Raw genomic sequence first — 57671 nt, forward strand, 5'->3', positions numbered from 1 at the left:
ATTTCCAACTGCGAACTAAATCTAATGCTTTTTCTTTCGAGTTAACAATACTTGTTTGCTCATTCAAATGCATTCTATAGTAAGCCCCAGTATCTGGAGCAAATAATATTTTGTCGGCATTTAAAAAAATATTGGTAAAAAATAATCCATCTTGGTTAATCTTTAAATACTCATTCCAAGGTGATGAATTGACGATTAAACTTCGGGGAATTAGAAAGCAATGTAAAGGGTAAAAAGTACTATACCTTCCGTAGTCTTCAAGTAATTCAATTGGATTGTAATAATCTCTATAAATCTTTAAATCCTTCATAACTAGTTGATTACCATTGAAATCATACTTTCTATACCATTTACAAGTTAATACAGTATAAAAACTTTGATTTATTATTAAATTTACTTGAGCTTCTAGTTTATTTTCTTTTATGATATCATCACTATCCAACCATTGAATATACTCCCCCTGACTCAACTCAAACCCATAATTCCGACACGCATTAGCCCCTTTAGGGCGATCTTTGGGACGGTGATGGTATTGAAATCGAGAATCTTTAGCCACATACTCCGCAAGCACCTCATCCGTACCATCCGTACTCCCATCATCCACTACAATACACTCCCAGTGGGTATAGGTCTGCGCCAGCACCGAATCCAGGGTCTCCCCGATCAAATGCGCCCGGTTATAAGTGGGGATGATGATAGAGACTAAAGGTTGTTCATGCATAACTAAAAATCCTAAATACCAATTTTAATAGATTACCTCTGTAGGAGTACCCGTTTAAGCAGGCTGATCATTTCACAAACCTGCTTGCCAGGCCAAATCCTGAATCATTCAAACCTAATCGAGCTAAAACTCCATATATCCAACGGATACATTTCACATAACAAACCTGTAGCTACTCCGTAGCAAAGGCGTAGGTAAAGCGTATTATGCCTAAATCAAAAAAAACCTCACTCCGGCAAATCCGGCAGAATCGGCAGAATCGGCAGGAATGACCACTCCCAATTGCCTCAGCCTAAAAAGCAACTTAATTTCGGCTTTATAAATTCGTTTTAAGCACTGCATCCCTAAACGGTTTAGATCAACACCTACAAATTAGAAATGCAGTAACAAAACAAGGACAACTAAAACATGTATAACGTAATCAAACTACTATGGCTACACTCAAAGGCTTGATCAAAATAGAAGGCACCCTCGACGGCTTAACCTTCTACAAAGGAAAAAACGGCTATTTCATTCGCACCAAAGGCGGCATCAGTAAAAACCGTATTAATAACGACCCGGCATTCATCCGTACCCGGGAGAATGCCACCGAATTTGGCTTAGCGGCCACATCAGGTAAAATACTACGACAATCATTAGCGAAGCTTTTGCACAATACCCAAGACCCCACGTTGCCATCCTGCCTGATGCGTAAACTGATGTTGATCAAAAATCAGGACACCACCTCTCCAAGAGGGCAACGCAGTCCAGCGGTAGGCTTAACAACTCCTGAAGGCAAAGTGCTCTTGCAAAATTTTGATTGTAACGAAAATGCAATTTTGGCCCAAGTGCTTCGTGCCGACTATACAGTAAACACAACTACCGGCGAGATCAGTATTCCGGATTTCGTTCCCGGGACACAATTGGTCGCTCCTCCGGGAGCTACCCACGTCACCTTGCAATCGGCCTTCCTAAATTTAGATTTCACAACCGAAGCCCGAAATTTGCAACTTAGCGATCCACTCAACTTGTCCATCAACCTGACGCCCCATAACGTGACACTTGCTCCGGCTGCGGTTACAGGTTCAGGGGTTACGATGATTCTTTTACAACTTTCCTTTTTTCAGAAGATAAACGGGGTACAGTATCACCTCAATAATGGTGCGTTCAACACCCTCAACATTTTACGGGTGGTTTAATTTTTCAGCTAAGAAAGTCGGTTAAACACATAATCGGATTTCTTTATTCAAAGGCATAAGGACTAGCATCAAATTTGGACTCAGAAGCCAGAATTCCGTACCGCTTATATAAACTTAAATTCAGATTGCTTTCAGTTTTCCAGGTTTGAATAATTTCACGTTCCATGGGTCTACTGGTATCATCTAAGAACCATATAGTGCCGTTATGACTATTGTCCGTTAAAAAAGGATAAGCACTGTAACGGGCATAAGGCGTACTTCCACCAAAAGGTCCGTCTACTAACACAAAATCAAAAAGCGTGTCTCCTATTTCAGATTTTAAAATAGCAGTATCGTACCATAAATGTTGTTCTTTATAGGCCCATTCCTTGGAAACGTCCTTTAAAGGACAATAAAGGATCGTAACACTATCTGAAAGGCCTAGAGCATCAAGCTGGGCTTCCATGGCATTTTTCCAGGTGAGATCTGATTCAACGGAATAAAATATAAAATCATCTCCTAAGTTTTTTAGGGTTTGAGCTATATATAGCGTAGTGGCTCCGCTACCAAACTCAATAATCGTTTTGGCTTTTCTTATGTGTATAAGATTTAGGCAATGCACTATCGCTCTGGGGGTCATCGACCAACCCGTTTCCGGAATAAAATAAGGTCTTGGCAATAAATGCAAAAGTTTATTAGAAGCATAGAGCTGCTCTTGAGCATAAAGCATTTTTTTCTGATTGGCTCTAAGCTCATTAACAATACGCTTTATTTTTTTAAACATCATAAGACACCTTATAGTCGACTAAAATCTTACTTTGACTGGAAACTACTTCCTTAAAACCTTTGTAGAAAAACCCTTCAGCCACATCAAATTGAAAAGCATGTTTAGCCCAGTCTGCAACTGCTCCCTTATAAGTCAAATGCGTAGTCACCCAATACGAACCGGAATTAAGCGGTAACTTATCAAGACTAAACACAATTGTATTTGTAGTATTTGAACTTGCTTCTTCTGCTTGCATTTTAGTACTAAACCACAGTAACCTGTTACCGGTGATATCGTCTATACGAAAGTCAAGCCGCACATCTTTAATTTGATAATCTATAGCACTTTCAAGCTGAAAGCAAATATCTAAAGCTTTTCCGGTCGTTGGTTTTTGATAATGACCTCCATTTAAAAAGCGAACAGACGCTATTTTCACTAGACCGGTTCCGCTACGTTCAAAATCACTTATGGATATCCGTTCTGATGCGTTCTTCTGAATTCCTAAACTCAGATAATGCCCAACAGTATCATCCACCTTTCCATCAAAAATGGACGTCCCGTTTTCTAGTAAAAGTCCGCGTGTACACAGATTGCGAACACTTTCCATATTATGACTTACAAACAACACGGTTCTCCCTTCTCCCTGAGAAATATCCTGCATCTTCCCAATCGCCTTTTTTTGGAATTCAGCATCACCCACCGCAAGCACTTCATCCACAACAAGGATTTCGGGTTCCAAATGCGCAGCAACAGCAAAGGCCAAACGTACGGTCATCCCACTACTGTAGCGTTTGGTGGGCGTATCGATATAGCGTTCACACCCGGAGAAAGCAATGACCTCGTCGAGCTTTCGGGTGATTTCCGCCTTTTGCATCCCAAGTATAGCACCGTTTAAATAGATATTTTCCCGTCCGGTCAATTCATGGTGAAAACCCGTACCGACTTCAAGTAAAGAAGCAATTCGACCCCGACTTTTAATTATCCCGGTACTTGGTGCAGTTACCCGGGAAAGTATTTTAAGCAAGGTAGATTTCCCTGCACCGTTTTTTCCGATAATCCCCAGAACTTCGCCTTGTTTGACTTCAAAATTGATATCCTGCAACGCCCATACATAGTCCTCGGTTGACTTTTGACTTCGGTCATTTATCGCACCTACTTTTAAAAAGGGGTCTTCCTTGCCGCGTAACTTTGCCCAATTACGCTTAAAATCGTCACGTAAGGTTCCCGTACCCACAGTACCTAATCGGTATTGCTTGGAGATGTTTTCGGCTTTGAGGATGATGTCACTCATTAGATCGTATCAATAAAATTCCTCCCCGTACGATTAAAAACAATTAAGCCCACAAAAAAGACTACCAGACTCAACACACCGCAATATCCCAACAATACCCAGTTGAAAATCCCTTCCTGCAAAGTCATATATCGAAATGCTTCGATTAAAATCGCAATGGGATTCAATTCGATCAACCAGGCATATTCTGAAAGCGTTTTACTGTTTTGCACTTCAGCTATAGGGTACATCACTGCCGAAACATACATCAACAAGGTCGTAGCAAAACCGATTAAAATCCGGAAATCTCGGTATTTTGTGGTCAACGAACTGATCAACATCCCTAAACCTAAGCCCAAAACTGCCAGAATTCCCAATACCAACGGAAATAGCCACAACGTGATATCGGGGTGTAATGCGTAGCCGTTCAACACACAATACCCATAGAAACAAGCAAAGATCAACAACTGAATACTTAGTTTAAAAAGCGCAGAAATAGCCTGTGACATTGGCGTGATAATACGCGGAAAATATACCTTGGCAAACAAACTGGCATTACTGGCAAAGGTATTGGAGGTGTTATTTAAACATTGTGCAAAATAACTCCACATGGTGATCCCGGCTAAATTGAACAAAAAAGGAGGTGCTCCTCCTGTTGAAATACTGGCGATATTATTAAAAACCAATGTGAAAATCACTCCCGTAAACAGGGGCTGAATCAAATACCATAGTGGACCTAAAATGGTTTGTTTATATGCAGAAATAATATCACGGCGAACAAAAAGTATTAGCAAATCTTTATACCTCCAGATCTCCTTAAAATCAATGGCAAGCAGAGGTTGCTTCGCATTGATTTCATAAAGCCACTCTTCTTGCTCTTCCATTATTTTTCTAATTGGTCACTTAACCAACGACTGGCTTTTTGATACACGCTGCGACCTTTACTTAAAAGACCCTTAGATTTTGGCTCACGATACGCATCTCCGTATTTGCCATAAGCATATCCGTACTCATACCCATAACCGTAACCGTAGCCGAGCTTGCTTTTTGCACTAAAATAGTTCAGGACAAAACTGATATTATTGACTTCTTTCTTTTTGTATTTATCGTTAATCAGTCGCAGCATACCTTTTTTAGTATAGTGCTGCCTAATCACATAGAGTGTCGCATCTACATAATCATCCAACTCCAGTGCATCGGAAACCAATCCAACCGGTGGGGTATCTAAAATGATGTAATCGTATTTTTTCTTCAATTCTTCAATCATTACATCCATCTGATCACTCATCAGGAGTTCTGAAGGGTTAGGAGGAACAGCCCCGGCAAGAATCACATCTAAATGTGGAATTTTAGTTTGTTGCGTAATTTCATCTAATGAACATTCACCGATTAAATAATTCACCACTCCGGCATCGTTAGGCAAATTAAAGTCTCCAAATATTTTAGGTTTCCGCAAATCAAGCCCCACCAAAACGGTCTTGCGTTCGCTTAATGCAAACACACTGGCCAGGTTGATACTGCAAAACGTTTTTCCCTCTCCACTTACTGAAGAAGTGATTCGCACCGTTTTTGCTCCTTCAATATTTTGCTTTCTGTAAATAAACTGCAAACTGGATCTCAAACCCCGGAAAGACTCCGCTATTGCAGATCTTGGGTCTTCTATTACTAATAAATTACTTTTTGAAGTACTCTTCCCAATCGCCCCAAGCACAGGAATTGTTGAAAGTCTCTTAATTTCATTTGGATTTCCAATCTTCGTATCAAAAAAGAAAATTAAAAAAACAATAACCAGGGGCACAACCGTTCCACCTACAACAGCCATTACATAACTCACTTCAGTATTAGGCCCTATCGCTCCGCCTCCGGTATCTTTGGCTTCATCGATGATCACGATATCAGAAACATTTGCTGCTTTCACAATACCAGCCTGACTGCGCTTATCTAAAAAGACTCCATATGCCCCTTCTGTAAGATTGTATCTTCGTTGTATGCCAAATAACTGCTGTTGCTCTTGAGGAAGCTTGCGCATTTGTCCTTCTGTTGCAGCAATTTCGCTACGCACTTCCTGCAATTGACCGCGTAAAATTTGCTGGCTGGAAGCCATATTTTCAAACAAAACGGCTTTGATCGCATTGATCCGGCGATCTAGATCTTTAAATGCAGGATTATTTGGTTTTGCAGTGTAAGCAAGACGGCGACGCTCTTCTGCCAACTCAATAATGCTGGAAACACTTTGAGTTACACTTCCTTCGCCAATCCCGGTTATGGATGGAGCGGGAATGTCTGTCCCATAATCCTCTCGGGAACGTAAATACGTTTCTAAATCTTGATAATAGTTTAAACGCTGTTCGAGATTTTGCTTTTGTGCATCCAATTCGGTCACTTTAGCGATCAAACTTTCCTCACTACTGCCAATTCCTATACTGCTGTTCTCATCCCGAAATTTATCGAGCTCTTCCTGCACATTTTTCATCTCAACAGATTTCACTGCGAGACTACTATCTATGAATTGTATGGTCTTGGTGGCAAAAAGATTTTTACGTTCTAATTGGGTTTCAGCCAAAATACGCACTGAAGCATTTAAATAATCTACTAAACGGGCTTTATTACTTCCGGTGAGGCTTAAGCTAAGTATACTAGAACCTGATGGGGTCTGATCAATACCAACCCCCCGATACCTTCCTACAACCCCGTTAAAAGAATTGAATTTTATAAAATATTCTTTTCCAGGTTGAGCCGGAACTCCAGAGGGATTCAATTTAAAATTAAAATAGGGCAAGTTTACAGGATCCCCTAATACATATTCTTTTTCAAAAGATGCTGCTGGCAAGGGAATGGGCAGTTGCTCTTTGGTAGTATAGTTCTGAGCAGATCCTGATCCACCTTTAAAATCGATATGCAACGCGTAATGGGTGTCATCGGTAAAAACAACTGTGATCATTTTTCCCAACAACTGAGATCGCTCGGTATTTACATCTACCACAAACGGAGTTTGACCATAAATATCTTCAAGATGATATGCTCCTTGCTGTAAATAATCTACATAATATTGTAATTCTTCTACAACGCGTTCATTATGACTGCGAGAGCGTAACAAAATGATTGCGGTTTGCACTTTGTCCGTAGTACCGCCCCAATTAAACGTAAGACTGGTATTTGATGTGAAAAACGGGTTCTGATCATCTTTTACGGTGATCATAGTATTCATTCGGTAGACCGTTTGCCGTCTTACATTTTTATAATGAGCAATATAATAAGCAATCCCAATACAGATTAGAAATAGCGGCCACCAACTGATGATCTTCAGCAGGAAACCTCTAAAATCGAAAAAATTCTGCAGATCTTTTATTTCAAATTCATCTTCCATCTAAAGTCGCGCGAATAAAAGAATTGTTGTGGTTGCAAGAGTTAATATAGAAACCACAGTAGTTAAGGATTGTAAACCGGTCGTACCTAAACCTAATGATTTCTGTGGAAGCGGATTCACTAAGATCACATCATTGGGCTGAATATAATAATACGGAGAATTCAACGCTTCTATTTGGGTGAGATCTATATGATGAATTTTCTTTCCGCCGGGATATTGACGAATGATCAACACATCGGTACGATCCCCATATTCTGTAATATCACCACTATTTACTATGGCGTCAAATAGTGAAAGCTGTTCTACCAGTTCTACTTTAACACCGGGTCCTCCTACCTCTCCACCTATTGTGTATTTAATTCCTGCAAGTTTAACGGTAACAAATATGTTTGCTTCTTCAGTGAAATAATCGTCTAATAATCTCTTTTCGATTAGGGCTCTTATCTCTTCCGTTGTATATCCTAATACGTGAATTTCTCCTAAGGTTGGCAAGCGTATAGCTCCATGGCGGTCAACTGCAAAACCATCATAATAATAGCCTTCTCCCAAACTATTACCTTCCGCTTCTGCCGTTTGCGGATTGAATAAAGCAACCAATTCCTGATCAAGTGCTTTAACCCGTATACTCAACACATCATTGGTTTGTACACGATATGGTGGCTGCTGCAAATTGACCTGAATTAAACTGTCTTGTGCGGACTGGGACTCTTGTAGATACGTAAGTTTTTTAGTTGAAATACACGAACTCAAGGTAGTCAGGAAGACTAGAATCGATAATCTGAGTACGATCGATGTATCCGATAGCCTGAAAAAGACTTGAAAAAAGGAATAGCTCCGCTGACTTATGTCCCATAATGAAGGGAAAAGTAGCTTATTTGTAGGAATTTTCATATTAAGTTGGGGTTGCAACTACGACAAATATATCGTTTAACAATTAATTATGAAATAGAAAAGAGGCTAAACTTCAACGAAGTTAACCTCTTCAGTAAATTATTTTAATCAGAAATTGCAAACAGCTAGTTGGCAACTTCACTTATAAACTTTATCCGGTAAAGACGCAATTCATCTTCGTCATAATCCCCGTCAAATTCATCAAGTGCCGCTTCTATTTTATCGGACTCAGCTTCAAGGAAGTATTCGTGAAGTTCTTCCTGTTGATCTTCGTCAAGAATATCTTCTATCCAGTAGTTTATATTCAACTTGGTACCGCTGTAAACAATAGCCTCCATCTCCTTTACAAAATCAGGCATTTCCAAACCTTTAGCTGATGCAATATCGTCTAACGGCAACTTTCGGTCAACATTCTGAATAATATATAACTTTAAGCCACTATTAGACCCCGTAGATTTTACAACAAGGTCGTCTGGCTTCAGAATATCATTTTCCTCAACATAGGCTGTTATTAATTCTATAAACTCGCGTCCATACTTCTTGGCCTTACCTTCACCCACGCCAAATACATTTGCCATTTCTTCAATGGAAGTAGGATATTTTATCGCCATATCCTCTAAAGAAGGATCCTGAAAAACAATATAAGGTGGCACTCCTTTACGCTTACCTACCTTTTTACGTAGATCTTTTAGCATGGCTACCAACTTAGGATCTGTACCTCCTCCGGGTTTTACTATACGCTCTGCAGGCGCATCGTTAGCCTCTTCAAAAGCATGATCTTCAGTCATCATAAAAGACTCAGGTTTAGAGACAAATTCTTTACCTTTTTTCGTCAATTTGATAACCCCATAAGTTTCTATATCTTTCTTCAAGTATCCTGCAACCAGAACCTGACGCAATAAAGCTTTCCAATAAGAAGGTTCTTTGCTTTTCCCTATTCCGAAATAAGAGTCACTATCTGTTTTATGTGAGGAAATAATCGCGTTAGATTTACCAACAAGTGTAAAAACCAATTCTTTTCCTTTATAGATCTCGCCGGTTTTCCCAACTACTTCAAGAAGCTTTACGACATCTTCTTGAGCTTCGTGTTTTTTCTTAGGATTACGTACATTATCATCAAGGTCTCCCCCTTCACCGGTCTCGTTATCAAACTCCTCCCCAAAATAATGCAAAATAAATTTCCGCCTCGACATTGAGGTTTCTGCATAAGCTACAACCTCTTGCAAGAGTGCGTGACCAATTTCTTGCTCGGCGACCGGTTTACCGCTCATAAATTTTTCAAGCTTCTCAATATCTTTATAAGAATAATAAGCAAGACAATGCCCTTCTCCGCCGTCTCTTCCGGCACGACCGGTTTCCTGATAATAACTTTCTATACTTTTAGGAATATCGTGATGGATCACAAAGCGCACATCAGGTTTATCAATCCCCATTCCAAATGCAATGGTAGCCACCACCACATCAACATCTTCCATCAAAAACATGTCTTGATGCTTTACGCGTGTTTTGGCATCAAGCCCTGCGTGATACGGTACAGCCGAAACACCATTAACCTGTAAAACTTGAGCTAACTCTTCAACACGCTTTCTGCTTAAACAATAAATGATTCCGCTTTTACCCTGATTTTGCTTTACAAAACGAATGATATCCGCATCAACATTCTTAGTCTTAGGTCGTATCTCATAATACAGGTTAGGTCGGTTAAATGATGCTTTAAAAGAATTAGCTTCTGAAGTCATCCCCAGATTCTTCATAATATCTTCTTGCACCTTTGGGGTTGCGGTAGCAGTTACTGCGATGATAGGAATAGCATCCCCTATACGCTTTATGATTTGTCTCAGGTTGCGATATTCTGGTCTAAAATCGTGCCCCCATTCGCTAATGCAATGGGCTTCATCAATAGCAACAAAACTTATTTTTTGAGAGCGCAAAAACTCCACATGCTCTTCTTTGGTCAACGATTCCGGAGCTACATAAAGAAGCTTGGTTATTCCATTAGAAATATCTTCTTTAACCTGTTTTATCTCTCCCTTAGTAAGTGAAGAGTTGAGTACATGGGCAATACCGTTTTCTTTAGAAATACCCCGTAGCGCATCAACCTGATTTTTCATCAAGGCAATTAAAGGACTAACTACGATTGCAGTGCCTTCTTGTATCAATGCGGGTAATTGGTAGCAAAGCGATTTACCACCACCGGTAGGCATAATCACAAAAGTATGTTTTCCCTCAACAATGCTTTTTATAACATCTTCCTGTAAGCCCTTAAATTGACTAAAACCAAAATATTTTTTAAGGGACGCGTGTAAGTCTATTTCTTCTGAACTCATTAAAGCTTATTCAAATTTGCATACATTTGTATTCTAAATATAATAAATTCTACAGCACTAACAAACGGCTTAATCTTATATCTTTTGAATACTTACAAGCAGATTTTAGACAGCGCCAAGCGAACCATCACTTTGGAGCAAGAAGCTGTTGCCAATCTCAACGCACTTATTGATCAAAACTTTGCTAAAGCTGTTTTATGCATTTATAACGCAAAAGGCCGGGTGATTATTTCCGGAGTTGGTAAAAGTGCAATTATAGCACAAAAAATAGTAGCTACTTTAAATTCAACCGGTACACCTTCCGTTTTTATGCACGCTGCAGATGCAATACACGGCGATTTAGGCACCATCCAAAAAGATGATGTGGTGGTTTGCCTCTCGAACAGCGGCAATACAGCTGAAATAAAAGTACTCATCCCACTTATAAAAAATCAAGAGAATACAGTCATTGCAATGACTTCTAATAAAGATTCTTTTTTAGCAAAAAATGCAGATGCTCTTATTCTGGCGTATGCCGAGAAAGAGGCGTGTCCACATAATTTAGCACCTACCACCAGCACAACAGTTCAACTGGTTATGGGAGATGCCTTAGCGCTGGCCTTATTAGATTTACGCGGATTTTCTAAAGAAGATTTTGCGAAATACCACCCCGGGGGAGCACTGGGCAAAAAAATGTATTTACGTGTTAATGAATTGATCACACTTCACGACAAACCGGAAGTAAGTCCAGAAACACCCATAAAACAAGTAATAGTTGAAATCTCTCAAAAAAGATTGGGGGTAACTGCGGTAACCAAAAATGGTAAAATTGTAGGTATCATAACAGACGGTGATATCAGACGCATGCTAGAGACTAATGATGTACTTTCAAATCTTACAGCAGCAAGCGTAATGAGTAAACAACCAAAGACAATAGACGTCAATGCAATGGCAACAGCTGCGCTAGATGTTTTAGAAAAAAATAGCATAACGCAACTCTTAGCAGTTGATAGCTCTAATAATTATGCAGGTGTGGTACATTTGCACGATTTAATTAAAGAAGGAATTATATAATGGCAAAAAGAACACAAGTAAATCCGGACGAAATGTCCTTTTTAGATCATCTTGAAGAATTGAGATGGCATCTTATACGAGCAACTCTGGCAATCGTTATTGTTGGCGTTGTCGCTTTTATATTTAAAGACTTCATTTTTGACGATATCATTTTCGCTCCGGCCAATGCAGATTTCGTATCCTATGACTTCTTATGCAGAATCGCTAATGTATTCGGTTCTGATAAGGGCTGTGTCAACGAAATGAATTTTACCATTCAGAACCGTACAATGGGTGGACAATTTAACGCTGCCATCTGGACTTCAATTATTGTAGGGGTTGTTGTTGCATTTCCTTATGTGATTTATGAATTCTGGAAATTCATCTCTCCGGGCCTATATGAGAAAGAGCGTAAAAACTCAAGAGGGTTTATCATTATATCTTCACTGCTGTTCTTCACAGGAGTACTTTTTGGCTACTACATCATCGCTCCACTTTCTATAAACTTCTTAGCTAATTTCACTGTTGGTGATATGGTTAAAAATGAGTTTGATATTGGTTCTTATATTGGCTTAGTTCGTGCCAGTGCACTTGCAGCCGGACTTATTTTTGAGCTACCTATTATCATTTACTTCTTCACTAAAATTGGTTTGGTAACTCCAGAGTTTTTAAGAAAATACAGAAAATACGCACTCATCATTGTGCTGGTTGTTTCTGCAGTAATTACCCCTCCGGATATCTCTACACAGGTAATCGTATCAATCCCAATCCTTATCTTATATGAGGTTAGTATTCTAATTTCTGGAGTAGTGGTACGTAGAGAAGCACGCGAACTAAAACGCACTCAGAAAGGCAAAAATTAAATCTCGGAAAACGAGAGACTACAATAACGATAATACCCCACAACTATGTCAGAAAAGACTTTAAATCAGGTTGAAGAATTCAATACATATCGCGCTAAAATGAATGAAAAAATTCTTGGCGATAAGAATAAGATCATCAATCGCATCTTCAACCTAGACACCAACGCTTTTGCTCCGGGAGCTTTAGATGTAAAAACTAAAGAACTTTTAGGTCTGGTAGCCTCTACCGTTTTACGCTGCGATGACTGTGTACGCTACCATTTGGAAAGCTGCTTTAAAGAAGGAGTCACTAAAGAACAAGTGATGGAAACCTTAAGCATCGGCACATTAATTGGTGGTACAATTGTAATCCCACACTTACGCCGCGCATACGAATACTGGGAAGTTTTAGAAGAAAGTGCCGCAGAATAATACTGGAGTCTAAAAATCAACGTTTTTTAAGTGTTGATGAATCTATAAAATGATCACATGAAACTACGAGCAGAAAATTTAATGAAATCCTATAAAGGCCGAAAGGTTGTAAAAGGAATCACTGTCGAAGTAGAACAAGGAGAAATTGTGGGACTTTTGGGACCTAATGGTGCCGGAAAAACGACTTCATTTTATATGATCGTAGGTTTGATAAAGCCTAACGGAGGAACTATTTATCTGGATAATAAAGATATTACCAAATACCCGATGTACAAACGGGCTCAAAATGGTATTGGTTATCTGGCTCAAGAGGCTTCAGTTTTTAGAAAGTTGAGTATCGAAGAAAATATTCTCAGCGTACTGCAAATGACTAAACTGAGTAAAAAAGAGCAATTGGCTAAAATGGAAGAACTCATTGATGAGTTTAGTCTGGGACACATTCGTAAAAGTCGCGGAGATTTACTTTCTGGTGGGGAGCGCCGCCGTACCGAAATTGCACGTGCGCTTGCCACAAATCCAAACTTTATTTTGCTTGACGAACCTTTTGCCGGAGTTGACCCGGTCGCCGTAGAAGATATTCAGCGAATTGTAGCACAATTGAAACAAAAAAACATCGGTATCCTCATTACCGATCACAACGTTCAGGAAACCTTAGCTATTACCGATCACACCTACTTAATGTTTGAAGGAAGCATTCTAAAACATGGTATCCCTGAAGAATTAGCTGCTGACGAGATGGTACGTAAAGTATATCTGGGACAAAACTTTGAGCTGCGTAAAAAGAAACTGTTTCAGTAGGTAAATATTCCTATTGCTTCATTTTACTCAATTTTTCTTTTTCTAAAAGCTCTAGCACGAATACGCCCAGTCTAAGTTCTAAGTTCATTTTATTTCAAGTATTCAGGATGCTTTATTTAAAGCTAAACCATGCTTTTCTTAAGTATGCGCCATCGATCTGAAAGCTACATTCAGATTACCTATTAAGCGCAATCAGTTTATAAAAGGTCCATTCTAACCCCTTCCAACATCCCCTGATCATCCTAGGATTCTTTTACTCAATGCCTGTGTGCAACCACACTCCAACCACACTTTACCACATTTTTAGTGGGTGATTCTGGTCTGACTGTAGTATCAGAATGATTACATTAGGAAGCTGCTTGGTAGATACTATAGTAGATCAGCAATCATCGCGGGATCAGAAAAATGTCGTAATGATTCAAACTGCATTGACCCAGCCGGTTTTGTAGCGTAAAGCTTAGAAACAAGTTTACCGTGTTAAAGGAAAAGAACCAAACAACAGCCACGGATTGGTCTCGACGAAACATTCCGCCATATAATTTGAGCTCTATTGTTGATTATTTTTCAAAAAGGGTTCTTCCTTGTATATACGCCCCTCCATAAATCCAAGTTTAGCTTCGCTTACTCCATTTGCTGGTGAATAATGTTTCGGGTTTGTTGAAGCCAGTCTGCAGAATAATCGAGATAAACATCTGGCGCTACTCCCACTCCTTCGTAAGGTAAATACTCACGGTGCCTCTTGGACGAAAGGTATACTTTAAAAAAGTTGCTGGGGAGTATTGAAATATCTCCTTTCAACTCATAGGCAATTGCTCCTTTGGTTCGGTCCCCCAAAATGGTTGCTGCTTGTGCTTTTTTAAGCCTGACTGCAAACTGCTCCGCATTACTCCCGGTATTTTGATTGACAAGTACAAACAATTGCGTGTCGTTTTTAAGGTTTTCTAAAATTTCAAATAAAATATCTGAGTTGCGATCGCCGCCGCCGCCATTATCCCTTAAATCAACAATGAGATTACCTGCAATAGTTCGTTTTTTAAGTTCCTCATAAAATTTTTCAGCTTCACCCAAAACCGGATAAAACCCACTAAAATCTCCTGCTTTAATATAACTCACCTCCGTATTTAATTGCTCGAAATGATAGGTGTTATCAGCAAAAGCTGCTCGCCAATTGCTGATTTGAGTCGTATCTTTTTTGAGGCTTAAACTCATAAATTCCCCATTCTTAAAACCCGTAGTTATTGGGACAGGAGTTTTGGTAGTATAACTACCTATTACCGCAAGAGCACGATCCTTCCCATTCAGTTTGAGAGTTCCGAGTTGCTCGCCTTCTTTCCAGAGCGGAAGGTCTGATCGCAATACGATCATTTTATAATCATCAGAGAAATTATTCTCCACGACCCCAATCTCCAGGCTTCTACCCGCGTGATAAATTCCTTCAATTTCTTCAATGCCCTTGTTGGAAAGGTTATTCTGCAATGTCTCAAGATTGCCGGAAAATTCAGGGTACATCTGAAACAGAGCGGTTTCTTTAAATGCTGCCAATTTACCCTCATCTTTAAGCATTTCTGCATCAGATTTTGCATTTCCGTACACAATGCTATGCCGGTCAATGATCAGTTGCACAGTTTCCACCAGCAACAAATAGCAATCGAAAAGAGGCATTTTTGAAGTTACTTTAGAGGCAATTGGACTTAGTTTTTGATCAAACAGCTTTTTAGCTCCTCTAAAATCATTTTTATAGGCCGGACTTTTCTTAATCTTTTTGACCAGAAAATTCAAATCCTGTTTGCAATCGCAGGTAGCTTCTTGCGCCATTAATGAACAAGTAGAAAGCAGAATTAAACATAAAAAATAAAGCGAAATTTTAATTTTAAGAGCAGTCTTCATCGGTTTGTGTTTTAAAAGTTTGATGAGACAAATCTAGAAAGCGATTTTAAGCAAACCGCCTGTTTATAAGTGTTTGGGGCGAAATACCACTAGTTTGTGGTGAAATTAAGCGCGGCTTTTACTTCAGGGAGATAGGTTTTTGAAACCGGGCATTGCAAATCGTGAATCATTGTGATTTTAAACTTACCATTTTCTGAATTCACATATTTATACTGATCGGGATTGATCAAAAACGAACGATGCACCCGAAGCAATTGTGGTAAATCTGAAGCTACAGCACTCAGCGTATTTCTGATTAAATACTTCTTAATCCCATTGTCTTCGGTATAGATCACCTCAACATAATTATCTGCACTGGTAACCATAATAAGTTGGTTCCAAACCAATCGAAAGCCTTCGTAATTACCCGATCCCGCAATGGTAACTTTTTGCTCTTCTTCTCTTTTTTCAAGGTAACGCCCCAGCCCATATCTCCCGACTGCAACAATGGGTAAAAACACCAAAAGCGCCGGAATATAAATAGCTGTTATAAAATAAGACAGCGTATACGGGTTAGGTTCAAAAGGAACTACAACAAAGAGGTACACCATACGCACCAATACCAGTCCCAAAAGCGAAAAAGCTAGCAGCATCAATAACTCAGAACTTAATTTCCAGCTTTGGGAATGATAGGCATAGAGCCAGGATTGTAAGGGTAAAAGCACGAGGTAACCCAAAGATGCTACAAAACTGTAAGTAGGCAAAAAAATCAATTTCTCTTTAAATCGCAACTCCCCCACATCAAGGGGCTCCGAAAAAAAGAGAAACAGAAAAACCCACAGGAATAATCCCATGGCAATGATAAAATGTCGCTTTAAAACCGGATCAAATGGGTATTTAGCCTTCATATATTAGTCAAAATACACAGGATTATCATCCTGTGCAATTTTAACCAACTTTACCAGCTGTTCTTCAAGGATGCGGTCTGCAGATAATTCCGGGAGCTTATGCATATCAAACCAGTCTACACCTCCAATATCAAAATTGGGGTCAAAACTACCTTCCTGTATTTTACACAAAAAGCACAGTTTATACACATAATGGGTTTGCGGTGGATGCGGATAGTTACGCTTATCCAAAACTGCTAGCAAACGTATTACTTCAGCTTTAAAACCGGTTTCCTCTTCTATTTCTTTCAAGACATTTTCAGCAGGTGTTAAACCAACATCTGCCCAACCTCCGGGCAGGGTCCATTTATGATCTACGGTCTCCTGCACCAGCAAAACTTGATTTTGGTCATTCAGGATTAAACCACGGACGTCTACTTTTGCGGTTGGATAATCTTGCTCTGGAAGGAAGAAATCTTTTAATTGATCAACAGGTTTATCAGAAACAATACTCATCATTTCTAATGCCAGCGATCGTAATTCTTCATAACGCTCAGCATCATAATTCTCTTTATTGAAAACAAGACCCGCTTCTGCCAGTGACTTTACTTGCTTGATCTGATTGAGAAGATTTTCTGAAATATCCATTCACACTTAATTTTTGATTGTTTCTGAAGGTAGTATTTCTTCAACTTTTTCCTCAGGCTTAATACGCTTTTGAAGCAGTAAAATTTGCCCTAAGTGACTTGACTGATGTTCCATCACATGAAACCAGCCGTAAAAATTGGTCATTCCCGCTCCGGGAATTTCTTCCTGTAGCCAGGCATCATCACGCTTGGCGAGTTCTTTTTTAGTTTCAGCCCGCACTTCATTATAAATATCTAAATAATAACCGACCTCGTGACCTTTAAATGCTTCTCTTCCACTAGCTCCCAAATCTAAAGCAGAGCCCCATTTTTCTTCTTCTTCTTTGTTGAAAAAACGACCTTCAAAAGTCATTACCTGATACAATTTTTCGGCAGCAGCCAAATGCATAATCAATGCACCTATGCTGTTTGCTTTTTCGTCCATCAAATAATCCAATTCATAAACGGAATGTTTTTGTACCGAACCTTCAACCCGCTCTTTCATCGCGTCAAGCATACTGACTAAAACGCCCATCTGTGGCGTGTAGCCGTCTTCAGCAACAATTTCCATAGGTCGCGGTGGAGTTACGCCGCGGCCTTTTATTAAAATGGCCTGAGTGCCTGCGGTGGAATCTTCCGTTACCTGAGGATCATATTCTTTAATTTTAAGTTGCTCTCCTTCCACGATACCACTACTCCAGCCGCTTAACGGATTCTTTGTTGTACTCAGTTCAAAAGAGGCATTTTGAATAGGCGCTTCCACAAAATTCCCGTTTTCGTCTTGGATAAGCAGTTTAAGATCATCAAAATAGAAATCTCCATTTCGCATACACAACCCACCAATACTTAAGGTTTTTGCTTCTTGATCAAATGATCCTTCAATGGTATACGCCTTCCAGTTTTCTGAAGTAGCCGGGCGATCCATCATATTATCAAAAAAGCCGGTTTCTTTGTTTTTATTGTCTACGCGCGCCCACAATCCTGCTACGCCTTCGGGATCTTCTGTAATTACTTTAATTTTTCCGGTAAGCTTAAAGTCCACTTCTTTATCAGCCTGCACGTCAATAGTCTGAGTAAAAGAAGTCCAGCTTCTTGAAATTGCGTCTTGAGCACTGGCAGGAATCGAAATAGCCGTAAATAACAGAAAAAGGAGTCTGGTAGTTTTGAATTGCATGGTTGTTCAGGTTTTGGTTCCCTTAATAGACCGGTAAACATGTTAAACGTTACAAAACCAGTCTTAAACCCGGTTTCTCGTCACTAGTGACAGCAGTACGTAAAGTATGATTATAAGCGGAATTGCCAGAAAAGTGAGCCAGAATAATAAAATTAAGGCAAGCAATAAAAACCCATAACGCACTTTATTTTCAGCAAATCCCCAGCTTTTAAATTTCAATGCAAAAAGCGGAATTTCAGCATTCAACATATAGCAACTCAAGACTGTTAATCCCAACAAAAACCAGGTGTTTGTAATCAAACTTTCGGCAAGTTCAAAATCCTGGAATTGTACAATAAGCGGTAAACTCAAAATCAGCAACGCATTTGCCGGAGTCGGCAATCCTATAAAAGAAGTCGTTTGTCTGGTATCTATATTGAACTTAGCCAACCTAAATGCCGATGCCAGCGTGATCGCAAAGCCTAAAAACGGAATAAAAGAAATACTTTCCCAGGACATTCCGGCTTCTACCCAGCGTTCACCGGTATTCCAATGCTCCAGTTTATGCAGCATCTGAAACATCACCATTCCGGGCACCACCCCACTCGTCACAACATCTGCCAGCGAATCTAACTGCAGTCCGAGTTCGCCTTCCACTTTAAACATACGAGCAAAAAACCCATCAAAAAAATCAAAAAACACGCCGAAAACCACAGCATATGCCGCATAATCCAAATGACCGGTTGCTGCAAAAAAAGCTCCAAGCATTCCACAAAATAGGTTGGCCATCGTAAAGGCATTTGGGATATAGCTTTTTATATTCATCGTGTTTAAAATTTTATAGTGTTTCTCAAGACTTGTGCTTGGGGATAAAAATAGCGAAAAACATGTGGCCAAAAGCAACCTTGGCAATCTCCTAACGTTTTAAACAGAAAACCGACACTGCTCCCTGCTCTAAAAATAAAGTTTAAATTCTCAAGGTATTTAATCAACTTTACCCCAAAAACTTAACCGGTTGACACGAGTTCTACTTTTACTATTTTTATCGCTAAGCGTTACAACCGTAACAGCACAAGCTGTGCGTAAATATTCTAATGAATTTTTGAATATTGGGGTTGACGCCGCTTCTTTAGCAATGGGTAATGCTGTAGTTGCAAGTACTAATGACGTGAATAGCGGCTACTGGAATCCTGCCGGACTCGTAAACCTGGAGGACAATCAACTTGCTCTTATGCACGCGAGTTATTTTGCCAATATTGCGCTTTACGATTATGCAGGTTTTGCAAAACCGCTAGACGACCGCAGTACGCTGGGTGTTTCGCTTATTCGTTTTGGAGTTGATGATATTTTAAATACAACCCAATTAATTGATGCTGACGGAAACATAGATTACAATCGCATCAGCCTTTTTTCTACTGCAGATTATGCATTTACAGTTTCATATGCCAGAGAATTGCCAGTGCAAGGCTTAAATATTGGGGCTAATGCAAAAATTATACGCAGAATCATCGGTGATTTTGCTTCGAGTTGGGGTTTTGGGATTGACTTTGGAATTCAATATTCGAGTGGAAACTGGAATTTTGGTTTGATGGCGCGAGATATTACAACCTCTGTAAATACATGGGCAATTGACGAAGAAGCCTTTGCTACCATACGGGATGCTGTTGCAGGACAAAACCAAGAACTGCCCGAGACCTTAGAAATAACCATCCCAAAACTACAACTAGGCGTTTCCCGCAACTGGGAAATTCATTATGATTATACGATAAAAGCTGAAGTTGATTTGCTGATGCGTTTTACCCAAACCAATGACATTTTCTCAAGTGCTTCTGTAAGCGCTACACCAGCAGCCGGATTTGAATTTGGGTATACCGGAATCGTCTTTTTAAGAGCCGGCGTTGGGAACTTTCAGGAAATCACGCAACTGGACGGAAGCAACCGAATCGGTTTTCAACCCAATATTGGTGTAGGCTTTCAATACAAAGGCATCCACATCGATTATGCCCTTACCGATATTGGTGATCAAAGTGCTGCAATCTACTCTAATATTTTCTCATTAAAATTAGATTGGGAATTGTTTCGATAGACTCGGTTTAATCTTTAAATACATTTCGACTGCGCTCAATGTGACAGCGAACTCAGAATAAGAAATCTGTAACTTTTAATTCGCTTTTGTAGCTCTAAGCATTTCTCGTTTTCCGGGTGGACCGGGTAAACGTTCTACAGCAAAACCTACGGCCTGCATGGCACGACGCACACTGCCTTTAGCCGCATAGGTTACTAAAACTCCGTTTGCTTTTAAGGCCGCATACATCTTCTCAAAAATAGATTCGCCCCAAAGCTCGGGTTGAACACGAGCCCCAAAAGCATCAAAGTAAATCAGATTATGCTGATCCTTATCGGTAATCGTTTCAAAAATTTGCTGGCGTTTTTTTAGCTGAAATTTTTTAGTGATTGTAGCAGCAACCTCCCAATCGGTTTGATGCATGCTGTTAAATACATCTTCGTAATTTTTAGCTTCTATAGCTTCCAGATAATTGAGTTGCTCTATTTCTTCCATAGAAACAGGATAAGCTTCGACTCCTTCATAGCTTATAACAAGTTGTTTGTTTTCAGCATGAATTAACGTAAGTAAGGCATTCAAACCCGTACCAAAACCTATTTCCAGAATATCAAGCTGAGAAGCTTCAGGATGCTTTTCGAGAAAAAAATCAAATCCCATTTTAAGAAATACGTGCCTCGCTTCCTGCACCGCGCCGTGCATAGAATGGTATTGCTCATTCCACTCAACTAACTGTATGGTAGTTGAACCGTCACCTGTTCTTACGATTTTGCGCTCCAAATTACTCTTCGATTTTAACGCCACTTGCCGTAAAACCTAGCGTCTTTTTAGGAAGTGTAATCGCTGCTATTTCAGCTTCACTTTTACCTCCGTCTTCAGCATAATGCTGCTGTTCTTCTACAGAAGTCTCACTGATAAAAGCTTCGCCATGAACTACAACCTTTTTCTCACTTAGATCTTTTGGCACAAAAAAACCATAATCTTTAAATTTAACCATCACAGGATCCGCAGCTCCAACATCTACGGTCATCCAGCAGCCTTTTGCCTGACACACTTCTTCTACCGAACCTTCAAAAGTGACGTTAACAGTATCTCCCACTTTAAGATTCTTGTAGATATCACCTAATTCAAAAGCAGTAAGTGTTGTTTCATTTTTGAAGTCATCTCCAAAAACATTCAATGCAGAAGCGGTAGGTACTTCAGAAATAGTCGCAACCTCCTCCTGTTGCGAACCTGTTTCTTTACAGGAGATTATACTCAATCCTAATAGTGTTAAAATAAAAAACTGTTTCATAACGCTTAATTTTATAAATATCAGAGCAGCTTGTAAATTTAATCAATTCTTGAGGTTACATACTTTGAGAAAATGATAAATTTGTACCCATAAATTAGATAAAAATGACAGATACATTAAAAGTAACCAAGATTAGCAAATCTAAGATCGACCAGGTTGATTTTAGCAACCTTGCTTTTGGTACCGTCTTTACAGATCATATGTTTGTTTGTGAGTATAAAAACGGAGCTTGGCAAACTCCAGAAATTCTTCCTTATGGTCCGCTACAAATGGATCCTTCTGCTAAGGTCTTTCATTATGGTCAGGCTGTTTTTGAAGGAATGAAGGCTTACAAAGATGATAACGGAGACGTTTTTATGTTTCGCCCTGAAGAAAACTTCAACCGTATCAACAAATCAAGTGAGCGTCTTGCAATGCCTGCTTTTGACAAAGCGTATTTTTTTGATGGTCTAAACACACTTTTGAATCTTGACAAAGACTGGATCAAACCGGGAGAAAGCAACTCGCTTTACATTCGCCCGTTTGTGATTGCTACAGAGAATGGTGTTTCTGCCTCTCCTGCTACCGAATACAAATTCATCATCATTTGTGCACCTGCTCAGGCGTATTACAGCGGTGAAGTGCGCGTACTATTTGCAGACCATTACAGCCGTTCTGCTGACGGTGGTGTAGGTTTTGCTAAAGCTGCTGGTAACTATGCTGCACAATTTTATCCCACTGAACTTGCAAAAGAAAAAGGATACAATCAAGTGGTATGGACAGATGCCAACACGCACGAATACCTTGAAGAAGCCGGAACGATGAACGTATTCTTTAGAGTTAACGACACCTTGTTAACTGCTCCTACTAACGATCGTATTCTTGACGGAATTACCCGTAAAAGTTTGATCGAATTAGCAAAAAGTCAAGGGATCAACGTGGAAGTACGCCCGGTAAGAGTTTCAGAAATTGTAGAAGCTGCAGAAAACGGTTCTTTAAAAGAAATGTTTGGCGCAGGTACTGCCGCTGTAATCTCTCCTATTTCTGGGTTTACACATAAGGATAAACAATTTGACCTTCCTAAGCCGGAAGATGCTTATTCAACAAAACTTAAAAAACAATTAACCGAGTTACAGGCTAATCGCGCTGAAGATCCTTTTGGATGGCGTTATGAAGTACCTGTATTAGAGGTGTAATTTTAAACTATTTCGAGGCAAGTTTCGGGATATAAAGCCCTTCGGCCGTGCCCAATATAACAAAAGCATCTTGCATTAATTTGCAAGATGCTTTTTTAGTTTTCAGCAAGTCTGCTTCAGGGTTTTGTGTTTGTATTCTTTAGGCGTATTTTTGCACCTCATTTTTAAACCGAAGACATGCAAGACGGAATATATGCTAAGTTTCACACCTCAAAAGGTGAAATATTAGTAAAACTAGAACACGAGAAAACACCTGGAACGGTAGGTAACTTTGTTGCTTTAGCCGAAGGGAATCTTGAAAATTCAGCTAAAAAACAAGGAACACCTTATTACGACGGATTGAAATTTCACCGTGTGATTCCAGACTTTATGATTCAAGGTGGTTGCCCACAAGGCACCGGTACCGGAAACCCAGGATATCAGTTTGACGATGAGTTTGACGATAGCTTAAAGCATGATGCTCCAGGAAAACTTTCTATGGCAAACGCCGGTCCGGGAACAAACGGAAGTCAGTTTTTTATTACCCACACCGCTACGCCTTGGTTAGATGGTAAGCATACCGTTTTTGGAAGCGTAATTGAAGGGCAGGATATCGTTGATGCAATCGCACAGGGAGATCAGATTGAGACCCTTAAAATCATTCGTGAAGGAGAGGAAGCACAAAACTTTAATGCGGTTGAAGCTTTTAGAACTTTTGAAGGTGCTCGTGAAAAACGCATTGCAGAAGAGCGTGCAAAAAAGGCAGAAGCTCTTAACAAACTAAGCGAAGGTTTTAAAGAAACTAAAAGCGGATTGCGCTACCAGATCATTCAAGAAGGTAACGGTAAAAAAGCAGAAACCGGCAAAACAGTTTCCGTACACTACAAAGGTCAGTTAGCTGACGGTACCGTTTTTGACTCTTCTTATAAAAGAAACCAGCCTTTAGATTTTCAGGTAGGTGTAGGTCAGGTAATCGCGGGTTGGGATGAAGGTATTGGCCTATTAAAAGTGGGTGACAAAGCGCGCTTTGTAATCCCTTCTGATTTAGGATACGGAAGTCGCGGTGCAGGCGGTGTGATTCCACCAGATGCGATTCTTGTATTTGATGTAGAATTAATGGATGTAAAATAAGGTTACACAAACCTATTGAAATACTAAAGCCACCTCTTCAGGTGGCTTTTTCTTATTTAGTATGTCTTCACTTTTAAACACTTAAGAGATTTGGTCGTCCGTATTCAATTTCTTATTTTAAAAAGACAACCAATAAAACAAAAAATTATGGGAAAAGGAGATCAAAAAACCAAACGCGGAAAAATACATCGAGGTACTTACGGTAAGTTAAGATCTCGAAAAAATAAGAAAAGAGCCGCGACAACAGCTGATGTACCAACTAAGCAAACTGCTACCAAAACAAAAGAGGCCGGAAAAACGACCTCTGATAAAAGTTTAGCTGATAAAAAACCTTAATAGTTTAACGAACAAATACAAGTTCGTTTTTATCTAAATCAGAGTATTGCTCACTGAAGCCGTACCCGTCATAATCAAAGCCCTTGAGTTCTTCTATGGTCTTTACATCCTTATCTATAATGTATCGCACCATAGAACCTCGGGCTTTTTTAGCATAAAAAGAGATTATTTTAAGCTTTCCGTTTTTATAGTCTTTAAAAACCGGAGTAATTACAGGAACTTTTAATTGTTCAGGTTTAACCGATTTAAAATATTCGTTACTCGCTAGATTTAAAAACAACTCATCGTCTTTAAGCTCTGCATTTAAAGCTTCAGTAATCTTATCGTCCCAGAATTCATAAAGATCCTCTGTTCGACCCGATTTCAATTTCGTTCCCATTTCCAGGCGATAAGCTTGCATCAAGTCAAAGGGTTTTAAAACTCCGTACAAACCGGAAAGGATGCGCAGCGTATCTTCAAGCTTATCTAACTTTTCTGTCGGAATAGTGTAAGCGTCTAACCCCGTGTACACATCACCATTAAAAGCATAAACTGCTGGACGTGCATTTTCTTTTGTAAAGGGAGTAGAGAATTCTTTATAACGCTGATAATTGAGATCAGCCAATTTATCACTGATACTCATCAGCTCAGCAATCTCAGCTTTAGTCTTGCGCTCTAATTTTTTGTTTAACGTATCAGCCTCCTCTAAAAATTGAGGCTGTGTACTACGTGTAGTAGGTAATTTTGATTCAAAATCAAGTGATTTTGCCGGGGAAACTACTGCTTTCATTATAAATTTCTTTTACCCAAAAATAAGCATTACAGCGCTGTTGAATCTGTTCTTTTAATAAGTTTTAGGAATAGTGCAATAGATAATTGGGCAGTAAAAACTAAACTCCAACAACTTTACGTTCATCACTTTCTATAAGTCCGTCACGCAGGCGAATCACACGATGTGCATGATCGGCAATATCTTCCTCATGCGTTACTAAGATCACGGTGTTTCCGGCAGCGTGAATGGCATCAAAAAGACTCATGATTTCTACCGAAGTCTTAGAGTCTAAGTTTCCGGTAGGTTCATCAGCAAGTATTATAGAGGGTTTATTAACCAAAGCGCGCCCTACAGCTACACGCTGACGCTGCCCCCCTGAAAGTTGATTGGGCTTATGATCCATACGATCTGCAAGACCTACATCCTGCAACACTTCTTGTGCTCTGGCGTGACGCTCCGGTTTAGAATACCCGGCATACACCATGGGCAAGGCTACATTATCTAATGCAGTCGTTCGCGGCAATAAATTAAAGGTCTGAAAAACAAAGCCGATTTCTTTATTACGCACCTCTGCAAGTTCGTCATCGGTCATTGAGCTTACATCACGAGAATTTAAAATATAAGTACCCGAAGTAGGTGTATCTAAGCAACCCAAAAGGTTCATCAACGTAGACTTACCAGAACCCGAAGGCCCCATAATCGCTACATACTCCCCTTTATCAATCTGTAAATCTATCCCTTTTAAAACGTGTACAATTTCATTTCCAAGCGGGAAATCACGCTTAATATTTGTAATATCAATAAGGCTGCTCATAAACTGATCTCTAATTTAAATCAACACTAAAAGATAGTTGATTTTGAACAATGAGTAGCCAAAATACAGTTTGAGTTACATTTTTTAGAGCCTAATTTTAAAATGCTCCTTAGCTTGCTCTTGCCTAAAGAATACAAAACCCAACCAAAAACAATCTACCGTTACCTGCACCTGAGGATGCTGTTTAATCGTTTCCCAAGCCTCAGTCATAGAGGCAGACCAATATATATCATCAAAAACCCATACAGAATCATTTTGAGCAGTTGGTAATAGCTGTTCAAAATACTCCAAAGTTGCCATTTTACTGTGATTTCCGTCAAAATAAATTAGATCATATTCGTTTTGCTCTACCTGTAAAAGGGTTTCCCTAAAATCACCCTTGATAATTTCAACATTTGAAATATGAGATTGAACCAAGTGTTTTCGAGCTATTTCAGAAGTCTCAGGACAACCTTCTAAAGTAGTCAGCTTTCCCGTTTTAGAAAGCGCTAAGGCTGATGTGGCTAGTCCTAGCGACGTACCTATCTCTAAAATGGACTTCGGTTTAAAATAAGAAACTACCCGATAGAGCAATTGCATTCTTTTAAAGCTTGCTCCGGCGAATTGTGCAATGGCTTTAACCTTACGCTTATTGGATTTAAAAACTCGTGAACCTGCCCCAAAATCAGTCACCTCAATAACCTCATCACTCTTCAGTAATTCATTACGGTAATTTTGCAGAGGTTTATAATCCGTATATTTTTTACGATCGTAAAGACATTTTGTAACAAAAGAAAAAATAAAAGGTGAGTGAACACCATGCTGATTAGTAGCTGTTTTTAAGAACTTAAGATATTCTTTGATCAAATACCACATGGGTAATTAGCCTTCCTGTTTAGCACTCAGCTCAAACCAGCGTTCTGTGAATTCGTCTATTTTATCTTGAATCTCCTGAAGTTCAATAGAGCGTTTATTGATCTCTTCCCCAGACAAATCCGGATTTAAAAACTCGGCTTCCTTTTGTTCTTTTTGCTTTTCCATTTTAGCAATGTCACGCTCCAAACGGTTGTATTCTTTCTGCTCATTATAAGACAACGAACTCGCAGCGGTTTTCCAATTTTCTTTATTAGTTTCCTTTTCTATGCTCGGTTTAGGGTCTTCGTCCTGAACAACAGCCGGTCCGGAATCATAAGCTCTAAAATCAGAATAATTTCCTGGGAAATCTTCTACAACTCCCTGACCTCTAAACACAAACAAGTGATCTACGATCTTATCCATAAAGTAACGGTCGTGAGAAACCACAATCAAACAGCCTGGGTAATCGAGCAGAAAACTCTCCAGAACATTTAACGTCACAATATCCAGATCGTTAGTCGGTTCATCCAGAATTAAAAAGTTAGGATTCTGAATCAACACCGTACATAAATACAAACGCTTGCGCTCTCCCCCACTTAGCTTCTCGACAAAGTCATATTGTTTTTTTCGATCAAAAAGAAAACGCTCTAAAAGCTGACCTGCGGAAATCTGACGCCCTTTTTTCAATGGAATATAATCTCCAAATTCCTTGATGACTTCAATTACCTTTTGCCCGGGTTTGATCTGAATACCTTTCTGAGTATAATATCCAAATTGAATGGTTTCTCCAATCACAAGCTTTCCGGAATCCGGCGGCATTTTTTCTGTTAGGATATTGAGAAAGGTAGATTTACCTGTACCGTTTTTACCGATGATCCCAATACGGTCTGCACGCTGAAAATTATAATCAAATTTATCAAGAATCACGCGATCTTTAAACGACTTTGAAACCTTATGAAGCTCAACTATTTTACTCCCCAGACGTTCCATATTCAACTCTAGCTGAACCTCATGATCATTACGTCGTTTTGAAGCACGGTCTTTGATCTCAGCAAAATCGTCTATTCTTGATTTTGACTTGGTGGTACGTGCTTTAGGCTGGCGACGCATCCACTCTAATTCTTTTTTAAAAAGCTGCTTTGCTTTACCGGTTTCGGTCTCTTCGTTGGCAATTCGCGCATCTCTTTTCTCCAGGTAATATGCATAATTACCTTTATAACTGTATAGTTTTCCTTCTTCCAGCTCTATAATTTCGTTACAGACACGTTCTAAAAAATAGCGATCGTGTGTAACCATAAATAAGGTGAAATTCTCTTTAGCAAAAAACTGCTCTAACCACTCGATCATTTCAAGGTCAAGATGGTTAGTGGGCTCATCAAGAATCAACAGGTCGGGTTTGCTCAGCAACATATTAGCAAGTGCCAAACGCTTTTTCTGACCACCGCTTAGTTTTTCAACTTTACGATCAAGATCATCAAGTTTCAGCTGAAATAGTATTTGCTTATACTGCGTCTCGAAATCCCACGCCTGAAATGCTTCCATCTGATCAAAAGCCTTCTGATACGCATCACCGTCACCCATATTCTCGAGCGCATGCTCATAAGCTGCAATGACTTTGAGTATCTCATTATCGCTGTCAAAAATGGTTTCTTCAACGGTAAGATTAGGATCTAAGTCGGGCTCCTGTGGGAGAAAAGCTATTTTAATTCCCTTGCGGAAAATCACTTGTCCGCTATCGGGATTTTCGGCACCGGCAAGAATATCAAGCATCGATGTTTTTCCGGTTCCGTTTTTAGCGACCAGCCCTATTTTTTGACCTTCATTAATACCAAAAGATAAATCTTCAAACAGAACCCTTTCGCCGAAGGCTTTAGAAATAGATTCTACAGAAACATAATTAATTGCGCTCATAGGCTGCGAATTTAGCCTTTAAAAACGGAGAAAAAAATCTTATTCTACCAGATTACTTATCAAGAATTTCTTTGATATTGGGTTTAAAATATGAAGGGCCTTTAAGCACTTTACCGTCTTCGCGATAAATGGGTTTACCGTCTGCCCCTAGCTTACTCATATTACTACGTTGAATCTCGTCAAAAACCTCTTCTATTTTATATTGCATCCCATGTTCTAAAATCGTACCGCATAAAATGTATAACATGTCACCCAGGGCATCTGCAACTTCGGTAAGATCATTGTTAGTGGCAGCTTCAAGATACTCTTCATTTTCTTCTTTCATCAGATTGAAGCGCAACAAATTCTTTTGCTCACCTAAATCTGCTTTGGGAGCTTCATTTATCCCAAGGCCAAATGCGTTATGGAATTCGGTTACTGCAGCTAATCGTTTTTTCATCGTATTTTTCTGTATTAAAGACTTAATTTTGAATAAAAATACATTAAAATGTTTACTACGGGTCAGTGGGTTTTTGCAGCAGTTTTCTTTATAGCTTTTGTGATCTTTATCTCAAGAAGTTACCGCAAAGACCGTAAACTTCACAAAAAAGAATATAAAGGATCTTTCTGGATTTTGATAGGCTTTCTCGTTTTTGTAGGGCTTTTATTTTTAATAAAAATCACTCTCAATAAATAATTGAATTCGCGCCAGCTTCTTTATAAGAATTTCTTACGGTATGCATTAAATTGTTAAATTAGCTCTTAAACCTGTTGCTAAATGAAAATATTAAAATACCTATTCTTCCTTTTGCTAATCGTTTTTATAGCAGGCGCTATCTATTTTGCCACAAAAGACGGTAGTTATGAAATTGAAGAATCAAAAATTATTAAAGCTCCTGTGAGCTTAGTTTTTGATAAGGTCAATGAATACAAAACTTGGGAACAATGGGGCCCTTGGAAGGAAGAAGATCCTACAATGGTTTTCAATTATCCTGAAAACACAAGGGGTGAAGGCGCAGGTTATTCCTGGGATGGAAAAGAAACTGACGGCTCTATGAGGACCACATCTGTCATACCTAATCAGCGCATTGAGCAGGATATTACCTTTATAACACCTGGTGGCGAACGCACCGCAAACGTATACTGGCAGTTTGAAGAAGTTGAAGAAGGAACAAAAGTTACCTGGGGAATGCGCGGAGAACATCCATTAATGGATAAGGCCTATTTTACACTTAGCGGCTTTGACTTTGATGCCGAAATGAAAACCATGTATGAAAAAGGGTTGAGCAACTTGTCTGCAAATATTATAGAGGATATGGAAATTTTCTCGATAAGCGACGCTAAAATCACCCAATATAGCGGTGGATTCTATATGTACACCACGACCTCAACGTCTCTTGAAACTGCAGAAAATAAAGTAAAAGAATTGATCCCGCAGGTAAAACGCTTTATGGAAGGTAATAGCATTACCATTTCAGGCAAACCTTTAAGCATTTACAATGCTAAAGATCAAACCAATAATAGTGCGATTATTTCTAGCGGAATACCTACAACCTCTCGTATTGTTGTACCAGAAGACAGTTCTATTTTATGCGGCTTTATGCCTTCTTATACTGTAATAAAAACCACACTAACCGGAGACTTGAAAAACCTAAATGCTGCTTGGAAAAAAGCTGAAGCATTTAGTACTTCAAACAAGTACCAACCAGCAGAAAACAGCAATCCTTTTGAGATTTATGTCATAGGAGCTGAAGACAATCCTAATCCGGCAGAATGGGTTACCGAACTATATTTACCCGTACAGGTAGAACAAATGACGCTCGAAAGCCTTTAAATTATTTTGAAATTTTTAAAAATGTAAAAGCTCGCTTCAAAAGTTTTGTAGTAGTTTTATGCTAAGAAAAATACAATGAAAACCATTTACACATCATATCGCTCGCTAAAGGTCTTTAAGACCCCACCCGACTTGTTGTGTTATAACTCGTAAGAGTAGATATATTTTATAAAAACACAAGTCTGGTAAATCACCAGACTTTTTTTATGCCTATACATCAATGAAAAAACTACTACAAACTTATCTTAATACTTTTAAAGGCTTATCCAGGGAAGTCTGGTGGCTTGCTTTAATTACTCTGGTCAACAGAGCCGGCGCTATGGTAATCCCATTCCTGTCGCTTTATCTAAGAGATGACCTGGGCTTTAGTTTAAGTAATGTGGGCTGGGTAATGACAAGCTTTGGTTTTGGATCTTTATTCGGTTCCTGGCTAGGTGGGATACTTTCAGATAAACTAGGTTACTACAAAACCATTTTAATAAGTTTGCTTGCAACCGGAATTGGTTTTTTAGGTCTTCAGTTTATAAGCAGTTTCTGGGCGGTATGCTTAGGCTTTTTCGCCTTAATCGCTGTTGCCGATATGTCTAGACCTGCCTTTTTCGTTGCCTTGAGCGCTTACAGCAAGCCTGAGAATAAAACCCGCTCTTTAACGTTAATTCGTTTAGCAATAAACTTGGGATTTTCTGCAGGTCCTGCATTAGGTGGAATTATCATCGCCAGCATCGGCTATTATGGCCTTTTTTGGGCAGATGGGATTACGTGTATGTTAGCGGGAATTCTTTTAATACAAACATTAAATCCAAAGAAAGCGAAAGAAACCGATCAGGAAGAACGTATCAAAAATCCGTTATCGCCTTATAAAGACCGTCTTTATATACTTTTCCTTATTGCTCTGGCTTTGTTTGGAGTTGTATTTGTACAGTATTTTTCGACTGTTCCAGTTTTCTATAAAGAAGTTCGTTTTTTAAACGAATCTCAAATAGGACTTTTACTAGGACTCAACGGCTTACTGATTTTTGTATTTGAAATGCCATTAATTGCATTTATGGAGCGTAAAGGATGGAATCAAATAGCAAATGTTATTAGTGGCTTTATCTTCACCGCATTGAGTTTCGGCTTTTTCTATTTAATGGGGTGGAATGGCTTTTTGGTCATCGGAATGATTGTTGTCACATTGGGTGAGATGATTGCTTTTCCCTTTGGCAATGCTTTTGCCTTACGTCGTGCTAAGCTAGGAAGACAAGGAGCTTATATGGGGTTATACAGCATGTCCTTTTCTTTGGCTCATATTTTTGGCCACAACAGCGGGATGCAACTCGTTAACGCTTTCGGTTATAACAAAACCTGGCTCGCAATGGTCGCAATCAGCTTAGCAGGTATTCTCTTGTTGCTCTATGTAAAAAAGAAAAGTCTAAAGATTAAAATTTAGATTTACCCAAATAGGTACTTATAAGCTCGTTGTAAATAGGCTTTATTTTTAGCAACTCGGTATTGGGAATTTCATAGAGTACATCGTAAGAAGTGTAGCCTTGTTTCAGCAATTCTTCTAAGTAGAAATATGCAGTATTATAATCTTCATCTTGAGCAGAAAGATTGATAATGTCTAAATACGACTGATAATCATCAGGATGTAACATAGTCATTAGCACATTAGAAAAAATACGCTGATCGATAAGACCTACTCTATTTAAAGTAAGAAAGTCGTTTACCGTATAATCTAAATAACCCAGCATACGTTTTGCGACTTTCTGTTCTTTAGGTTTCAGGGAATCTTTAGCTGCTAGTTTAAAGTCATTGATTCTACTATCCCAATATCCTAAATTCTCAAAGTTAGCTAATGCGATGTCTTCTTCTAAAAAGTATGAGACATCATCCAGAAGCAAGACCTCTTCAAGATTACCTGCTTTATGTTTCCGCTTTGCAGATTTATAAGCATCTGAACGTCTTAGCGAACGTTGCAAATCTCTTATAGGGCCCAGATCTACACTCCCCCTGTAATCACTTTTTATATCGGCAACCAAATCATAAGCAGTGAGATACTCTTCTTGTTCGATTAGATTTCTCATGGTGTTTAAATCAAACTTAGCATGTTTTTGCCAGATAGTGTCGGGCACCTCTAAATCAAGACGCTCAGCGTTGAGATGCGAAAGCCTGTTGATTAATGTTCCTAAAAATGCTGCGCTAGGCCAAGTATTCGTATCACTATATTCATATAAAGCATTATCACTATCAAAAGTGCGCATCATATCAAAATAATCTTCCATCTGATAGTAATTTGCAGAAGCTTCACCTACTACACCCATCACCGTATTTCTTTTAGATCGTTGCAAGTATTGATTGGCATAAAACACATCATCTACAAGAAGCAAATTTTTAGAGCCGGTTATTATATAAGAAACAGCGCTGGCGACCTGAGCCCCACTTTTTAGTCCAGCCATAAAGACCTCATTTTTATTGATGGCGACTTTTAAAAAAACATCCCTCATAATCTGCACAGCAATAGTTGCATTTACATCAAGACTGTCTAAATCATTATACAACGGCTTATTGTTCGCCACAACTACAAAATCCTGACCATCTATACTTGAAACGAAAAGACGTGCCGCACGAGTACCTTCACCACTCGGATCAAAGACAAACAAAACTTTTTCAGGTCTATCTGTTGAATAATTTCTCGGTAAAAAAATTGAATAAGGAACATCGAGTGTATCGCTTGTAACTCTTGTCTCTGAAACAAGACCTCTTAATAAAGTTTCTTGACAAAATACCAGTGAAGAAGTAAGCAACAAAACGAACAATATAACTTTTTGCATAGGTTTTTATAAAAAATACTACAATAATTGTGCTACAATTTAGGCAATAAAAAAACTGCTTTGTATTAAAGCAGTTTTAAATATAAGGGCGAAAGAGTGTAATTTTTATGATTCTACACGTTGTGCGATTTGTTTAGGATTTTTCTTGAATAAGAATTTAGCAAACAATGAAACTACAAAAAGGTCCGCAGCTATTAGAAATATAATACGTGCTGCTTCTGTCGCCCAAAGATCAAAACCTCCAAAACCATATATTCCTGCTACAACTGCTATTATCAAAAAAGGAAGAGTAAATCGTTTCATCATAGTATTTTTTAAATTATTAACTGGTGTAAAAGTAGTCTGATAATCAGGGCTCTTATCCCAACAAAATCCTAATTACTATATTTTTAACGATAACAGTCTAAATATGTTAACGAGTTCAGAAAGTAAGCAGCTTTAAAGCAAACCAGTAAGGAATTAAAAGGAAACAGCTTTGGACTTCAAGGCAAGTCTAGGAGCATTTAAATCTCGATTATCGAGTAAGATCTTAAAGCTTTTACGACTCAACTAAAGCACATGCGTAGTCGATTAGATTACAGCCGCTATTTGCCATACAGTTTGTATCTTTACATCGCAAAAAAATTGGAATGAATACCGAAACCACTATAGCTCCTGTTCGCACCCCAAAACCAAAATGGCTACGGGTTAAATTACCAACAGGAAAAAAATATACCGAATTAAGAAGTCTTGTAGATAAGTATGATTTACATACTATTTGTACTTCAGGAAGCTGCCCCAATATGGGAGAATGCTGGAGCGAGGGTACGGCTACATTTATGATCTTAGGAAATGTTTGCACCCGTTCTTGTGGATTTTGTGGTGTAAAGACGGGAAGGCCCGACACTTTAGACTGGGAAGAACCTGAAAAAGTGGCGCGGTCTATTAAATTAATGGGGATTAAACATGCAGTAGTTACATCTGTAGATCGTGATGATCTTAAAGATATGGGTTCAATTATGTGGGCTGAAACGGTAAAAGCTATCAGACGTATGAATCCTGAAACTACACTTGAAACGCTTATTCCAGATTTTCAGGGAAATGAGCGCAATATAGATCGCATCGTTGAGGTTTCTCCAGAAGTGGTTTCTCACAATATGGAAACAGTTAAGCGTCTTACCCGCGAAGTGCGTATTCAAGCGCAATACGAGCGCAGTTTAAGTGTTTTAAAATATCTGAAACAGCAAGGCATCAGAAGAACAAAATCTGGAATTATGCTGGGTCTTGGCGAAACAGAAGAAGAAGTTCTTCAAACCATGCGTGACTTGAGAGATGCTGATGTAGATGTGGTAACCATAGGTCAATATCTACAACCTTCTAAAAAGCATTTGGAAGTTAAGCAGTTTATCACGCCAGATCAGTTTAAAAAATATGAGGTTTTAGGCTTAGAAATGGGCTTCCGTCACGTTGAAAGCAGCGCATTGGTACGCTCATCATACAAGGCTCAGAAACACATCAACTAGCACTTAATAAAATGGCTAAAATCAAAATCGGCATAAACGGTTTTGGACGTATAGGCAGAAGACTTTTTCGTCTTTTAGCTGAGCATCCTTCTATTGAAGTTGTAGCTGTTAATGACAAAGCAGACGGTGCAACTCTCGCACACCTTCTTAAATACGATAGTATACATGGTATTTTTAATGCCGAAGTAAATTTTGCAGAAGGTTTCTTAATCCTAAATAATTCCCGCATTAAATTGTATCAGGAAAGTGAGCCCCAAAACATCCCATGGAGTGATCACAAATTAGATCTTGTAGTTGAAGCGACAGGTAAATTCAAGACTTTTGATTCTTTAAAAGGGCATTTAGCCGCAGGAGCTTCAAAAGTTATTTTGAGTGTTCCTCCTGCAGATGATCGCATTAAAACCATTGTTATGGGTGTTAATGAAGATTTGATAACGGGTGATGAGCAAATCATTTCTAACGCGAGTTGCACCACTAATAATGCAGCTCCAATGATAAAAGTGGTTAAAGATCTCTGCGGAATTAAACAAGCCTATATTACTACCGTGCACTCCTATACTACAGACCAAAGCTTGCACGATCAACCACATCCTGACCTCAGAAGAGCTCGTGCTGCCGGTCAATCTATCGTACCCACTACAACGGGTGCTGCAAAAGCCTTAACTAAAATATTCCCAGATCTTGGTGATGTCATAGGAGGTTGTGGCATACGTGTACCAGTACCTAATGGATCTCTTACTGATGTTACACTAAATGTAGAACGTGAAACTACAATTGAAGAAATCAACAATGCTTTTCAAAAAGCTTCAGAGGGATCTTTAAAAGGAATTCTTCAATATACTACCGTTCCTTTAGTTTCTATAGATATTGTAGGAAATGAACATTCGTGTATCGTTGACGGTCAAATGACTTCAGTGATAGGTAACTTGGTGAAACTCATAGGATGGTATGATAATGAGACCGGTTACTCGTCAAGACTTATTGATCTTATTCTAAAAATATCTTAAATATTTCAATAGTTTTTTATCGTTATTTCAGCAAAGTGGCTATATTAGTAATTCAATGAAAACAATAATGCCGCTCGACAGAAAACTACTTGTCGCCTTTTTGCTTTTTTTTTCAGTCCTTGGTTTCAGTCAGAAATCAAGAAGAACTGAAAATGCACAAAATATGAAAATTGATTCATTGCTATTAAAGGGAGCTATGGCAATGGATCAAGCAAACTTTGATGAGGCGGTTAATAAATTTAAAGAAGCAGAATCCTTATCTCAAAAATCACAAAATAGCAGCAGCTTAGCCATCAGTAATCAGCTGTTGGGTAAAATTTATTTTGAACGCGGTGAAATTGAATTTGCAGGAAACTACATTTTAAATGCAATAAAGATTCACCAACAACTTCAAGAACTCAATAATCTTGGTCAAGACTATTTAATCTATAGTCAGATTCTCATAAAAACAGGGAATAGCGAAAATGCACTGCCCTTTCTGGAAAACGCAGAACTCATATTTTCCAATACAAGGGATGACGATTCCAGAACCTTACTTGCAACGACATACCTATACGAAGGGAACATATTACAAGAGCTTAGAAACGATCAGGAAGCATTGCTCAAGTATCAAGAAGCACTTTCTATTCTTCAAAAAGTCAAAACTAAAAACTACTATTTACTAGGACGGGTAAATCTGCAAGAAGGTCGGGTTAATTATAATCTAAATCAGTTTACAAAAAGTTTAGAATTTGCAAACTATGCATATGATATAAGCCTTAACAATAACCTCCCACAACTTGAAGTTGATGCCTTGGCTCTCCTGAGCAAGATCTATAATAAAATCCAAGATTACAAGAAGGCATATAACAATTTAGCTCTTTACAATCAGAAAAAACAAATCTACTTTGGTGAGCCCAATTCTGAAACTAAAAATGCCACCATTAGAAACGCGTTACTGTCAAGTATTAACCCTAAGGATTTTGACCCGGGCAAACGTGTACAGGCTAATAAAATAACAACGGTTCTTATAATTGCGCTCTTTACAATCCTTTGTTTATTAGCACTTTCCCTTTACAAAAACAACAACCTGAGAGCAAAAGCAAACGAGTTACTTCAAGCTAAAAATGCCGAATTAGTTATTGCTAAAGAAAATGCTGAAAAAGCTTCTGTTGTAAAAGCTCAATTCTTGTCTACCATCACGCACGAGTTGCGTACTCCTATGTACGCCGTTACCGGACTTACCCATTTATTATTGAGTGAAAACCCTACTGAAGAACAAAAGAAACACCTAGACTCTCTCAAGTTTTCTGGAGAATATTTACTCTCACTCATCAATAATATACTCGACCTTAACAAGCTGGAAGCAGATAAAGTTGAAGTAGAACAGGCAACTTTCAACCTTCGTAAACGTGTAGATGATGTGCTATTTGCTTTAGAACGTTCTGCTCAAGAAAAAGGCAACAAACTGAATCTAGAATACGATAATGAAATTCCTGAGCAGATCATTGGAGATCCTCTTATGATTTCTCAAATTCTTATAAACCTAATCGGAAACGGAAACAAATTCACCCGTGATGGCAATATATTTATAAGAATCAAACAATTAAGCCGCAACGAAACTCAAACCTACTTGCATTTTGAAGTAGAAGATACCGGCGAGGGAATCAGCAAGAAGAAGCAAAAAGATATCTTTCAGAATTTCACACAAGGCTCTGTACAGATCAATAGAAAGTTTGGCGGTACCGGTCTGGGACTATCTATTGTTAAGCGTCTTCTTACATTGCAGAAAAGTAATATTGAACTGGAAAGCACCCTGGGAAAAGGATCTAAATTCTTTTTTGACATTAAATACGGATTGGCAAAATCTAAAAATAACGAACCCGAAGAACGCGTGTACGAAATTGATTATGAAGCCCTAAAAGGCAGAAAACTCCTGGTTGTTGAAGACAATAAGATCAACCAGATGATTACACGTAAAATTCTTGAGAAAAACGAGATGGAATGCGAAGTAGCAGACAACGGTGAGATCGCGATAGAAAAAGTTCGTTTTGAGAATTTTGATCTGGTACTAATGGATATTCACATGCCGGGAATAAGCGGTATTGAAGCAACTCAAAAGATTAGAGAATTCAATAAAGATGTGCCTATTCTCGCACTAACAGCGGTAACAATCGATGAAAATATAGATGATTTTTATCTGGCAGGCTTTAACGATATTATCCCAAAACCATATAAGGTTGAAGAATTCTTCTTTAAGATACACAACGCTCTTAAACGTAAAAACGTAATTCTTTAGACTTCACAAAATCTTTGATTTTCTCATCAAAATCAGCTTGCTCATAGAGTAACTTAAAAGAAATTGGAATATAATACAATGCTGCTTTTTTCAACTTCCCACGAAGACGCACGTAATCTTTCTCTGTAGTAATTATTATCTTTTGCTGATCTAAATCCGCCAATTCAGCATCTGTAAAATTATGATGATCACCGAATTCAATAGGGGTATACTTGACCTCTTTCTGATTGAGATAATCTAAAAATGGTTTGGGTTTTGCAATCCCGGTAACTACGGCCACTTCTTTCTCAAGCAATGTATTAAAAGATACTACTCCTGATTCTCCTCGCAAAGAATCGTATGCTATTGCTGCAAAAAACACCGAAGCTTCAGAATATGCTTTAATTCTATGTTTAATCTGTTGTTGCTGATCAAGGCTTAATTCCTCAGGACATTTAGTCACCACAATAATATCTGCCCGATCTGCACCAACTCTTGATTCGCGTAAGTTTCCGGCAGGTAAAATCAAGTCTTCATAAAAAAGATCATTATAAGCAGTAAGCATAATCAACAATCCGGGTTTCACCTTTCTATGCTGAAAAACATCGTCTAAAACAATGACTTCTGGTTTAATACTTTTACTTCGTAAATTCAACACTCCTTCTACCCTGCTTTCACAAACTGCGACTTGAACAGCTTTAAACTTTCGGGCAAATTGCAAAGGTTCATCACCCACTTCAGAAGCTAAAGAATCTGGTGTTACATCATAATATCCTTTTGTTATTCTTCCGTAGCCTCTACTTAAGGTTGCGAGCTTATGCGTATCCTTAAGTAAATTCAGAACATACTCGGTCATAGGCGATTTCCCGGTTCCTCCTACAGAAAGATTTCCTATTCCTATAACCGGGAAGTCATATTCCTGAGAATCAAAAATCTTCGTATCAAAAAAATAATTACGCAGACGTGTGACACCGTCATAGGGCACCGAAAAAGGCCAGAGTATTTTACGCAATTTTTTCACAGCACCGAAGGTATAATTTTTAGACTAAAGACCCACACGCAGAGTTTCAGCCTAATGACTTAATAATAGCTCCTGATTTATTTTGGCTTTGCCTGATCAAAAATACGGGAACTTATAAAAAGGGGTGGTAAGACACGAGGCTTTAGTTAACTTTACTGCCTTAAAATTAATTTGTTTATGATCGTTAAAGATATCATTTCAGCTCTCGAAGAGTTTGCCCCACTCGCTTATGCAGAAGATTTTGACAACGTAGGTTTACTTGTAGGAAGCAAAAGCACTGAAGTTAGCGGTGTCTTAGTGACACTCGACACGCTCGAAAACACAATTGATGAAGCTATTGCCAAAAACTGCAATCTGATCGTGAGTTTTCACCCTATCATTTTTAGCGGACTCAAAAAAATTACGGGTAAAAATTATGTGGAGCGCGTAATACTTAAAGCCATTAAAAATGATATCGCGATCTATGCGATTCATACCGCTTTAGATAATATGCCGCACGGTGTAAGCAAAGGGATGTGTGATGCTTTGAATCTGAAAAACAGAAAAATTTTAACCCCTAGACCAAACGCAATAAAAAAACTAATTACTTATGTACCTAAAAATGAAGTCATCTCCGTACGAGAAGCTTTGTTTAAAGCCGGCGCAGGTAACATAGGAAACTATGAGCAATGCAGTTTTAGCACTAAAGGCAAAGGCACATTTAGGGGTAACGAAGAAAGCAACCCCACAATTGGTAATCGCCTGGAATTACATACAGAAAAAGAAGTTCAGCTTCATATTACGTTTGAAGCGCGTTTAGAATCAGCTGTTCTAAAAGCACTTTTCAACGCACATTCTTATGAGGAAGTCGCTTATGAAATCACAACCTTAGATAATCAAAATCAAAATATTGGGATGGGCATGATAGGCGAATTAACCACTCCTCTAGAAGAATTAGATTTCCTGAATGTGGTTAAAAAAGCTTTTAATGCAAAAGGGATTAGACATTCTGCTTTATGCAACAAGTCTGTAAAAAAAGTTGCTGTTTTAGGCGGAAGCGGGAGTTTTGCAATTAATGCTGCACGTAGAGCCGGTGCCGATGCATTTATTACCGCAGACCTTAAATACCATCAGTTTTATCAAGCTGAAGATCAATTGATTCTTGCAGATATTGGCCACTATGAGAGTGAGCAATTCACAAAAAATATTTTGACCGACTTTCTTACGAAAAAATTTACTAATTTTGCAGTCGTTTTATCAGACGAAAACACCAATCCTATTAAGTATTTATAATATGGCAAAAAAGACCGAAGCAACTGTAGAAGAGAAACTCAGAGCATTATATGATTTGCAGCTGATACACTCTCGTGTTGATACCATACGCAACGTGCGTGGTGAGCTTCCTTTAGAAGTAGAAGATCTTGAAGATGAAGTTGCAGGATTAAATACCCGACTTGAAAAATTAGGAGGTGAGCTTAGCTTGATCGACGATCAGATAAAAGCTAAGAAAATTCTTATTGAAGACGCAAAAGCTGCAATCAAGAAATATACCGAGCAGCAAAAAAATGTGCGTAACAACAGAGAATACAACTCACTAAGTAAAGAAATCGAATTTCAGGAATTAGAAATTCAACTTGCTGAAAAGAACATCAGAGAATTTCGTGCTCAAATAGAGCAGAAAAACGAAGTTATCAATACTACTAAAGAACGTGTAGAAGAGCGCAAAAAGCACTTGAAACATAAGAAAGAAGAACTTGATGAGATCTTAGCAGAAACCGAAAAAGAAGAGCAAGCGCTTCTTGCAAAAGGAGAAAGCTACGAAGATCAAATCGATGAGCGCCTTGTTAAAGCCTACAAGCGTATTCGTTCTAACGTGCGTAACGGTCTTGCTGTTGTTGCAATAGAGCGTGGAGCTTCAGGAGGTTCTTTCTTCACAATCCCACCACAGGTTCAAGTTGAGATTGCCGGTCGTAAAAAGATCATCACAGATGAGCATAGTGGCCGTATTTTAGTTGACGAAGAGTTGGCTAAAGAAGAACAACAAAAAATGGAATCGATTTTCTCTAAAATCTAAGAAAGCCGTTTTTCGATATACAAAAGCTCCGTATCACGGAGCTTTTTTTATACCCTATTTTTAGAGTTTAACAGGGTATTAGCAGAGCTGTACTGGTGATTCTCCTATATTAGTATCAAACTCAAACCTATGAGACTTTGCTCCCTTCTTATGCTTACTTTATTTATAGCTACAAGTTGTAAAAACCCCGGCCCTTCTGCCGAAGACCAGAGAATGGCTCAATTAGAACCCGTACAAACCGAAGCCGTAGATGGCTACGAGAGAGCTTATTTTGCAAGCGGCTGCTTCTGGTGCGTAGAAGCTGTATTTGAAAGCGTAAAAGGGGTTAAAGAAGCTGTAAGCGGATATTCTGGAGGAACTCAAAGCAACCCAACTTACAAACAAGTGAGTTATGGCCAGACCAATCACGCCGAAGCTGTAGAAGTTTTTTACGACCCTAAAGTCGTTAGCTTTAGAAATTTGGTTCTGGTATTTTTTGGCTCACAAGATCCAACGACCCTAAACCGCCAGGGCCCTGACCGCGGGCGCCAATACCGTTCGATTGCTTTTTATCAGAATGACGATCAGAAAAAAATCATAGAAGATAGTATCACCGAACTTAACGACACGGTTTATGACGGTGCTATTGTCACTCAGGTTTTACCCTTTCAGAAATTCTGGGAGGCGGAAGGCTATCATCAGAATTACGAGAAAAATCATCCCAACGATCCTTATATTCAGGGTGTATCACTACCCAGACTCAATCGTTTTAAAAACAATTTCCAGAACTTTTAAAAGACAACGCGCACTAATGAGAACTATCACCAATTTAGCTCTGTTTTTATTTGCCCTATCCTCTAACGCCCAAGAAGATTTTTTAAAGTATAAGTGGCGTAATCGCATCTTGGTCTTTTCTACTGCCAGCTTAGATAACGAAACTTTTATTGCACAGTGGGAAAAGTTTAAAAGTTCTCAGAAAAAGCTAGAAGATCGTAACATGCTGCTTTTTGTTTTAGCAAAAGGGCGTATTTATGACAAAGAATTAAAGGTGATTCATCACTATCATATCGCTCCACTGCGAAAGAAATATCAAATCCCACAGACTTTTAATGGAATAACCCTAATAGGAAAGGATGGTCTGGTTAAACTTCAAAAACAGTTTGCAATAGAGCCTCAGCTTATTTTTGAAACTATAGATCAGATGCCGATGAGACAGCGTGAAATGCGTGAAAATCTTGACGATTAGGGCTTTGTCGCTTTCAATTCAAATAATAAAGGATACAACTTATTCTGCAACTCATAACCCGCTTGAGTCTCTTGCAGATCTGGTAAGATATTATAAGGAGAAGCATCATGCTCCTTTAGATATTCAATTCTTAAGCCTGCTTCGGCTAACGCAGATACTACAGCTCCCAAGCCGTGATTCCATGTATATTCTTTTGTTGTTATAGCTACATCTTTTTCGGCATAGGTCCCAGTATTTTCTTCGTATATGAGTTCGTCTTGCATATAACCGTATCTCATTTCAGGTGGATTTTCTCGATAATCCCACATCCAAACGATTGGATGAAATTCTACGATATAAAATACGCCTCCCGGCTCTAAACAATTTGTAATCATTTTCGCCCAAGGTTTTAGATCTGGCAACCAACCTAGCACGCCATAACTTGTAAATACAATATCATAAGTTTGAGTGACTAATTCTGCAGTGTCTAAAACATTTCCGCAGATAAACTGAGCGTCAAAATTCAATTCAGCATTTAATTTCTTTGCAGTTTCAATAGCCACGTCAGAAATATCTATACCGGTACAAATAGCTCCTCTTCTGCTCCAACTCAAAGTATCCTGACCAAAATGACACTGCAAATGCAATAAGGATTTCCCCTCAACATCAGGCAACGCATTTAACTCATAAGAATTCAAGCTGCTTTTACCGTTTTTAAAAGCTTCAACAGCGTAGAAGTCACTTGTAAGATGCGGTTTAACCTTTTGATTCCAAGTCTCTTTATTGATCTCGAAATAATCGTTCACTTCCATTTTACAAAACGTTTAACACCTAATCACGTCAGGCTAAAGTATTTTAATGGACAAAATAAGCAATATTAACCTACATCAAGCATAGTCTCTATCTTGATGTATACTTTTATAAAAAAGAAAATTACTATGAAAACTAATCAAGCATTATTGCAATCCTTTAAACTAGGAGATATCACATTAAAAAATCGTCTTGTTATGGCTCCTATGACCAGAAGTCGTGCAGAAAATTCTGAGAATGCTCCTACTGAAATGCATGTGGAATACTACACACAACGCGCCGGAGCCGGACTCATTATCACTGAAGGCTCACAGGTTTCTAAACGAGCAGTAGGATATATTCACACAGCTGGTATTCACTCTAAAGCTCAAGTTGAAGGCTGGAAAAAAGTAGTGGATGCTGTTCACAAAGAAGATGGAAAGATATTTATTCAGCTTTGGCACGTGGGACGCATATCACATCCTGACTTCCATAATGGGGAAAAACCATTGGCACCAAGTGCTGTAAACCCAAATGCAAAATCTTATACCCCAGAAGGTTTTAAAGACACGGTAGAACCTAAAGCGATGACGCTGCAGGAGATTGAAGAAACCCAACAAGAGTTTGTGAACGCAGCAAAAAATGCAGTTGAAGCAGGCTTTGATGGAGTAGAAATTCACAGTTCTAATGGCTATTTATTCCATCAGTTTTTTAATAAAAATGCAAATACCCGTACTGATGCGTATGGAGGAACTATTGAAAACCGCGTTCGCTTTTTCTTTGAAACTTTAGATAAAGTAAAAGAAGTTATACCTCAACATAAAATTGGAGTTCGTCTGAACCCTTCATTAAATGACGTTTTTGGGATTAAAGCAACAGAAGAAACCATCCCAACCTTTGATCACATTATTGAACGTCTTAATAATTATGATTTAGCATACTTACACCTTTCAGAACCGTTTACTGATGTAAGCGAAATTGATTTTCTTGAAACAGAAATCGCAAAAAGATATCGCCCTAGATATAAAGGCAACTTGATGATCAATTCAGGCTTTACTCAAGAAACCGGTAATGCAGTTATTGAAGCCGGCAACGCCGACCTTGTAGCTTTCGGGAAGTTATATATCTCTAATCCCGATCTTGCCGAACGCTTTGCTATAAATGCTCCTACTGCAGAATGGGACGAGGATACGTTTTATACACAAGGCAGAAAAGGATACACCAATTACCCTACCTATCAGCAAGAAAAACAGGAAGTTGAATAGGCTAAAATTTTGTTATTTTGTTTAATCTTAACAATAGTCGAGTTAAACAAACTGTAATTTAGGGGTAAGCTTATACTTACCCTTTTTTATGAGACATTATACTGATAAGGAAATAAAAGAATTACCATCCAGATATCGCGCACACTTTATAAACAGCTGCACGGGATTTAAATCTGCAAACTTGCTTGGTTCGGTCTCTAAAGACGGCATCAGTAATGTAGCAATTTTTAGTTCGGTAACACATTTAGGGAGTAACCCTCCACTTTTGGGTTTTGTGCTACGCCCTACTTCTGTTGAACGCAATACCTATGACAACTTAGTAAAATCTGGCGTTTTCACAGTAAATCATGTGAATCAAAATTTCATAAAAGAAGCACATAAAACTTCAGCTAAATACGAAGGGAATGTTTCAGAATTTGACAAGACCCTTTTAACTGAAGAATTTTTAGATGATTTTAAAGCTCCATATGTAAAGCAAAGCCGTATAAAAATGGGGTGTGAATTTGTCAATGAATATTTTATCAAAGAAAATGATTGTCATTTTATAATAGGCAAGATCAAGCATATTTATGTAGACGATCACATACAGGCAGATGATGGTTGGCTTAACCTTGAGCGTGCTCAGACGGTTTGTATAGATGGCCTTGATGGGTATGCCCTCCCTCAAATATTGAATCGTTTTACCTATGCAAAGCCAAATGAGGCTGTGCATTCAATTAGAGATCTTGGCTCATAAAAAAGTAAATCTTCCTCAAAAAATATGCTTAACCTGTGAAAAACCTTTTACCTGGCGAAAGAAATGGGAAAAGAAATGGCAAGATGTAAACTACTGTAGCGAGCGCTGCAGACGTAATAAAAAGACTTTATAAATGAATTTAGTTTGGTTTAGAAATGATTTAAGAACCCAAGACAATCATAGTTTAAATCAGGCATTAGCAGATGCTAAAAATGTTCTGGCGGTTTATTGTTTTGACCCGAAACAGTTTAAAAAAGATCGTTTTGGATTTAAAAAAACAGAACGATTTAGAGCGCGATTTTTAATCGAAACCATTCAAGAATTAAAAGATAATCTGGCGGAATTAAACATTCCGCTTTTTGTATTTTGTAATCAGCCTGAAAAAATACTCCCGCAATTCATAAGCGATCAAAACATAAAAAAAGTCTTTCTTCAAAAAGAATGGACATTTGAGGAAAAAAAAGTTTCAGATTCGGTTAAAAAGCTCTCCAATCCTGATATTGAATTCACAGAAACATTTGATCAGTTTTTAATTCATCCGGAAGATCATCCTTATGATAGCTTTGCTGCTATTCCTCAGGTTTTTACGCAGTGGCGTAAAAAGTGTGAAAAACAAGCAAGCATCAGAGGTCTGGTGAAACCCAGAAAACTTTCCGAAGAAAATCTAATCGACACACAGACTACAATTCCAACACTTACAGACCTAGGGCTTGAAGAGTTTAAACAAGATGACCGCTCTGCTTTTCCATTTAAAGGTGGAGAAACTCAGGCATTACAAAGAATTAAATCGTATTTCTGGGATTCTAAAAAACTACAGGTTTATAAAAAAACCCGTAACGGACTTCTGGGTAACGATTACAGCTCTAAGCTTTCGGCTTGGCTGGCAAATGGGAGTTTATCCCCACGAACCGTCTATTGGCTGGTAAAAGAATTTGAGAAAAATCAGGTGAAAAATGAAAGCACCTATTGGTTGATTTTTGAACTTTTCTGGCGTGATTATTTTAAATACATTTCTCTAAAACACGGAGCTAAAATCTTTTATCTAGGAGGAATTCTAGACAAAAAATACGATTGGAAACAAGATGAAGAATCGCGTAAAGCTTGGATAAACGGCACTACAAAATATGATTTTGTAAATGCAAATATGCAAGAAATCGCAGCTACAGGTTGGATGAGCAACCGCGGCAGACAAAATGTGGCGAGTTTTTGGTCTAAAGAATTACAGCAAGATTGGCGCGTAGGCGCAGCCTATTTTGAGAGTATGCTCATAGATTATGACGTACACAGCAATTACGGCAATTGGATGTATAATAGCGGTGTAGGTAATGATCCCGGAGATCGTAAATTCAATATAAAAAGTCAGGCGGAACGCTATGACGGCGACGGGAAATACCGCAGAGTCTGGCTTCAAAAATCAGTGTTTGATTAAACTATTACCTGTGAAAAAACTCCGTTTAATTCTTGGCGATCAGCTCAATCACAAACATTCTTGGTTTGATGAGACTGACAATGAAGTGATTTATTTTATGGCTGAAATGCGTCAGGAAACAGATTATGTCGTACACCATATTCAAAAAGTGATCGCCTTTTTTGAAGCTATGCGAAATTTTGCAGATTGGTTAGAAGAACGGGGGCATTTTGTGATTTATTACGACTTGAGTCATCCCGATAACAAACAAGAGTTATCTAAAAATCTGAATCAATTAATCAAAGCGCATCAAGTAGATAAATTTGAATATCAGCTCCCTGATGAGTTTCGGTTAGATCAACAACTCAAAGAGTTTTGCAAAACGTCAAACATTAAAACTGAAGCACACGACACAGAACATTTTCTAACCAGTCGCTCTGATCTGGAGAGCTTTTTTAAAGGAAAGAAAACCTATACGATGGAATATTTCTACCGCGATATGCGTAAGAAATATGACATCATGATGTTAACAGAAAAAGATCCTGAAGGTGGTAAATGGAACTTTGACCAGAGTAATCGCAAAAAATGGAACGGCAAACCCGAGATTCCACACGAACGCGGTTTTAGAAAAGATGTTTCAAATACGCTAAAACGCATAAAAGATGCAGGCATAAAAACGATGGGAGCGGTTGATGAAATTTCATTCAACTGGCCTACTTCGCGAACAGACTCTTTAAGCGTGCTCAACTATTTCTGTGAAAATTTATTGGTTCATTTTGGCGACTATCAAGATGCGATGGACCCTGATCAGGTGTATTTGTTTCACAGCAGATTGAGTTTTGCAATGAACAGTAAAATGCTGCATCCCCTCGAAGTCATTAAAAAAGTAATTGAATACTGGCGTGAAAATAAAAATCAGATAGACATCAGTCAGGTTGAAGGCTTTGTGCGTCAAATATTAGGTTGGCGCGAATATATGCGCGGGTTGTATTGGATGAAAATGCCCGAATACCGAACTACCAATAAGCTAGAAAACCACAATAAACTACCTGATTTTTATTGGACAGGAGAGACAAAAATGAAATGTCTGCATCACGCTATTAAACAAAGTTTAGATCACGCATATGCACATCACATACAGCGGTTGATGGTTGCCGGGAATTATGCACTGCTTACACAAACAAACCCTGATGAAGTTGATGAGTGGTATTTGGGCATTTACATAGATGCAATAGAATGGGTTGAAATAACCAATACCCGGGGTATGAGTCAATTTGCAGATGGTGGTCTCGTAGCTACAAAACCCTATGTTTCCAGTGGAAGCTACATCAACAAAATGAGTAATTATTGCAAATCTTGTGAGTATAGCGTTTCTAAAAAAACAGGTGATAATGCGTGCCCTTTCAACAGTTTATATTGGAATTTCTTGTTTGAAAAGCGAGAACATTTTAAAAACAACCAGCGCATGAATATGATGATGAGTCTTTTAAATAAAAAAGACCCTGACGATTTAGAAAAACTTGTTAATCGCGCTCAGGAAATCATAAAGAATCCACAAAACTTCTAACCGACGCGTTAATTCACTGTTAATCAAAATTCAAGTTACTTACTATCTTACTACATTTAAATCACTAACCAATATCATTATTATTATGAAAGATATAATTTGGCTTATTGTAGTGATTCTATTAATCGGTTGGCTCGTGGGGTATTTTGGCTTCGCTGAGTCTGTAGGAAGTTTAATCCACATCCTGCTTGTACTTGCTGTGATTGCAATTCTCTACAAATTAGCTACAGGTCGCCGACTATAACAACCAAAAATTACTAACCTTTAAAAACTTGAATTATGAAACGCATTTTTTTATTCTTATTCCTAGCCGGAGTTATGGGCACAACTTTACAAAGTTGTCGGGAATCAACCGGAGATAAAATTGAAGACGCAGCAGATGACATTGGTGATGCTGCAGAAGATGCTGTAGATTAATCACTACTGCATTGACAAGCTGAAAGCCGTACTTTTTAAGTAGGGCTTTTTTTAGTGCTAATCGTTTAACAAGTTAACGTTAACAAGGGTTAAACCCTTTCTCTAATCCTTAATTGATGGTTAACTTTAAACTAAAACAAATAGTATGAGCACCACAACTTTAAATAAACCAATTACAAACCTTCAAGGAACTTGGGAACTTTCTAACGGTCATAAAATGCCTTATCTGGGGCTAGGCGTCTGGAAGGCAGAGGACGGTGAAGAAGTGATACATGCTGTAAAATGGGCACTTGAGGCCGGTTACAGACATATAGATACCGCAAAAGCTTATGAAAATGAGGAAGGCGTAGGAAAAGGGATCAAAGAAAGTGGTATTCCCAGAGAGGAATTATTCTTAACCAGTAAATTATGGAACAGCGATCAAGGTTATGAAAGTACATTAGAAGCTTTTGACAAAACCCTAAAACGTCTGGATACTGATTACTTAGACCTATACCTCATTCACTGGCCGGTAGAAGGTAAATACAAAGACACTTGGAGAGCTCTGGAAAAACTCTATAAAGACGGAAAGATCAAAGCTATTGGAGTAAGTAATTTTTTAGAGCATCAGCTTAGAGATTTAATGCAAGATGCAGAGATTAACCCCATGGTAGATCAGTTAGAATTTCACCCGTGGTTAGTACAAAAAGACCTGCAAGATTTCTGTGCAACTCACAATATTCAATACGAAGCCTGGTCTCCGCTTATGCAAGGAAAAGCTTTCAAAAATGAAACTTTAAAACAATTGGGTGAAAAGTATGGCAAATCACCAGCGCATATTGTTTTGAGATGGGATTTACAAAATGGCGTTGTGACTATACCAAAATCCACTTCAAAAGATCACATAATCAGCAATGCTGAAATATTTGATTTTGAATTGAGCGAAGAAGATATGCAAACCATAAACGCATTAGATAAACACGAGCGTATAGGTCCTGACCCTGATAATTTTGACTTTTAAAAGAGCCTGAATTATAATCTATTAATAAACCCGCTTAAAAGCGGGTTTATTGATTTATATAAATTTCTGATTTTACAAAATAGAGCTTTAAATGACCATTGCGGCATAATTTCAGCTTAAATTCTTCTCGTAGCCTAAAGAGTCTTTGTAGTTTTGCCGGCAAATTGATTTTAGAGTTATGTGGAATTTAGAAGGTAAAACAGCATTAATTACAGGAGGGACTAAAGGAATAGGTCGTGCAACAGTTTTAGAATTTGCAAAACTGGGTGCTAAAGTAATCTTTACCGCACGTGACGGTAATGCTGTCACAGCATTTCAGCAGGAATTAGGAGAAGCAGGGTATATCGCTTCAGGGATGGCAGGTGATGTAACTTCTGAAGATGATCAGGATAACCTAACCGATTTTGTTTTTCAGCGCTCCGGTTCTTTAGATATTCTCGTCAACAATGCCGGAACAAATATTCGCAAAGAAGCGGCACACTACGAACCTGAAGAATATCAAAAAATTCTGGACACCAATCTTATTGCTCCTTTTGAATTGACCCGTAAATTTTTCGCTTTGCTTAAAAGATCTGGTAAAGCTTCTGTTATCAATGTGGCTTCCGTTGCTGCAAGTCAGGATGTAAAAAGCGGCGCGCCTTATGCGATGGCAAAAGCCGGACTTTTACAACAAACCCGAAGTTTAGCTTCTGAGTGGGCTGAAAAAAATATTCGAGTGAATGCAGTTTCCCCCTGGTATACCGAAACGCCACTTGTAAAACCAGTTATGGAGCAGGAAGAGCGTTATGCTAAAATTATAGAACGTACGCCACTTAAACGCTTTGCACAACCGGAAGAATTAGCAAGCACAATCGCATTTTTAGCAATGGATAAAGCTTCATACATAACCGGTCAAAACCTGATTGTAGATGGTGGTTTAAGTGCAAATGCTCTCTAGCCCGAATTAAATTTTATACCGAATTATTTGTAGCCCTGTGCCTGCAAATCAAAAAGCTCTGCATACAATTTAGAGTTCTGCATCAATTCCTCATGGGTTCCCAATTCTAAAATTTTACCAGCTTTAAGAACCAGAATACGATCGGCCATACGCACCGTACTGAAGCGATGCGAAATAATGATGCTGGTTTTACCTTTGGTAAGATCTATAAAGCGTTCAAAAACCTCATATTCTGCCTTTGCATCTAATGCAGATGTAGGTTCGTCAAGAACCATAACCCTTGCATCTTTCATATACGCCCGAGCTAAAGCCACTTTTTGCCACTGTCCTCCAGAAAGTTCCTGCCCGTTTTTAAAGCGTTTTCCCAATTGGGTATCATAGCCTTCCTGTAAATCACCTATCACTTCATTAGCCAGACTCAACTGTGCTGCATTTGTAATGCGCTTATCATCCTGTACAGCGGCGATGTCACCCACCGCAATATTTTCGCGTAGCGTGAATTCGTATCTGAAGAAATCCTGAAAAATAACGCCAAACATCTTTTGAAAATCAGCTTTATTATACTGATTGATATTGACACCATCCAGTAAAATAGCGCCTTGGGTAGGTTCATAAAACCGAAGCATCAATTTGATCAGGGTGGTTTTACCGGCACCATTCTGACCTACAAAAGCCATTTTCTCTCCGGCTTTCAAAGTAAAACTCACGCCTTTCAATACTCCATGATCGCTTCCGGGATATGCAAAATGAACATCTTTCAGCTCAAAACCGGTATGAATTACTTCAGGAAGTGGCAGAAATTCCCGGTTTTCATCAGGTATTTCAAGATCTATAAAGTCAAAATAATCTTTAAGGTACAGAGCACTTTGTGTAATTCTTGTAAAGTTTGTAAAAAAGGTTTGCAAACTATTCCTTAGACGGTTAAAAGAAGCCGAAAGAAACGTCAATTCACCTATAGTAATCTCACCATCTAAAACACTTTTAATTATTACCAGATAAGCCGCATAATAACAAACCACGCCCAGCACGTTAAAAATAGCACTGTAGATACTGCGTTTTACGGTTAACTTTTTATTGATATGGTAATACCGCTCGCTTAAGGTCTTAAAACGCTTGGCAATAAAATCTGTGAGACCAAAGAGTTTGATCTCTTTAGCAGTCTTATCATTTGCACCTATATATCTCAGGTAATCCAGTTCGCGACGCTCTGTAGTCCAACTGCGAGATAAGGAATATTGTTGCCCGCTAAACCGAATCTCATTGATAAAAAGCGGGATGATACTCAAGGCTAACAATACGATGAGCAGTGGCTGAAAGTAAATGAGACCCGCTATTAAGGTACTTATAGATATTAAACTTTGCGCCTGTGCCAGCGACATACTCATCAGACCTACACGGCCCTGAGTTTGTTGTCGCGCACGCTCTAATTTATCGTAAAACTCGGAGTCCTCCAGCTGACTCATATCTATTTTGCTGGTTTTACGAATCATCGTTTCTGAAGAAATAATGTTGTATTTATCACCAAGAAGACCGTCTGTGATTGCAATAACTCGGTTTATAATATCAGCAAAAACGGTAATAGCAAACTCGAGCAAGACGTAATTCCATAATTGACCATAGTCTGCCTGAGGAGCTGCCACTTGAGCTACAATTTCATCAATAATGAGTTTTCCTACCCATAAAATAACTACCGGCGAAAACGCATTGACCAGCCTGCATACCAGGTTAATGGTAAACAACAACGGACTAACGCTCCATATTTCTTTAAAAAATCGAGGAATAAAACGCAGCGCCTGAAACGAAGCACGTACGTTTGTTTTTTTAGTATCTGAGATACTTTCTAAACTTCTTGGCATGGAGCAAAGATACAGCGAAGCGCTTTGGGTAAACGCTAAAAGATCTGCTAAATTCTATTACAATGTACAATCACAATATGCATCAGTACCCTTACCTAACCGGTATGTCAAGGTAATACCTACAAAAGTATACCAGTCATTGTTAGAAAAATCGGGTAATTTATTGGGTGCTAACTGTGCATGATCAGGATGACTCCCATCAAGATTGTCTGTCATTGTATAGCGCGGAGAAAGTTCAAGACCTAACATAAAATTACTCCCAACAAAAGTTTTAAAACCTAAACCAAAAGGAACCACTATACGCGTTCTGGTTCCGTATTTTTCTGCTAATACATCTTCAAAACCAGCAGAAATGGGATAAAATAATTCGTCATTATAAACAGCTCCTAAACCTGCATGAATATAAACAGCTATCGGATTTTGAGCATTCTTAAAAAATGAGAACGGCACATACTCAAAACCTAAAGAAGCTTCTATACTTGTATTTTCAAAAGAATAGTATAAAGAGTTATTGCGCCCATTACCTCGATATCCATCGGCTGCATCACGGTCGTTATCATAAAGCGTAAAAAAAGTCACAGTTCCTCTGAGACTTAGCTTTTCGTTAAAATTCATCTTCCCTATTAAACCTAAAGTAGCTCTATTAGGGGCCACAAATTTCTTTTCTCCTAGTTCTCCATAATAATTGACACCACCTAAATAGAGACCGAGATCATAAGTTTTCTTTTGTGCTTTTAACGTGTTTACAGTAATAATTGTTATTAGAATTACAAATACCTTAGCTTTCATCAGTAGAGTTTTAAAGTGGACGTATTTGACTTACAATAAGATTTGGGGTTGTATTGTATATTTATAAAACTTAAAAAAGTTTATAATAGTATTCTTACATTTCAAAACACTACTATTTTTAGTTTTAAAACTATAACAAATTACTTAAATGTCTAACACAGGGTTAATTATAGAAGAGAGAAGCAGAGATATAGGAGATTTTCTGGTAGGAAGACTGCTGCCTTTTAGAAAAAAAAGAATGGTGGGTCCTTTTATCTTTATAGATCATATGGGACCTGATCAACTAGGACCTGATGATTATATGGATGTGGATCAGCATCCACACATAGGGCTTTCAACGTTAACCTATCTGCTAGAAGGCGAACTCATACACGAAGACAGCATCGGCACCTATCAACGTATCAAGCCGGGTTCTGTCAACTGGATGGTTGCCGGGAAAGGTGTTACCCATACAGAGCGGACTCCTAATGATTTTAGAAACGGAAATACGTTTACAATGCACGGTTATCAGATTTGGGTTGCACTACCTAAAATGCTGGAATTTACAGAACCTGCTTTTCACCATATTGACGCAGATGCATTACCGCAATGGAGAGAGAATAATGCTCGCTACAAACTCATAGCCGGTAAGGGTTATGGTAAAATAAGTCCCGTACCGGTTCACTCCGATTTATTTATGATCGAAATTATTGCTGAAGAAGACCACAAACTCGACATTGAAGACAATTTGTTTGGAGAAGTGGGAGTTACTATCGTTTCAGGAGCTGTTGAAGCCTGTGGCGAAATTATCAAAGAAGGCAATATGCTGGTTAGTAAAACCAATGAAGTATGCAAGCTCAAAATTTTAAAAGGCGCTCACATTTTTCTTTTCGGCGGAAAACCTTTTGAAGAAGAACGCCACATTTACTGGAATTTTGTTGCAACTTCTAAAGCACGCTTAGAAGAAGCCAAAACACAATGGAAAAATCATGAGTTTCCTAAAGTTGAAGATGATGATACCTATGTACCGCTACCTTCTTAAGCTTTTGAAGCCCGAATTTTATAGGACTTACGTTTATTCAAGTAAAACAGCACTAAAATTAAACTGCACAGCGCACTACAAAACAAGATGTATAATAAGGGAGCGACACTTTCAGTGACGAGTTGAGCTACAAGAATACTTGCCAAAGAGCCAAATATCATGCCTATACTGCCTACCAATGCAGAAGCGCTACCCGCTTGTTTGGTAAAGGGGTCTAAAGAAAGTGCCGTAACATTAGGGTTCTGAAAACCTACTAGAAACAACATCACGAACAAAAAGGGATAAACTACCCAAAACTGTAGCGCAAGAAAGCTAATGACAATACCGCCGGTCGTGAGTACAGACAACGCCAAACAGGTCGCGACTGTTATTTGCAGTAATGAAAAACGCTTCAATGCGAGGCGATTAATCTGACTCCCTAAAATAAGTCCTAAAGCATTACTCCCAAAAACCCATCCAAATTGCTGCTCGCTCAGACCAAAAAATTCAATAAAAATAAAAGGAGCACTACTTACATAACTCAACAAACAAGCCATTGTAAAACCTCTGGTCATGGCAAAAATGAAAAATTCTCTATTCTTTAAAATGGAAATATATTCTGTAACGATTTTTACGGGTCTTAAACTCGTAGTGCGGTTAGGAGCTGCACTTTCAGGCAGAACATACGTAATTAACAACAACATTAGAATTGCAAAACCAGCCAGAATGTAGAAAACAGCCTGCCAATCAAAAGCGCCTATAACCAAACCACCTACAGTGGGAGCTATAATAGGTGCAACTCCCATGATAAGCATTAAAGTAGAAAGTACATCTGCAACCTGTTTCTTTTCAAACAGGTCCCGCACAATAGCTTTTGAAGCCACCATCCCTGCACAACCACCCAATGCCATAAAAAACCGGGCACCTATCAAAATGTTTAAATTCCAGCTAATAGCACATAAAAGCGCTGTAACAGTATAGAGCATTAACCCGCCAATTAGTGGCCTGCGTCTCCCAAAACGATCCATCAACGGACCGTAGGCCAGTTGACCCAAAGCAATACCTATAAGGTAACTTGTTAAGGTTAGACCTACTTTACTAATATCTACACCAAAATCATCTGCTACATTTCCGAACCCGGGTAAATACATATCTATAGAAAATGGACCTATAGCTATGAGGGTTCCTAAAATGAGTACTATGAGATTGCGGGAAGAAGTTGTAAAACGTTTTGCCATATTTTATTCCTAAAATGCAAAATTAGCCTTTGTTATAGAGAAACTAGGACACTAACATGTTATTAAAATTGTAAATCAAAGACAGACTTTCCTAAGACAACGATGTAGTTTTGAGAACTAAAAAAAGGGAGCTTAAAGCTCCCCTTTTTATTATTTTCTAAATTCGATTAAACGAGTTGTCTGAAAAATTTTTCAAATTACCTTCTAAAGGAGGTGATGAAGAAGTCACATCTTCTAGCACAAGATATTCGTCACTTTCTTTAAATTTCTCCAGAAGTTCATAATTGACGTGGATAGGAATGTGCAAGCCAGGATATTTCAAAGCATACATATCTCCTATTCTACCTACTAACTCTAACTTAATTGGTGTTTCCATAAACAAAAGGTTTAATTAATAGTGTAAAAGATTCTGAGCAAAAAAATGCCACCAAACCAAAACAAAATATCAAGCCTCTTCTATACTGCCAATTTTTCAGATAAAATTTAAATTATAATTGCATAGGAACTTCCATTAGAAGAACAGATGCATCTTCTGAAGCTTTTAATTTTATAGAATCGGTATTTAAAACCCCCAGACCGTCTCTTCGCTCCAAGACATGATCTCCGGCTGTAATGCTTCCTTCTAAAACAAAAACATAGAGCCCGTTACCCTCCATATTAAAAGTATACTCCAGCTCTTTGCCAGCTTCTAATTCAGTAAGATTAAACCAGGCATCCTGATAAACCCAAACTCCTTCATCCTCCTTATTTGGAGAAAGCACTTGTTGCAATTTGTTTTTTCGGTCTGCTTTATTAAGCGTTATCTGATCGTAGCGCGGCGCAACGTTTTGTTTATTAGGAATTACCCAGATCTGAAGAAATTTCACTTCTTCATCTTTATTCTTATTATACTCAGAATGTTGTACTCCGGTACCGGCACTCATAACCTGAATATCACCTTCTTTAATTACCGTAGTATTTCCCATGCTGTCTTTGTGCTCCAAATCACCGGAAAGCGGTATCGAAATGATTTCCATATTTTGATGCGGATGTGTACCAAAACCCATCCCGCCACTAACCTGATCGTCGTTCAAAACCCGTAAAACACCAAAGTTCATACGCTCAGGATTGTAATAATTAGCAAAACTAAAACTGTGTTTACTGTGTAACCATCCGTGGTTTGCATCACCGCGGGTAGCTGCTTTATGAAGTATTGTTTGCATATCTTTTTATTTAAAAAAACAGAATTTTATAATTCTTAAAAGCCTGTTTAGTTTCACGGGAGTAGTCGTTAGAAGCGTCTTTAAATTACGGAATGTATAGAGTTGGTGTAGCGTTAAATTTAAAATAAGCGACCTTATACAAAACATGCTAACTAAAAGCTTTGTACTTTTAATACTCAAAAACTCTTTTTAAATGAAAAAAAAGCTACTCACCTTACTTGCGCTGATGGCACTTGTGGCATGTAAAAATGAATCAAAAACAGAAACTATAGAATCATCTGTAGAACCCGTTAAACTTGACCGCACTTCCGAAGAGGAGATCGCTTATAAGATCGCTCAGGCAAATGGTATCGAAAATTGGGATGATGTAGCTGAAGTACAATTTACATTTAATGTAGATCGTGGTGACAGTCATTTTGCCCGCAGTTGGAAATGGAATCCAAAATCTGATGACGTTACAATGATGAGTGAGCAAGATACAGTTGCTTATAACCGTAAAAACGTAGACAGCCTTGCTATGAATGCTGATAAAGGATTTATAAATGATTCCTTCTGGCTACTGGCTCCTATGCATTTAGTCTGGGATGAAGGAACAGTGCTTACGGTTCAGGATACCGCTACTGCACCGATGAGCGAACAAAAAATGAGTAAGATCACGTTGACATATGATGGCGATGGTGGATATACACCGGGTGATGCTTATGACTTTTTCTACGATGATGATTACAGAGTAAAAGAATGGATTTACCGCCGCGGAAACGTTTCTGAATATTCTATGGTAACAACCTGGGAAGGATATGAGGATTATAACGGCATAGAGATCGCTTCTGACCACAAAGCTCCTGAAGACGCTGTGCATTTATACTTTACAGACATTGTAGTAAAAACAGAAGAAGACTAGATTTCTTTTTTTTCAGAATACAAAGCTCATCTCATTGATGGGCTTTTTTTAGTTTCGCTTTAAACCTAAAGCAATGATACCCGCGATGAGTGTAAAGCTCAACAGGGCTATAAAACTTCCTTTTAAACTGAACGTTTCTGCTAAAAAACCTAAAAAAACAGGACCTAACAGTAAGCCTACAAAGCCTGTTCCTGCTATAAAACTGATACCTTCTGAAGCTTGTATACCCTTTAAATTTCCGCTGTACCGAAATAATTCAGGAACCACGATAGACAACCCAATCCCTACAAATCCAAAACCTGCTAACACGATCGTCGTTGTTTCGGTTAAAACCAATCCAAAACCTAAGGTCGCCACAAAACATCCCACAATCATAATAAAACGTGAACCAAAACGTGCGCTTATTGCATCACCAAAAAAGCGACCCAGCGCCATGGTTCCATTAAAAATAGTATATCCTAAACCCACCAGAGT

Annotated in this window: 59 protein-coding genes (2 of these 59 cut by a window edge); 30 read left to right on the forward strand and 29 right to left on the reverse strand. The window is 38.5% G+C overall.

Annotated features, from left to right (window positions below):
- Positions 1-721, reverse strand: partial view of a glycosyltransferase family 2 protein gene (locus DSM03_RS14590; protein ID WP_128763285.1) — the 5' portion only. The gene continues 194 nt to the left of window position 1, outside the view; only the first 721 of its 915 coding nucleotides appear in the window; its start codon is at positions 719-721; the stop codon falls past the left edge of the window.
- 431 nt (positions 722-1152) lie between these two features.
- Between DSM03_RS14590 and DSM03_RS14595 the strand changes: the two genes are divergently transcribed.
- On the forward strand, positions 1153-1899 hold the full coding sequence (locus tag DSM03_RS14595; RefSeq protein ID WP_128763286.1) for a hypothetical protein: 747 nt from the start codon (positions 1153-1155) through the stop codon (positions 1897-1899).
- 43 nt (positions 1900-1942) lie between these two features.
- Here the strand turns inward: DSM03_RS14595 and DSM03_RS14600 are convergent, their stop codons facing one another.
- The 6 genes from DSM03_RS14600 to DSM03_RS14625 all read right to left on the reverse strand — a co-directional run bounded on the left by DSM03_RS14600 (position 1943) and on the right by DSM03_RS14625 (position 10499).
- Positions 1943-2665, reverse strand: coding sequence for an O-methyltransferase (locus DSM03_RS14600; protein ID WP_128763287.1), 723 nt, complete (start codon positions 2663-2665; stop codon positions 1943-1945).
- The gene (locus DSM03_RS14605) at positions 2655-3935 is read right to left on the reverse strand and encodes an ABC transporter ATP-binding protein (protein WP_128763288.1); all 1281 of its coding nucleotides are present in this window, start codon (positions 3933-3935) and stop codon (positions 2655-2657) included. The genes DSM03_RS14600 and DSM03_RS14605 overlap by 11 nt, the downstream gene beginning before the upstream one ends.
- A complete protein-coding gene (locus DSM03_RS14610; protein ID WP_128763289.1) occupies positions 3935-4798 on the reverse strand; it encodes an ABC transporter permease in 864 nt (287 codons plus the stop codon). The genes DSM03_RS14605 and DSM03_RS14610 overlap by 1 nt, the downstream gene beginning before the upstream one ends.
- Complete coding sequence (locus DSM03_RS14615; protein ID WP_128763290.1) at positions 4798-7281, reverse strand: polysaccharide biosynthesis tyrosine autokinase; 2484 nt, start codon at positions 7279-7281, stop codon at positions 4798-4800. The genes DSM03_RS14610 and DSM03_RS14615 overlap by 1 nt, the downstream gene beginning before the upstream one ends.
- Positions 7282-7950 carry a polysaccharide biosynthesis/export family protein gene (locus DSM03_RS14620; RefSeq protein ID WP_338068250.1) on the reverse strand — a complete coding sequence of 223 codons (669 nt, stop codon included), beginning with the start codon at positions 7948-7950 and terminating at the stop codon, positions 7282-7284.
- A gap of 347 nt (positions 7951-8297) precedes the next feature.
- Positions 8298-10499, reverse strand: a complete 2202-nt coding sequence (locus tag DSM03_RS14625) for a RecQ family ATP-dependent DNA helicase (RefSeq protein WP_128762492.1) — start codon at positions 10497-10499, stop codon at positions 8298-8300.
- Positions 10500-10583: 84 nt separating this feature from the next.
- On the opposite strand from DSM03_RS14625, the gene DSM03_RS14630 reads away from it, so the two are divergent.
- The 4 genes from DSM03_RS14630 to lptB are packed head-to-tail and all read left to right on the forward strand — an operon-like array spanning position 10584 to position 13603.
- Positions 10584-11552: a KpsF/GutQ family sugar-phosphate isomerase gene (locus DSM03_RS14630; RefSeq protein ID WP_128763292.1), complete on the forward strand. Its 969-nt coding sequence runs from the start codon at positions 10584-10586 to the stop codon at positions 11550-11552.
- Positions 11552-12394, forward strand: coding sequence for a twin-arginine translocase subunit TatC (gene tatC / locus DSM03_RS14635; RefSeq protein WP_128762494.1), 843 nt, complete (start codon positions 11552-11554; stop codon positions 12392-12394). The genes DSM03_RS14630 and tatC overlap by 1 nt, the downstream gene beginning before the upstream one ends.
- A 45-nt stretch (positions 12395-12439) precedes the next feature.
- Positions 12440-12805 carry a carboxymuconolactone decarboxylase family protein gene (locus DSM03_RS14640; protein WP_128763293.1) on the forward strand — a complete coding sequence of 122 codons (366 nt, stop codon included), beginning with the start codon at positions 12440-12442 and terminating at the stop codon, positions 12803-12805.
- A gap of 57 nt (positions 12806-12862) precedes the next feature.
- Positions 12863-13603, forward strand: coding sequence for an LPS export ABC transporter ATP-binding protein (gene lptB, locus DSM03_RS14645; RefSeq protein WP_128762496.1), 741 nt, complete (start codon positions 12863-12865; stop codon positions 13601-13603).
- Between the two features lie 621 nt (positions 13604-14224).
- Here lptB and DSM03_RS14650 read toward each other — a convergent pair.
- From DSM03_RS14650 to DSM03_RS14670, 5 genes are all read right to left on the reverse strand, one after another.
- Entirely contained in the window at positions 14225-15490 is a 1266-nt protein-coding gene (locus DSM03_RS14650) for a S41 family peptidase (RefSeq protein WP_128763294.1), read from the reverse strand.
- 89 nt (positions 15491-15579) lie between these two features.
- Positions 15580-16377: a LytTR family DNA-binding domain-containing protein gene (locus tag DSM03_RS14655; protein WP_128763295.1), complete on the reverse strand. Its 798-nt coding sequence runs from the start codon at positions 16375-16377 to the stop codon at positions 15580-15582.
- 3 nt (positions 16378-16380) lie between these two features.
- A complete protein-coding gene (locus DSM03_RS14660; protein WP_128763296.1) occupies positions 16381-17004 on the reverse strand; it encodes an NUDIX hydrolase in 624 nt (207 codons plus the stop codon).
- Between the two features lie 6 nt (positions 17005-17010).
- Entirely contained in the window at positions 17011-18156 is a 1146-nt protein-coding gene (locus DSM03_RS14665; protein ID WP_128763297.1) for a DinB family protein, read from the reverse strand.
- Positions 18157-18219: 63 nt separating this feature from the next.
- Positions 18220-18960 carry a CDP-alcohol phosphatidyltransferase family protein gene (locus DSM03_RS14670; protein ID WP_128762501.1) on the reverse strand — a complete coding sequence of 247 codons (741 nt, stop codon included), beginning with the start codon at positions 18958-18960 and terminating at the stop codon, positions 18220-18222.
- Between the two features lie 190 nt (positions 18961-19150).
- On the opposite strand from DSM03_RS14670, the gene DSM03_RS14675 reads away from it, so the two are divergent.
- Entirely contained in the window at positions 19151-20221 is a 1071-nt protein-coding gene (locus DSM03_RS14675; RefSeq protein ID WP_128763298.1) for a putative type IX sorting system protein PorV2, read from the forward strand.
- A 75-nt stretch (positions 20222-20296) separates the two neighbouring features.
- Here DSM03_RS14675 and mnmC2 read toward each other — a convergent pair whose 3' ends face one another.
- Positions 20297-20977: a tRNA (5-methylaminomethyl-2-thiouridine)(34)-methyltransferase MnmC2 gene (mnmC2, locus tag DSM03_RS14680; protein WP_128762503.1), complete on the reverse strand. Its 681-nt coding sequence runs from the start codon at positions 20975-20977 to the stop codon at positions 20297-20299.
- A gap of 1 nt (position 20978) precedes the next feature.
- Positions 20979-21491, reverse strand: a complete 513-nt coding sequence (locus DSM03_RS14685) for a DUF4920 domain-containing protein (protein ID WP_128762504.1) — start codon at positions 21489-21491, stop codon at positions 20979-20981.
- A 104-nt stretch (positions 21492-21595) separates the two neighbouring features.
- Here DSM03_RS14685 and DSM03_RS14690 point away from each other — a divergent pair, with 104 nt between their 5' ends.
- The 3 genes from DSM03_RS14690 to DSM03_RS19275 all read left to right on the forward strand — a co-directional run bounded on the left by DSM03_RS14690 (position 21596) and on the right by DSM03_RS19275 (position 24112).
- Positions 21596-22666 carry a branched-chain amino acid aminotransferase gene (locus DSM03_RS14690; RefSeq protein WP_128762505.1) on the forward strand — a complete coding sequence of 357 codons (1071 nt, stop codon included), beginning with the start codon at positions 21596-21598 and terminating at the stop codon, positions 22664-22666.
- 177 nt (positions 22667-22843) lie between these two features.
- Entirely contained in the window at positions 22844-23776 is a 933-nt protein-coding gene (locus DSM03_RS14695) for a peptidylprolyl isomerase (protein ID WP_128762506.1), read from the forward strand.
- A 147-nt stretch (positions 23777-23923) separates the two neighbouring features.
- Positions 23924-24112 (forward strand): 30S ribosomal protein THX, encoded by a 189-nt coding sequence (locus tag DSM03_RS19275; RefSeq protein ID WP_128762507.1) that lies wholly within the window; start codon positions 23924-23926, stop codon positions 24110-24112.
- A gap of 4 nt (positions 24113-24116) precedes the next feature.
- Here the strand turns inward: DSM03_RS19275 and yaaA are convergent, their stop codons facing one another.
- From yaaA to DSM03_RS14725, 5 genes are all read right to left on the reverse strand, one after another.
- Positions 24117-24881 (reverse strand): peroxide stress protein YaaA, encoded by a 765-nt coding sequence (yaaA, locus tag DSM03_RS14705; RefSeq protein WP_128762508.1) that lies wholly within the window; start codon positions 24879-24881, stop codon positions 24117-24119.
- A 100-nt stretch (positions 24882-24981) separates the two neighbouring features.
- Positions 24982-25677 carry an ABC transporter ATP-binding protein gene (locus DSM03_RS14710; protein WP_128762509.1) on the reverse strand — a complete coding sequence of 232 codons (696 nt, stop codon included), beginning with the start codon at positions 25675-25677 and terminating at the stop codon, positions 24982-24984.
- A gap of 84 nt (positions 25678-25761) precedes the next feature.
- The gene (locus DSM03_RS14715) at positions 25762-26532 is read right to left on the reverse strand and encodes an O-methyltransferase (protein WP_128762510.1); all 771 of its coding nucleotides are present in this window, start codon (positions 26530-26532) and stop codon (positions 25762-25764) included.
- A gap of 6 nt (positions 26533-26538) precedes the next feature.
- Complete coding sequence (locus tag DSM03_RS14720; protein ID WP_128762560.1) at positions 26539-28413, reverse strand: ABC-F family ATP-binding cassette domain-containing protein; 1875 nt, start codon at positions 28411-28413, stop codon at positions 26539-26541.
- 61 nt (positions 28414-28474) lie between these two features.
- Entirely contained in the window at positions 28475-28861 is a 387-nt protein-coding gene (locus tag DSM03_RS14725; protein WP_128762511.1) for a pyrophosphohydrolase domain-containing protein, read from the reverse strand.
- A 48-nt stretch (positions 28862-28909) separates the two neighbouring features.
- On the opposite strand from DSM03_RS14725, the gene DSM03_RS14730 reads away from it, so the two are divergent.
- The 3 genes from DSM03_RS14730 to DSM03_RS14740 all read left to right on the forward strand — a co-directional run bounded on the left by DSM03_RS14730 (position 28910) and on the right by DSM03_RS14740 (position 31664).
- Entirely contained in the window at positions 28910-29098 is a 189-nt protein-coding gene (locus DSM03_RS14730) for a hypothetical protein (RefSeq protein ID WP_128762512.1), read from the forward strand.
- Between the two features lie 81 nt (positions 29099-29179).
- Entirely contained in the window at positions 29180-30235 is a 1056-nt protein-coding gene (locus DSM03_RS14735; RefSeq protein WP_128762513.1) for an SRPBCC family protein, read from the forward strand.
- Positions 30236-30455: 220 nt separating this feature from the next.
- Entirely contained in the window at positions 30456-31664 is a 1209-nt protein-coding gene (locus DSM03_RS14740; RefSeq protein WP_128762514.1) for an MFS transporter, read from the forward strand.
- Here DSM03_RS14740 and DSM03_RS14745 read toward each other — a convergent pair.
- Together DSM03_RS14745 and DSM03_RS14750 are read right to left on the reverse strand one after the other, a co-directional pair.
- Complete coding sequence (locus tag DSM03_RS14745) at positions 31654-33048, reverse strand: hypothetical protein (protein WP_128762515.1); 1395 nt, start codon at positions 33046-33048, stop codon at positions 31654-31656. The genes DSM03_RS14740 and DSM03_RS14745 overlap by 11 nt on opposite strands.
- A gap of 105 nt (positions 33049-33153) precedes the next feature.
- Positions 33154-33351, reverse strand: a complete 198-nt coding sequence (locus DSM03_RS14750) for a DUF1328 domain-containing protein (protein ID WP_128762516.1) — start codon at positions 33349-33351, stop codon at positions 33154-33156.
- Between the two features lie 326 nt (positions 33352-33677).
- On the opposite strand from DSM03_RS14750, the gene lipA reads away from it, so the two are divergent.
- The 3 genes from lipA to DSM03_RS14765 all read left to right on the forward strand — a co-directional run bounded on the left by lipA (position 33678) and on the right by DSM03_RS14765 (position 37835).
- Positions 33678-34550 (forward strand): lipoyl synthase, encoded by an 873-nt coding sequence (lipA, locus tag DSM03_RS14755; protein WP_128762517.1) that lies wholly within the window; start codon positions 33678-33680, stop codon positions 34548-34550.
- 11 nt (positions 34551-34561) lie between these two features.
- Positions 34562-35557: a type I glyceraldehyde-3-phosphate dehydrogenase gene (gene gap, locus DSM03_RS14760; RefSeq protein WP_128762518.1), complete on the forward strand. Its 996-nt coding sequence runs from the start codon at positions 34562-34564 to the stop codon at positions 35555-35557.
- Positions 35558-35720: 163 nt separating this feature from the next.
- Positions 35721-37835 carry a tetratricopeptide repeat-containing hybrid sensor histidine kinase/response regulator gene (locus DSM03_RS14765; RefSeq protein WP_236638918.1) on the forward strand — a complete coding sequence of 705 codons (2115 nt, stop codon included), beginning with the start codon at positions 35721-35723 and terminating at the stop codon, positions 37833-37835.
- On the opposite strand, the gene lpxK is transcribed toward DSM03_RS14765, so the two are convergent.
- Entirely contained in the window at positions 37810-38835 is a 1026-nt protein-coding gene (gene lpxK, locus DSM03_RS14770) for a tetraacyldisaccharide 4'-kinase (protein WP_236638921.1), read from the reverse strand. The genes DSM03_RS14765 and lpxK overlap by 26 nt on opposite strands.
- Positions 38836-39012: 177 nt before the next feature.
- On the opposite strand from lpxK, the gene DSM03_RS14775 reads away from it, so the two are divergent.
- The 4 genes from DSM03_RS14775 to DSM03_RS14790 all read left to right on the forward strand — a co-directional run bounded on the left by DSM03_RS14775 (position 39013) and on the right by DSM03_RS14790 (position 42113).
- Entirely contained in the window at positions 39013-40107 is a 1095-nt protein-coding gene (locus tag DSM03_RS14775; RefSeq protein WP_128762519.1) for a Nif3-like dinuclear metal center hexameric protein, read from the forward strand.
- A gap of 1 nt (position 40108) precedes the next feature.
- Positions 40109-40888 carry a zinc ribbon domain-containing protein gene (locus tag DSM03_RS14780; RefSeq protein WP_128762520.1) on the forward strand — a complete coding sequence of 260 codons (780 nt, stop codon included), beginning with the start codon at positions 40109-40111 and terminating at the stop codon, positions 40886-40888.
- Between the two features lie 129 nt (positions 40889-41017).
- The gene (gene msrA, locus DSM03_RS14785) at positions 41018-41662 is read left to right on the forward strand and encodes a peptide-methionine (S)-S-oxide reductase MsrA (protein ID WP_128762521.1); all 645 of its coding nucleotides are present in this window, start codon (positions 41018-41020) and stop codon (positions 41660-41662) included.
- Positions 41663-41678: 16 nt separating this feature from the next.
- Positions 41679-42113, forward strand: a complete 435-nt coding sequence (locus tag DSM03_RS14790) for a DUF4174 domain-containing protein (protein WP_128762522.1) — start codon at positions 41679-41681, stop codon at positions 42111-42113.
- Here DSM03_RS14790 and DSM03_RS14795 read toward each other — a convergent pair.
- On the reverse strand, positions 42110-42904 hold the full coding sequence (locus tag DSM03_RS14795) for a class I SAM-dependent methyltransferase (protein WP_128762523.1): 795 nt from the start codon (positions 42902-42904) through the stop codon (positions 42110-42112). The genes DSM03_RS14790 and DSM03_RS14795 overlap by 4 nt on opposite strands.
- A 126-nt stretch (positions 42905-43030) precedes the next feature.
- Between DSM03_RS14795 and DSM03_RS14800 the strand changes: the two genes are divergently transcribed.
- The 9 genes from DSM03_RS14800 (at position 43031) to DSM03_RS14835 (ending at position 50211) form a co-directional block, all read left to right on the forward strand.
- A complete protein-coding gene (locus DSM03_RS14800; protein ID WP_128762524.1) occupies positions 43031-44146 on the forward strand; it encodes an alkene reductase in 1116 nt (371 codons plus the stop codon).
- An 88-nt stretch (positions 44147-44234) separates the two neighbouring features.
- On the forward strand, positions 44235-44882 hold the full coding sequence (locus tag DSM03_RS14805; protein ID WP_128762525.1) for a flavin reductase family protein: 648 nt from the start codon (positions 44235-44237) through the stop codon (positions 44880-44882).
- Positions 44845-45015: a DUF2256 domain-containing protein gene (locus DSM03_RS14810; RefSeq protein ID WP_201740448.1), complete on the forward strand. Its 171-nt coding sequence runs from the start codon at positions 44845-44847 to the stop codon at positions 45013-45015. Before DSM03_RS14805 ends, DSM03_RS14810 begins: the two co-directional genes overlap by 38 nt.
- A complete protein-coding gene (locus tag DSM03_RS14815; RefSeq protein ID WP_128763299.1) occupies positions 45016-46311 on the forward strand; it encodes a DASH family cryptochrome in 1296 nt (431 codons plus the stop codon).
- A gap of 10 nt (positions 46312-46321) precedes the next feature.
- Entirely contained in the window at positions 46322-47857 is a 1536-nt protein-coding gene (locus DSM03_RS14820; protein ID WP_236638922.1) for a cryptochrome/photolyase family protein, read from the forward strand.
- 85 nt (positions 47858-47942) lie between these two features.
- A complete protein-coding gene (locus tag DSM03_RS14825; RefSeq protein ID WP_128762529.1) occupies positions 47943-48101 on the forward strand; it encodes a lmo0937 family membrane protein in 159 nt (52 codons plus the stop codon).
- 35 nt (positions 48102-48136) lie between these two features.
- Entirely contained in the window at positions 48137-48274 is a 138-nt protein-coding gene (locus tag DSM03_RS19060; protein ID WP_164916932.1) for a hypothetical protein, read from the forward strand.
- A gap of 145 nt (positions 48275-48419) precedes the next feature.
- Positions 48420-49274, forward strand: coding sequence for an aldo/keto reductase (locus DSM03_RS14830; RefSeq protein ID WP_128762530.1), 855 nt, complete (start codon positions 48420-48422; stop codon positions 49272-49274).
- A gap of 178 nt (positions 49275-49452) precedes the next feature.
- Entirely contained in the window at positions 49453-50211 is a 759-nt protein-coding gene (locus DSM03_RS14835) for an SDR family oxidoreductase (RefSeq protein ID WP_128762531.1), read from the forward strand.
- A gap of 23 nt (positions 50212-50234) precedes the next feature.
- On the opposite strand, the gene DSM03_RS14840 is transcribed toward DSM03_RS14835, so the two are convergent.
- The gene (locus DSM03_RS14840; protein ID WP_128762532.1) at positions 50235-52067 is read right to left on the reverse strand and encodes an ABC transporter ATP-binding protein; all 1833 of its coding nucleotides are present in this window, start codon (positions 52065-52067) and stop codon (positions 50235-50237) included.
- A 57-nt stretch (positions 52068-52124) separates the two neighbouring features.
- On the reverse strand, positions 52125-52856 hold the full coding sequence (porG, locus tag DSM03_RS14845) for a type IX secretion system protein PorG (protein WP_128762533.1): 732 nt from the start codon (positions 52854-52856) through the stop codon (positions 52125-52127).
- Positions 52857-53004: 148 nt separating this feature from the next.
- On the opposite strand from porG, the gene DSM03_RS14850 reads away from it, so the two are divergent.
- Complete coding sequence (locus DSM03_RS14850) at positions 53005-53877, forward strand: pirin family protein (protein ID WP_128762534.1); 873 nt, start codon at positions 53005-53007, stop codon at positions 53875-53877.
- On the opposite strand, the gene DSM03_RS14855 is transcribed toward DSM03_RS14850, so the two are convergent.
- The 3 genes from DSM03_RS14855 to DSM03_RS14865 all read right to left on the reverse strand — a co-directional run bounded on the left by DSM03_RS14855 (position 53874) and on the right by DSM03_RS14865 (position 56296).
- Positions 53874-55094 carry a multidrug effflux MFS transporter gene (locus DSM03_RS14855; protein WP_128762535.1) on the reverse strand — a complete coding sequence of 407 codons (1221 nt, stop codon included), beginning with the start codon at positions 55092-55094 and terminating at the stop codon, positions 53874-53876. The two genes, DSM03_RS14850 and DSM03_RS14855, sit on opposite strands and share 4 nt — an antisense overlap.
- Positions 55095-55251: 157 nt before the next feature.
- Positions 55252-55470, reverse strand: coding sequence for a hypothetical protein (locus DSM03_RS14860; protein WP_128762536.1), 219 nt, complete (start codon positions 55468-55470; stop codon positions 55252-55254).
- Between the two features lie 112 nt (positions 55471-55582).
- Positions 55583-56296 carry a pirin family protein gene (locus DSM03_RS14865; protein ID WP_128762537.1) on the reverse strand — a complete coding sequence of 238 codons (714 nt, stop codon included), beginning with the start codon at positions 56294-56296 and terminating at the stop codon, positions 55583-55585.
- Positions 56297-56489: 193 nt separating this feature from the next.
- Between DSM03_RS14865 and DSM03_RS14870 the strand changes: the two genes are divergently transcribed.
- The gene (locus DSM03_RS14870) at positions 56490-57197 is read left to right on the forward strand and encodes a hypothetical protein (RefSeq protein ID WP_128762538.1); all 708 of its coding nucleotides are present in this window, start codon (positions 56490-56492) and stop codon (positions 57195-57197) included.
- A 48-nt stretch (positions 57198-57245) separates the two neighbouring features.
- On the opposite strand, the gene DSM03_RS14875 is transcribed toward DSM03_RS14870, so the two are convergent.
- Positions 57246-57671, reverse strand: the final stretch of a protein-coding gene (locus DSM03_RS14875; RefSeq protein WP_128762539.1) for an MFS transporter. The gene runs 723 nt beyond the window's last position; the window shows 426 of its 1149 coding nt (coding positions 724-1149); the start codon falls outside the window, past its right edge; it ends in the stop codon at positions 57246-57248.

The sequence above is a fragment of the Leeuwenhoekiella aestuarii genome (assembly GCF_004104055.1).
GTDB classification, from domain to species: Bacteria; Bacteroidota; Bacteroidia; order Flavobacteriales; family Flavobacteriaceae; genus Leeuwenhoekiella; species Leeuwenhoekiella aestuarii.

What these genes read in the sequence shown, in the direction of transcription:
- DSM03_RS19275 (WP_128762507.1), top strand. Translation starts at nt 23,924, where the DNA reads ATGGGAAAAGGAGATCAAAAAACCAAACGCGGAAAAATACATCGAGGT.
- DSM03_RS14670 (WP_128762501.1), bottom strand. Translation starts at nt 18,960, where the DNA reads ATGAATATAAAAAGCTATATCCCAAATGCCTTTACGATGGCCAACCTA.
- msrA (WP_128762521.1), top strand. Translation starts at nt 41,018, where the DNA reads ATGAGACTTTGCTCCCTTCTTATGCTTACTTTATTTATAGCTACAAGT.
- DSM03_RS14850 (WP_128762534.1), top strand. Translation starts at nt 53,005, where the DNA reads ATGTCTAACACAGGGTTAATTATAGAAGAGAGAAGCAGAGATATAGGA.
- DSM03_RS14830 (WP_128762530.1), top strand. Translation starts at nt 48,420, where the DNA reads ATGAGCACCACAACTTTAAATAAACCAATTACAAACCTTCAAGGAACT.
- DSM03_RS14640 (WP_128763293.1), top strand. Translation starts at nt 12,440, where the DNA reads ATGTCAGAAAAGACTTTAAATCAGGTTGAAGAATTCAATACATATCGC.
- DSM03_RS14815 (WP_128763299.1), top strand. Translation starts at nt 45,016, where the DNA reads ATGAATTTAGTTTGGTTTAGAAATGATTTAAGAACCCAAGACAATCAT.
- DSM03_RS14835 (WP_128762531.1), top strand. Translation starts at nt 49,453, where the DNA reads ATGTGGAATTTAGAAGGTAAAACAGCATTAATTACAGGAGGGACTAAA.
- DSM03_RS14685 (WP_128762504.1), bottom strand. Translation starts at nt 21,491, where the DNA reads ATGAAACAGTTTTTTATTTTAACACTATTAGGATTGAGTATAATCTCC.
- DSM03_RS14810 (WP_201740448.1), top strand. Translation starts at nt 44,845, where the DNA reads ATGAGGCTGTGCATTCAATTAGAGATCTTGGCTCATAAAAAAGTAAAT.
- porG (WP_128762533.1), bottom strand. Translation starts at nt 52,856, where the DNA reads ATGAAAGCTAAGGTATTTGTAATTCTAATAACAATTATTACTGTAAAC.
- DSM03_RS14865 (WP_128762537.1), bottom strand. Translation starts at nt 56,296, where the DNA reads ATGCAAACAATACTTCATAAAGCAGCTACCCGCGGTGATGCAAACCAC.
- DSM03_RS14805 (WP_128762525.1), top strand. Translation starts at nt 44,235, where the DNA reads ATGAGACATTATACTGATAAGGAAATAAAAGAATTACCATCCAGATAT.
- DSM03_RS14660 (WP_128763296.1), bottom strand. Translation starts at nt 17,004, where the DNA reads ATGGATATTTCAGAAAATCTTCTCAATCAGATCAAGCAAGTAAAGTCA.
- DSM03_RS14715 (WP_128762510.1), bottom strand. Translation starts at nt 26,532, where the DNA reads ATGTGGTATTTGATCAAAGAATATCTTAAGTTCTTAAAAACAGCTACT.
- DSM03_RS14745 (WP_128762515.1), bottom strand. Translation starts at nt 33,048, where the DNA reads ATGCAAAAAGTTATATTGTTCGTTTTGTTGCTTACTTCTTCACTGGTA.
- DSM03_RS14840 (WP_128762532.1), bottom strand. Translation starts at nt 52,067, where the DNA reads ATGCCAAGAAGTTTAGAAAGTATCTCAGATACTAAAAAAACAAACGTA.
- DSM03_RS14695 (WP_128762506.1), top strand. Translation starts at nt 22,844, where the DNA reads ATGCAAGACGGAATATATGCTAAGTTTCACACCTCAAAAGGTGAAATA.
- DSM03_RS14800 (WP_128762524.1), top strand. Translation starts at nt 43,031, where the DNA reads ATGAAAACTAATCAAGCATTATTGCAATCCTTTAAACTAGGAGATATC.
- DSM03_RS14860 (WP_128762536.1), bottom strand. Translation starts at nt 55,470, where the DNA reads ATGGAAACACCAATTAAGTTAGAGTTAGTAGGTAGAATAGGAGATATG.
- DSM03_RS14725 (WP_128762511.1), bottom strand. Translation starts at nt 28,861, where the DNA reads ATGAAAAAACGATTAGCTGCAGTAACCGAATTCCATAACGCATTTGGC.
- DSM03_RS14710 (WP_128762509.1), bottom strand. Translation starts at nt 25,677, where the DNA reads ATGAGCAGCCTTATTGATATTACAAATATTAAGCGTGATTTCCCGCTT.
- DSM03_RS19060 (WP_164916932.1), top strand. Translation starts at nt 48,137, where the DNA reads ATGAAACGCATTTTTTTATTCTTATTCCTAGCCGGAGTTATGGGCACA.
- yaaA (WP_128762508.1), bottom strand. Translation starts at nt 24,881, where the DNA reads ATGAAAGCAGTAGTTTCCCCGGCAAAATCACTTGATTTTGAATCAAAA.
- gap (WP_128762518.1), top strand. Translation starts at nt 34,562, where the DNA reads ATGGCTAAAATCAAAATCGGCATAAACGGTTTTGGACGTATAGGCAGA.
- DSM03_RS14780 (WP_128762520.1), top strand. Translation starts at nt 40,109, where the DNA reads ATGGCAAAAAAGACCGAAGCAACTGTAGAAGAGAAACTCAGAGCATTA.
- DSM03_RS14650 (WP_128763294.1), bottom strand. Translation starts at nt 15,490, where the DNA reads ATGAAGACTGCTCTTAAAATTAAAATTTCGCTTTATTTTTTATGTTTA.
- DSM03_RS14605 (WP_128763288.1), bottom strand. Translation starts at nt 3,935, where the DNA reads ATGAGTGACATCATCCTCAAAGCCGAAAACATCTCCAAGCAATACCGA.
- DSM03_RS14600 (WP_128763287.1), bottom strand. Translation starts at nt 2,665, where the DNA reads ATGATGTTTAAAAAAATAAAGCGTATTGTTAATGAGCTTAGAGCCAAT.
- DSM03_RS14730 (WP_128762512.1), top strand. Translation starts at nt 28,910, where the DNA reads ATGTTTACTACGGGTCAGTGGGTTTTTGCAGCAGTTTTCTTTATAGCT.
- DSM03_RS14750 (WP_128762516.1), bottom strand. Translation starts at nt 33,351, where the DNA reads ATGAAACGATTTACTCTTCCTTTTTTGATAATAGCAGTTGTAGCAGGA.
- lptB (WP_128762496.1), top strand. Translation starts at nt 12,863, where the DNA reads ATGAAACTACGAGCAGAAAATTTAATGAAATCCTATAAAGGCCGAAAG.
- DSM03_RS14625 (WP_128762492.1), bottom strand. Translation starts at nt 10,499, where the DNA reads ATGAGTTCAGAAGAAATAGACTTACACGCGTCCCTTAAAAAATATTTT.
- DSM03_RS14855 (WP_128762535.1), bottom strand. Translation starts at nt 55,094, where the DNA reads ATGGCAAAACGTTTTACAACTTCTTCCCGCAATCTCATAGTACTCATT.
- DSM03_RS14790 (WP_128762522.1), top strand. Translation starts at nt 41,679, where the DNA reads ATGAGAACTATCACCAATTTAGCTCTGTTTTTATTTGCCCTATCCTCT.
- DSM03_RS14825 (WP_128762529.1), top strand. Translation starts at nt 47,943, where the DNA reads ATGAAAGATATAATTTGGCTTATTGTAGTGATTCTATTAATCGGTTGG.
- DSM03_RS14665 (WP_128763297.1), bottom strand. Translation starts at nt 18,156, where the DNA reads ATGCAATTCAAAACTACCAGACTCCTTTTTCTGTTATTTACGGCTATT.
- lipA (WP_128762517.1), top strand. Translation starts at nt 33,678, where the DNA reads ATGAATACCGAAACCACTATAGCTCCTGTTCGCACCCCAAAACCAAAA.
- DSM03_RS14655 (WP_128763295.1), bottom strand. Translation starts at nt 16,377, where the DNA reads ATGAAGGCTAAATACCCATTTGATCCGGTTTTAAAGCGACATTTTATC.
- DSM03_RS14775 (WP_128762519.1), top strand. Translation starts at nt 39,013, where the DNA reads ATGATCGTTAAAGATATCATTTCAGCTCTCGAAGAGTTTGCCCCACTC.
- DSM03_RS14870 (WP_128762538.1), top strand. Translation starts at nt 56,490, where the DNA reads ATGAAAAAAAAGCTACTCACCTTACTTGCGCTGATGGCACTTGTGGCA.
- DSM03_RS14795 (WP_128762523.1), bottom strand. Translation starts at nt 42,904, where the DNA reads ATGGAAGTGAACGATTATTTCGAGATCAATAAAGAGACTTGGAATCAA.
- DSM03_RS14690 (WP_128762505.1), top strand. Translation starts at nt 21,596, where the DNA reads ATGACAGATACATTAAAAGTAACCAAGATTAGCAAATCTAAGATCGAC.
- tatC (WP_128762494.1), top strand. Translation starts at nt 11,552, where the DNA reads ATGGCAAAAAGAACACAAGTAAATCCGGACGAAATGTCCTTTTTAGAT.
- DSM03_RS14610 (WP_128763289.1), bottom strand. Translation starts at nt 4,798, where the DNA reads ATGGAAGAGCAAGAAGAGTGGCTTTATGAAATCAATGCGAAGCAACCT.
- DSM03_RS14615 (WP_128763290.1), bottom strand. Translation starts at nt 7,281, where the DNA reads ATGGAAGATGAATTTGAAATAAAAGATCTGCAGAATTTTTTCGATTTT.
- DSM03_RS14595 (WP_128763286.1), top strand. Translation starts at nt 1,153, where the DNA reads ATGGCTACACTCAAAGGCTTGATCAAAATAGAAGGCACCCTCGACGGC.
- DSM03_RS14765 (WP_236638918.1), top strand. Translation starts at nt 35,721, where the DNA reads ATGAAAATTGATTCATTGCTATTAAAGGGAGCTATGGCAATGGATCAA.
- DSM03_RS14740 (WP_128762514.1), top strand. Translation starts at nt 30,456, where the DNA reads ATGAAAAAACTACTACAAACTTATCTTAATACTTTTAAAGGCTTATCC.
- DSM03_RS14735 (WP_128762513.1), top strand. Translation starts at nt 29,180, where the DNA reads ATGAAAATATTAAAATACCTATTCTTCCTTTTGCTAATCGTTTTTATA.